General features: G+C 69.0%; 56 protein-coding genes. 27 read left to right on the top strand and 29 right to left on the bottom strand.

Annotated features, from left to right (window positions below; genetic code table 11):
- Positions 1–112 precede the first annotated feature (112 nt).
- The gene (locus tag OZ671_RS13650; protein ID WP_268861255.1) at positions 113–1,558 is read right to left on the bottom strand and encodes an aldehyde dehydrogenase family protein; all 1,446 of its coding nucleotides are present in this window, start codon (positions 1,556–1,558) and stop codon (positions 113–115) included.
- Positions 1,559–1,898: 340 nt separating this feature from the next.
- On the opposite strand from OZ671_RS13650, the gene OZ671_RS13645 reads away from it, so the two are divergent.
- The gene (locus OZ671_RS13645; RefSeq protein WP_268861254.1) at positions 1,899–2,675 is read left to right on the top strand and encodes a TIGR00730 family Rossman fold protein; all 777 of its coding nucleotides are present in this window, start codon (positions 1,899–1,901) and stop codon (positions 2,673–2,675) included.
- A 13-nt stretch (positions 2,676–2,688) separates the two neighbouring features.
- Positions 2,689–4,287, top strand: coding sequence for an MBL fold metallo-hydrolase (locus tag OZ671_RS13640; RefSeq protein WP_268861253.1), 1,599 nt, complete (start codon positions 2,689–2,691; stop codon positions 4,285–4,287).
- A gap of 12 nt (positions 4,288–4,299) precedes the next feature.
- Here OZ671_RS13640 and OZ671_RS13635 read toward each other — a convergent pair whose 3' ends face one another.
- Positions 4,300–4,998 (bottom strand): GntR family transcriptional regulator, encoded by a 699-nt coding sequence (locus OZ671_RS13635; RefSeq protein WP_268861252.1) that lies wholly within the window; start codon positions 4,996–4,998, stop codon positions 4,300–4,302.
- Positions 4,999–5,340: 342 nt separating this feature from the next.
- Here OZ671_RS13635 and kduI point away from each other — a divergent pair, with 342 nt between their 5' ends.
- The 3 genes from kduI to OZ671_RS13620 all read left to right on the top strand — a co-directional run bounded on the left by kduI (position 5,341) and on the right by OZ671_RS13620 (position 8,052).
- Positions 5,341–6,177: a 5-dehydro-4-deoxy-D-glucuronate isomerase gene (gene kduI, locus OZ671_RS13630; protein WP_268861251.1), complete on the top strand. Its 837-nt coding sequence runs from the start codon at positions 5,341–5,343 to the stop codon at positions 6,175–6,177.
- Positions 6,177–6,941 (top strand): 2-dehydro-3-deoxy-D-gluconate 5-dehydrogenase KduD, encoded by a 765-nt coding sequence (kduD, locus tag OZ671_RS13625; protein ID WP_268861250.1) that lies wholly within the window; start codon positions 6,177–6,179, stop codon positions 6,939–6,941. The genes kduI and kduD overlap by 1 nt, the downstream gene beginning before the upstream one ends.
- A gap of 217 nt (positions 6,942–7,158) precedes the next feature.
- Positions 7,159–8,052: a PfkB family carbohydrate kinase gene (locus OZ671_RS13620; protein ID WP_268861249.1), complete on the top strand. Its 894-nt coding sequence runs from the start codon at positions 7,159–7,161 to the stop codon at positions 8,050–8,052.
- Positions 8,053–8,085: 33 nt separating this feature from the next.
- Here the strand turns inward: OZ671_RS13620 and OZ671_RS13615 are convergent, their stop codons facing one another.
- A complete protein-coding gene (locus OZ671_RS13615) occupies positions 8,086–8,550 on the bottom strand; it encodes a hypothetical protein (protein WP_268861248.1) in 465 nt (154 codons plus the stop codon).
- A 186-nt stretch (positions 8,551–8,736) separates the two neighbouring features.
- Here OZ671_RS13615 and OZ671_RS13610 point away from each other — a divergent pair, with 186 nt between their 5' ends.
- Positions 8,737–9,837: a calcium:proton antiporter gene (locus tag OZ671_RS13610; RefSeq protein ID WP_268861247.1), complete on the top strand. Its 1,101-nt coding sequence runs from the start codon at positions 8,737–8,739 to the stop codon at positions 9,835–9,837.
- A gap of 32 nt (positions 9,838–9,869) precedes the next feature.
- Here the strand turns inward: OZ671_RS13610 and OZ671_RS13605 are convergent, their stop codons facing one another.
- From OZ671_RS13605 to OZ671_RS13570, 8 genes are all read right to left on the bottom strand, one after another.
- Positions 9,870–13,088 carry an efflux RND transporter permease subunit gene (locus OZ671_RS13605; protein ID WP_268861246.1) on the bottom strand — a complete coding sequence of 1,073 codons (3,219 nt, stop codon included), beginning with the start codon at positions 13,086–13,088 and terminating at the stop codon, positions 9,870–9,872.
- 98 nt (positions 13,089–13,186) lie between these two features.
- Positions 13,187–14,281, bottom strand: a complete 1,095-nt coding sequence (locus tag OZ671_RS13600) for an efflux RND transporter periplasmic adaptor subunit (RefSeq protein WP_268861245.1) — start codon at positions 14,279–14,281, stop codon at positions 13,187–13,189.
- An 11-nt stretch (positions 14,282–14,292) separates the two neighbouring features.
- The gene (locus OZ671_RS13595; RefSeq protein WP_268861244.1) at positions 14,293–14,904 is read right to left on the bottom strand and encodes a TetR/AcrR family transcriptional regulator; all 612 of its coding nucleotides are present in this window, start codon (positions 14,902–14,904) and stop codon (positions 14,293–14,295) included.
- A gap of 184 nt (positions 14,905–15,088) precedes the next feature.
- Positions 15,089–16,147, bottom strand: coding sequence for a branched-chain amino acid ABC transporter permease (locus tag OZ671_RS13590; protein ID WP_268861243.1), 1,059 nt, complete (start codon positions 16,145–16,147; stop codon positions 15,089–15,091).
- A 27-nt stretch (positions 16,148–16,174) separates the two neighbouring features.
- A complete protein-coding gene (locus OZ671_RS13585; RefSeq protein ID WP_268861242.1) occupies positions 16,175–17,206 on the bottom strand; it encodes a branched-chain amino acid ABC transporter permease in 1,032 nt (343 codons plus the stop codon).
- Positions 17,207–17,230: 24 nt separating this feature from the next.
- The gene (locus OZ671_RS13580) at positions 17,231–17,974 is read right to left on the bottom strand and encodes an ABC transporter ATP-binding protein (RefSeq protein WP_268861241.1); all 744 of its coding nucleotides are present in this window, start codon (positions 17,972–17,974) and stop codon (positions 17,231–17,233) included.
- Positions 17,967–18,764, bottom strand: coding sequence for an ABC transporter ATP-binding protein (locus tag OZ671_RS13575; protein WP_268861240.1), 798 nt, complete (start codon positions 18,762–18,764; stop codon positions 17,967–17,969). Before OZ671_RS13575 ends, OZ671_RS13580 begins: the two co-directional genes overlap by 8 nt.
- A gap of 131 nt (positions 18,765–18,895) precedes the next feature.
- Positions 18,896–20,104, bottom strand: a complete 1,209-nt coding sequence (locus OZ671_RS13570; protein WP_268861239.1) for a substrate-binding domain-containing protein — start codon at positions 20,102–20,104, stop codon at positions 18,896–18,898.
- A 214-nt stretch (positions 20,105–20,318) separates the two neighbouring features.
- Here OZ671_RS13570 and OZ671_RS13565 point away from each other — a divergent pair, with 214 nt between their 5' ends.
- From OZ671_RS13565 to OZ671_RS13480, 18 genes are all read left to right on the top strand, one after another.
- Positions 20,319–20,945: a TetR/AcrR family transcriptional regulator gene (locus tag OZ671_RS13565; protein ID WP_268861238.1), complete on the top strand. Its 627-nt coding sequence runs from the start codon at positions 20,319–20,321 to the stop codon at positions 20,943–20,945.
- Positions 20,938–21,711 (top strand): enoyl-CoA hydratase/isomerase family protein, encoded by a 774-nt coding sequence (locus tag OZ671_RS13560; protein WP_268861237.1) that lies wholly within the window; start codon positions 20,938–20,940, stop codon positions 21,709–21,711. The genes OZ671_RS13565 and OZ671_RS13560 overlap by 8 nt, the downstream gene beginning before the upstream one ends.
- On the top strand, positions 21,708–23,216 hold the full coding sequence (locus tag OZ671_RS13555; RefSeq protein WP_268861236.1) for an acyl-CoA synthetase: 1,509 nt from the start codon (positions 21,708–21,710) through the stop codon (positions 23,214–23,216). Before OZ671_RS13560 ends, OZ671_RS13555 begins: the two co-directional genes overlap by 4 nt.
- Positions 23,213–23,605, top strand: coding sequence for a MaoC/PaaZ C-terminal domain-containing protein (locus OZ671_RS13550; protein WP_268861235.1), 393 nt, complete (start codon positions 23,213–23,215; stop codon positions 23,603–23,605). Before OZ671_RS13555 ends, OZ671_RS13550 begins: the two co-directional genes overlap by 4 nt.
- On the top strand, positions 23,602–23,976 hold the full coding sequence (locus OZ671_RS13545; protein ID WP_268861234.1) for a phosphate acetyltransferase: 375 nt from the start codon (positions 23,602–23,604) through the stop codon (positions 23,974–23,976). The genes OZ671_RS13550 and OZ671_RS13545 overlap by 4 nt, the downstream gene beginning before the upstream one ends.
- A gap of 3 nt (positions 23,977–23,979) precedes the next feature.
- Positions 23,980–24,780 carry an alpha/beta fold hydrolase gene (locus OZ671_RS13540; RefSeq protein ID WP_268861233.1) on the top strand — a complete coding sequence of 267 codons (801 nt, stop codon included), beginning with the start codon at positions 23,980–23,982 and terminating at the stop codon, positions 24,778–24,780.
- A gap of 155 nt (positions 24,781–24,935) precedes the next feature.
- Positions 24,936–26,129, top strand: coding sequence for a CaiB/BaiF CoA transferase family protein (locus OZ671_RS13535; protein WP_268861232.1), 1,194 nt, complete (start codon positions 24,936–24,938; stop codon positions 26,127–26,129).
- 11 nt (positions 26,130–26,140) lie between these two features.
- Entirely contained in the window at positions 26,141–26,929 is a 789-nt protein-coding gene (locus OZ671_RS13530; RefSeq protein WP_268861231.1) for an enoyl-CoA hydratase, read from the top strand.
- A 29-nt stretch (positions 26,930–26,958) separates the two neighbouring features.
- Positions 26,959–27,735: a short-chain dehydrogenase/reductase gene (locus OZ671_RS13525; RefSeq protein WP_268861230.1), complete on the top strand. Its 777-nt coding sequence runs from the start codon at positions 26,959–26,961 to the stop codon at positions 27,733–27,735.
- A 46-nt stretch (positions 27,736–27,781) separates the two neighbouring features.
- Positions 27,782–29,584, top strand: coding sequence for a gamma-glutamyltransferase family protein (locus OZ671_RS13520; protein ID WP_268861229.1), 1,803 nt, complete (start codon positions 27,782–27,784; stop codon positions 29,582–29,584).
- A gap of 75 nt (positions 29,585–29,659) precedes the next feature.
- Positions 29,660–30,769: a DmpA family aminopeptidase gene (locus tag OZ671_RS13515; RefSeq protein ID WP_268861228.1), complete on the top strand. Its 1,110-nt coding sequence runs from the start codon at positions 29,660–29,662 to the stop codon at positions 30,767–30,769.
- A gap of 203 nt (positions 30,770–30,972) precedes the next feature.
- On the top strand, positions 30,973–31,689 hold the full coding sequence (locus tag OZ671_RS13510; protein WP_268861227.1) for a DUF1028 domain-containing protein: 717 nt from the start codon (positions 30,973–30,975) through the stop codon (positions 31,687–31,689).
- Entirely contained in the window at positions 31,686–32,714 is a 1,029-nt protein-coding gene (locus tag OZ671_RS13505; RefSeq protein WP_268861226.1) for an ABC transporter ATP-binding protein, read from the top strand. The genes OZ671_RS13510 and OZ671_RS13505 overlap by 4 nt, the downstream gene beginning before the upstream one ends.
- Positions 32,711–33,772, top strand: a complete 1,062-nt coding sequence (locus tag OZ671_RS13500) for an ABC transporter ATP-binding protein (RefSeq protein WP_268861225.1) — start codon at positions 32,711–32,713, stop codon at positions 33,770–33,772. Before OZ671_RS13505 ends, OZ671_RS13500 begins: the two co-directional genes overlap by 4 nt.
- A gap of 67 nt (positions 33,773–33,839) precedes the next feature.
- A complete protein-coding gene (locus OZ671_RS13495; protein WP_268861224.1) occupies positions 33,840–35,363 on the top strand; it encodes an ABC transporter substrate-binding protein in 1,524 nt (507 codons plus the stop codon).
- Positions 35,364–35,376: 13 nt separating this feature from the next.
- Entirely contained in the window at positions 35,377–36,318 is a 942-nt protein-coding gene (locus OZ671_RS13490; RefSeq protein ID WP_268861223.1) for an ABC transporter permease, read from the top strand.
- 2 nt (positions 36,319–36,320) lie between these two features.
- The gene (locus OZ671_RS13485; protein ID WP_268861222.1) at positions 36,321–37,205 is read left to right on the top strand and encodes an ABC transporter permease; all 885 of its coding nucleotides are present in this window, start codon (positions 36,321–36,323) and stop codon (positions 37,203–37,205) included.
- Positions 37,206–37,246: 41 nt separating this feature from the next.
- Positions 37,247–37,879 carry a GNAT family N-acetyltransferase gene (locus OZ671_RS13480; RefSeq protein ID WP_268861221.1) on the top strand — a complete coding sequence of 211 codons (633 nt, stop codon included), beginning with the start codon at positions 37,247–37,249 and terminating at the stop codon, positions 37,877–37,879.
- On the opposite strand, the gene epmA is transcribed toward OZ671_RS13480, so the two are convergent.
- Positions 37,842–38,906 (bottom strand): EF-P lysine aminoacylase EpmA, encoded by a 1,065-nt coding sequence (gene epmA, locus OZ671_RS13475; RefSeq protein ID WP_268861220.1) that lies wholly within the window; start codon positions 38,904–38,906, stop codon positions 37,842–37,844. The genes OZ671_RS13480 and epmA overlap by 38 nt on opposite strands.
- Positions 38,907–39,049: 143 nt before the next feature.
- Between epmA and efp the strand changes: the two genes are divergently transcribed.
- Positions 39,050–39,619: an elongation factor P gene (gene efp, locus OZ671_RS13470; protein WP_038301420.1), complete on the top strand. Its 570-nt coding sequence runs from the start codon at positions 39,050–39,052 to the stop codon at positions 39,617–39,619.
- Positions 39,620–39,785: 166 nt separating this feature from the next.
- Here efp and fabI read toward each other — a convergent pair whose 3' ends face one another.
- From fabI to fabA, 3 genes are all read right to left on the bottom strand, one after another.
- Positions 39,786–40,643, bottom strand: coding sequence for an enoyl-ACP reductase FabI (fabI, locus tag OZ671_RS13465; RefSeq protein WP_328286360.1), 858 nt, complete (start codon positions 40,641–40,643; stop codon positions 39,786–39,788).
- A 186-nt stretch (positions 40,644–40,829) separates the two neighbouring features.
- On the bottom strand, positions 40,830–42,056 hold the full coding sequence (fabB, locus tag OZ671_RS13460; protein WP_268861219.1) for a beta-ketoacyl-ACP synthase I: 1,227 nt from the start codon (positions 42,054–42,056) through the stop codon (positions 40,830–40,832).
- Between the two features lie 66 nt (positions 42,057–42,122).
- The gene (gene fabA / locus OZ671_RS13455; RefSeq protein WP_268861218.1) at positions 42,123–42,635 is read right to left on the bottom strand and encodes a 3-hydroxyacyl-[acyl-carrier-protein] dehydratase FabA; all 513 of its coding nucleotides are present in this window, start codon (positions 42,633–42,635) and stop codon (positions 42,123–42,125) included.
- A gap of 220 nt (positions 42,636–42,855) precedes the next feature.
- Here fabA and irrA point away from each other — a divergent pair, with 220 nt between their 5' ends.
- Complete coding sequence (gene irrA / locus OZ671_RS13450) at positions 42,856–43,371, top strand: iron response transcriptional regulator IrrA (RefSeq protein ID WP_038301417.1); 516 nt, start codon at positions 42,856–42,858, stop codon at positions 43,369–43,371.
- Positions 43,372–43,478: 107 nt separating this feature from the next.
- Here irrA and OZ671_RS13445 read toward each other — a convergent pair whose 3' ends face one another.
- The 4 genes from OZ671_RS13445 to OZ671_RS13430 form a co-directional block, all read right to left on the bottom strand.
- Entirely contained in the window at positions 43,479–44,234 is a 756-nt protein-coding gene (locus OZ671_RS13445) for a hypothetical protein (RefSeq protein ID WP_268861217.1), read from the bottom strand.
- 40 nt (positions 44,235–44,274) lie between these two features.
- Entirely contained in the window at positions 44,275–45,819 is a 1,545-nt protein-coding gene (locus tag OZ671_RS13440) for an acetolactate synthase large subunit (RefSeq protein WP_268861318.1), read from the bottom strand.
- A 32-nt stretch (positions 45,820–45,851) separates the two neighbouring features.
- Positions 45,852–46,166 (bottom strand): NIPSNAP family protein, encoded by a 315-nt coding sequence (locus OZ671_RS13435; protein ID WP_268861216.1) that lies wholly within the window; start codon positions 46,164–46,166, stop codon positions 45,852–45,854.
- A gap of 89 nt (positions 46,167–46,255) precedes the next feature.
- Positions 46,256–47,032, bottom strand: a complete 777-nt coding sequence (locus OZ671_RS13430; RefSeq protein ID WP_268861215.1) for an SDR family NAD(P)-dependent oxidoreductase — start codon at positions 47,030–47,032, stop codon at positions 46,256–46,258.
- 203 nt (positions 47,033–47,235) lie between these two features.
- Here OZ671_RS13430 and OZ671_RS13425 point away from each other — a divergent pair, with 203 nt between their 5' ends.
- Complete coding sequence (locus OZ671_RS13425) at positions 47,236–48,828, top strand: glucan biosynthesis protein (RefSeq protein WP_268861214.1); 1,593 nt, start codon at positions 47,236–47,238, stop codon at positions 48,826–48,828.
- A gap of 145 nt (positions 48,829–48,973) precedes the next feature.
- Here the strand turns inward: OZ671_RS13425 and OZ671_RS13420 are convergent, their stop codons facing one another.
- The 10 genes from OZ671_RS13420 to OZ671_RS13375 all read right to left on the bottom strand — a co-directional run.
- Positions 48,974–49,255: a SelT/SelW/SelH family protein gene (locus OZ671_RS13420; RefSeq protein WP_268861213.1), complete on the bottom strand. Its 282-nt coding sequence runs from the start codon at positions 49,253–49,255 to the stop codon at positions 48,974–48,976.
- A 23-nt stretch (positions 49,256–49,278) separates the two neighbouring features.
- Positions 49,279–49,989 (bottom strand): SAM-dependent methyltransferase, encoded by a 711-nt coding sequence (locus tag OZ671_RS13415; RefSeq protein WP_268861212.1) that lies wholly within the window; start codon positions 49,987–49,989, stop codon positions 49,279–49,281.
- Between the two features lie 124 nt (positions 49,990–50,113).
- On the bottom strand, positions 50,114–51,208 hold the full coding sequence (locus tag OZ671_RS13410; RefSeq protein ID WP_268861211.1) for a CobW family GTP-binding protein: 1,095 nt from the start codon (positions 51,206–51,208) through the stop codon (positions 50,114–50,116).
- A gap of 65 nt (positions 51,209–51,273) precedes the next feature.
- The gene (locus tag OZ671_RS13405) at positions 51,274–52,221 is read right to left on the bottom strand and encodes a metal ABC transporter solute-binding protein, Zn/Mn family (protein WP_038301407.1); all 948 of its coding nucleotides are present in this window, start codon (positions 52,219–52,221) and stop codon (positions 51,274–51,276) included.
- Between the two features lie 23 nt (positions 52,222–52,244).
- A complete protein-coding gene (gene aztB / locus OZ671_RS13400; protein ID WP_268861210.1) occupies positions 52,245–53,114 on the bottom strand; it encodes a zinc ABC transporter permease AztB in 870 nt (289 codons plus the stop codon).
- Positions 53,115–53,126: 12 nt separating this feature from the next.
- Entirely contained in the window at positions 53,127–53,891 is a 765-nt protein-coding gene (gene aztA, locus OZ671_RS13395; RefSeq protein WP_268861209.1) for a zinc ABC transporter ATP-binding protein AztA, read from the bottom strand.
- Positions 53,891–54,184: a hypothetical protein gene (locus OZ671_RS13390; protein WP_268861208.1), complete on the bottom strand. Its 294-nt coding sequence runs from the start codon at positions 54,182–54,184 to the stop codon at positions 53,891–53,893. Before OZ671_RS13390 ends, aztA begins: the two co-directional genes overlap by 1 nt.
- 188 nt (positions 54,185–54,372) lie before the next feature.
- Positions 54,373–54,648, bottom strand: coding sequence for a CtrA inhibitor SciP (gene sciP / locus OZ671_RS13385; RefSeq protein WP_038301404.1), 276 nt, complete (start codon positions 54,646–54,648; stop codon positions 54,373–54,375).
- A gap of 192 nt (positions 54,649–54,840) precedes the next feature.
- A complete protein-coding gene (locus OZ671_RS13380; protein WP_268861207.1) occupies positions 54,841–55,497 on the bottom strand; it encodes a flagellar hook assembly protein FlgD in 657 nt (218 codons plus the stop codon).
- A 14-nt stretch (positions 55,498–55,511) separates the two neighbouring features.
- Positions 55,512–56,390: flagellar hook-length control protein FliK (locus tag OZ671_RS13375; RefSeq protein WP_268861206.1), on the bottom strand; the 879-nt coding region annotated here is incomplete at its 5' end.

Genomic DNA, 56,390 nt, shown 5'->3' with positions numbered 1-56,390 from the left:
GGAAGACGATCCCCATCCTCTCCGGTTCCGCCGGTCTCTCGCCATCGGCGATGCGATGGCAATGGCGACGCCCCGGGCGCCGATGCGAGGCCCGGGGCGGTAGAAAACCGGCTCAGGCCAGCGTGTAGCTGGTCTTGACGGTCGTGTAGAACTCGCGGGCATAGGCCCCCTGTTCGCGCGGACCGTAGCTCGATCCCTTCCGGCCGCCGAACGGCACATGATAGTCGACGCCGGCCGTCGGCAGATTGACCATCACCATGCCGGCATCCGAATTGCGCTTGAAATGCGTCGCATGCTTCAGCGAGGTGGTGCAGATGCCGGAGGCAAGGCCGAAATCGGTGTCATTGGCCACCGCCAGCGCCTCATCGTAGCTCTTCACGCGCAGGACCGCGGCAACCGGTCCGAAGATCTCCTCGCGGGCAATGCGCATGTCGTTCGAGACGCCGGTGAACAGGGCCGGCTGCAGATAGAAGCCCGGCGTATCGCGGTTCAGCCGCTCGCCGCCCCAGTGCAGCTTGGCGCCTTCGTCGCGGCCGATGGCGATGTATTTCTCGTCCTGGCCGAGCTGGCTCTCGTCGACCACCGGGCCGATATGGGTGCCGGCCTTGAGGGCGTCGTCCACCACGAGACCCTTCAGCCGCTCGGTCAGCGCATCGACGAAGCGGTCGTGAATGCCCTCGGTGACGATCAGCCGCGAGGAGGCGGTGCAGCGCTGGCCGGTGGAGAAATAGGAGCCGTTGGCGGCGCATTCGACGGCCACCGCGAGATCGGCATCGTCCAGCACGACGAGCGGGTTCTTGCCGCCCATTTCGAGCTGCACCTTCTTCATTGGCGTTGCCGCCACGCAGGCCGCCGCGACGCGCCGGCCGGTCGCGACCGAGCCGGTGAACGAAATGGCGGCGACGTCGGGATGTTCCAGCATGGCCTGGCCGACCACCGAGCCGCGGCCCATGACGAGGTTCAGCACGCCCTTCGGCAGACCGGCGCGGTTGAGGATGTCGACCAGCGCCCAGGCCGAACCGGGTACGAGGTCGGCCGGCTTGATCACCACGGTATTGCCATAGGCGAGCGCCGGGGCGAGCTTCCAGGCCGGAATGGCGATCGGGAAGTTCCAGGGCGTGATCAGGCCGACGACGCCGACCGGTTCACGCGTCACCTCGATGCCAACGCCGGGGCGGACCGAATTGACCAGCTCGCCGTTGAGCCTCACCGCTTCGCCGGCGAAGAAGGCGAGGATCTGGCCGGCGCGCGTGGCCTCGCCGATGCCCTCGGCCAGCGTCTTGCCTTCCTCGCGCGACAGCAGCCGCCCGAGCTCGTCCTTGCGCGCAAGCACCTCGTCCGAAGCCTTTTTCAGGACCTCGTAGCGCTCCTGCGGGGTCGACCGGCTCCAGGCCGGAAAGGCCGCCTTCGCGGCCGCGACCGCCGCCTTCAGGTCCTCGACCGACCCTTGTGCATACTCGCCGATCACATCGGCCGTGTTGGACGGGTTCAGATTGGGCGCGGCCTTTTCGGCGGCGACGAACTCGCCCGCGATGAAATTGCGAAATACGGTGGTCATGGCGTCGCCTCTCTTCAATTGGCACGCGCCGCGCCGGATCGGACGTTCCGGAGCCCGCCGGCCGCGGGACGGCCCGCGCAGAAAGCGGCGCGCGATGGGGCGGCATGGTTCGCATATTGCGGCCGGCGAAGCCAGTGCCGGCGGGACGCATGGCAGAGCCGCCGATTGACGGGAGCGAGACCGCGGCGCCACGGAAAAGTGATCCGTTTTGCAACCGGCGATATGGGCAGGATGGGCGTTTTCTCGTTTTTCATCAGCCGCTTGACGGATAGCCGGCTATGGCGGGTACCGGCGATCCGGGCTAGCATGGCGGCTCGATCGACCATCGAGACCGCATGACATGCATGATCCCGCCGCCAATGCCGACCAGCTCGCCTCGCCGTCCTATCGCCTGCCGGCGCTCGATCAGGACTTCCTGCTGGCCGAGCAGCAGCGCGGCGTCCGCTTCCTGCTCGAATACGAGAAGGCCGACCAGGTGCTCAGGCGCTGGGCCGTGCGCTCGACCATCGTCGTGTTCGGCAGCGCCCGCGTGCGCGAGGACGGGCCGGGCCGGCATGCCCATTGGTATGCCGCGGCGCGCGAATTCGGCCGGCTCGCTTCCGTCAATGGCGGGGCCCTGACCGCTCACGAAGGCGTTCGCGACAACGTCATCGCCACCGGCGGCGGCCCGGGCCTGATGGAGGCGGCCAACCGCGGCGCCGCCGATGCCGGCGCCCCCTCGATCGGCTTCAACATCCGCCTGCCGCACGAGCAGGAGCCGAACGCCTATTCGACGCCGGAACTGACGTTCCTGTTTCACTATTTCGCGATGCGCAAGATGCATCTGGCCATGCGCGCCAACGCGCTGATTGCGTTCCCCGGTGGTTTCGGGACCTTCGACGAGCTGTTCGAGGTGCTGGCCCTGATGCAGACCACCAAGATGCGCCTCATCCCGGTCGTGCTGTTCGACGAGGCCTATTGGCGCTCCGTCTTCAATTTCGAGGCGATCGTCGAAGCCGGCATGATCACGCGCGAGGAGCTCGGCCTGTTCCGTTATGCCGACACCCCCCAGGCCATCTGGGACCTCATCGCCGCGGCCGACGGCATCGCGCCGCAGCCCGATCAGAACCCTGCCTGAAGGAGCCGGTCCGATGTCGATCCGCCTGCATGTCCTGGGAGCCGCCCGGGTGGTGACCGGCTCGTCCTATCTGTTCGAGGCCCGCGGCCGGCGAATCATGGTCGACTGCGGCATGTTCCAGGGCACCAAGACGATCAAGGAGCTGAACTATCGCGCCTTTCCGTTCCGGCCCGGCGACGTCGACGCCGTGCTGCTGACCCATGCCCATATCGACCATTCCGGGCTCCTACCGAAGCTGACCAAGGCGGGCTATCGCGGGCCGATCCATGCCACCCGCGCGACCGTCGACCTCTGCTCGATCATGCTGCCGGATTCCGGGCATATCCAGGAAATGGAGGTCGAGCAGCTCAACCGCCGCCGCAGTCGCAAGGGCGAGCCCAGGGTCGAGCCGATCTATACCGCGGTCGACGCGGTGGCCTGCCTGCAGCAGTTCCGCGCCGTCGACTACGGCAAATGGCTGCCGCTCGGCGACGGCATCCGCGCGCGCTACTGGAATGCCGGCCACATTCTCGGCTCGGCCTCGATCGAGCTCGAATTCCCCGGCGAGACCGCGGAAGCAGCGCCCGTTCGGGTGCTGATGTCGGGCGACCTCGGCCCCGATGCCAAGCTGTTCCACCCCGATCCGGACGGACCGACCGATCTCGACCTCGTCGTCTGCGAAGCGACCTATGGCGATCGCGACCGGCCGGCGACCACGGTGGACAGCCGCCGCCACGTGCTCGCCGCCGAGGTGACGGCGGCGGCCCGGCGCGGCGGCCCGCTGCTGATCCCCTGCTTTGCGGTGGAGCGGACCCAGGAGATCCTCGCCGACCTGCTCGCCTCCATGGCCGCCGGCGAGGTGCCGGAAGCGCCGATCTTCGTGGACTCCCCGCTCGCCATCAAGGCGACCGAGATCTTCGAAACCCATGCCGGCGAGCTCGAGGACAATGCCGGCCTGGAACGGCTGACCAATTCGCCGCTGGTCCGGTTCACGGAATCGGCCGACCAGAGCCGGTCGCTCGAACGGCTGCGCGGCTTCCACATCATCATCGCAGCCAGCGGCATGGCCGATGCCGGCCGCATCCGGCATCACCTCACCAACCATCTCTGGCGGCCGTCGACGACCGTGCTGATGGTCGGCTATCAGGCCGAGGGAACCCTCGGCCGCCTGCTGCTCGACGGCGCCAGGTCCGTGCGCATCCGCGGCGAGGCCGTGAAGGTGCAGGCCACCATCCGCATGATCGACGCCTATTCGGGTCATGCCGACCGGACCGAAGTGCTCGACTGGCTCCTCGCCCGCAGGCCGGTGCGCGGCGGCGTCATGCTGGTTCACGCGGAGGAACGGGCGCTCGACGCTTTCGCGCCGGCGGTCGGCGAGGCCATCGTGGCTCCCGAGCGCGTGCTGGTCCCCCATCTCGACGACACGCTGGAGATCGGCGCCGGCTTCGCCCGGATCGTCACGCCGGCGGCGCCCCGGCGCATCGAGCCCGACCATGTCGCCGGCCTCGACTGGCACAACGACACCGCAGCCTTTCTTGCCGAGCTCCACGCCGCGCTCGACAAGGCGGCCGACGACCGGTCGCGCCGCATCATCCTGCGCCGGCTGCAGCGCGCCCTTGCCGGGGAAGGCTGACCCGCGGCGGCATCACTCGAACAGGTCGGCATAGCTGAGCTCGACCCCGGCCGCCGCCTTGAGGATCTCGTTCAGGTGGCGGCTCATCGCATCGACGGCGGTTGCGGCGTCGCCCGCCTCCACCGCATTCAGGATCGCGCGGTGCTGCGCGACGAGCGGCTCCATCGTGTCCGCGCCGTGCAGGGTCAGCGCGCAGATCCGGTCCATATGCGCCTTCTGCTCCTCGATGGCCGCCCAGGCCGCCCGGCAGCCTGCACCCTCGGCCAGGGTGACATGGAACAGCGTGTCGAGCCGCTGGAAGGCGCTATGGTCGCCGGCCTCCGCCGCCTTGGCCTGAGCCTCGATCAGCGCGCGCGCCCGGACGAGGTAATGGCCGTCGAACCGCTCGCAGGCGCGCCTGACGATGGCAACTTCCAGCGCCTCGCGAATGAAGCGCGCATCCAGCATGCGCTGGACCGACAGTTTCACCACCACCGTGCCGCGCTGCGGCTGGACGTCCAGCAGGCCGGCACGGGTCAATGCGATGAAGGCTTCGCGCACCGGTTGGCGCGAGACCCGAAAGCGCTCGCCAATCTCTGTTTCCGACAGGCGCTCGCCGGGCCTGATCGACAGATCGATGATCTGCGCGCGCAATTCGCGCTCCACCCGCGATGCCGCGCTTTCGGCGGCGCGGGTCGAAGCGGGCGGGGTAACGGCGCGTTCGAGCATCATCAGTCCCGGGCTTGAACTTCCATACAAGTGAATACTAGACTAGCAAACAAGGCCTTCGCCTGTCACTCGGCAAAGCGCGGGACCGCCGGATCGAAACGGCGAGGCGAGGCCGATCCGGGAGGACATGATGCTCTCGCGCCGGTTACCGCCATCGACCGCCACCGCTCCGGTGCAGCCCGTCACGGTCATCGGCCGGACCGCCACACGCAGGCGCCGGAATCTGCAGGAGCCGCGCACGGGCGACGCCAACGCGCCGCGGCCGCGCCGCCATGCCGGAGGACGTCCGGCCCGACGCCGATTCTTTTTCCCTGACCGTCACATCATCCGCATGGAGGGCAATCGATGACAATCGCCATTCGCCAGGCCAGCCACCCCGAAGCGGCCGCCGCCTTCGACACCGCGGCGCTGCGCCGGCATTTCCTCGTCGAAGACCTGTTCCAGCCCGGCCGGGTCGAGCTCGTCTATTGGCACACCGACCGCCTGGTGATCGGCGGAGCCACCCCGCTTCATGCCCCGCTCATGCTGCCGACGCCAAAGGCCATCGGCTCGGACACCTTTCTGGCCCGTCGCGAGCTCGGCATCTGCAATGTCGGCGGCGCCGGCCGTGTCATCTGCGAAGGCGAGCCGCACCGGCTCGAGCCGCGCGACATGCTCTATGTCGCCATGGGCACGCGCGAGGTCGCCTTCGAGAGCTTCGACGCGGAAAAGCCGGCTAAGTTCTATCTGCTGAGCACGCCGGCCCACGCCCGCCACAAGACCGTTCTGGTACGCGAGGAAGAGGCCAATGCGGTCGAGCTCGGCAGCCAGGAACAGGCCAATAGCCGCACCCTGCGCCAATATATCATTCCCGGCCGCGTCGCCTCCTGTCAGCTCGTCATGGGTCTGACGAGCCTGAAGCCCGGCAATGTCTGGAACACCATGCCGAGCCATGTCCATGACCGACGCTGCGAGGCCTATCTCTATTTCGATCTGGCTCCGGACGCGCGGGTGTTCCATCTGATGGGCGAGCCCGCCGAGACGCGCCATCTGGTCGTCGCCAACGAGCAGGCGATCCTCTCGCCCGGCTGGTCGATCCATTCCGGCTGCGGCACGGCCGCCTATTCCTTCATCTGGGCCATGGGCGGCGACAACCAGGATTTCGCCGACATGGACATGGTCGCCATGGCGGAGCTGCGCTGATGACCAATCCGGTCCATTTTTCGCTCGCCGGCCGCCGCGCCCTGGTGACGGGCGCCAATACCGGGCTCGGCCAGGCGATCGCCATCGCGCTCGCCGCCGCCGGCGCCGACATTGTCGGCGCCGGCCGCTCGGCCATGGCCGAAACCGAAACCGCGGTGACCGCGCTCGGCCGGCGCTTCCTTGCCGTCACGGCCGACCTCGCGCGGATGGAGGCCATCGAGCCGCTGGTCGAGGCGGCCTCCACCGAAGCCGGTCCGATCGACATCCTCGTCAACAATGCCGGCATCATCAGGCGCGCCGACGCGCTGGACTTCACCGAGGCCGACTGGGACGCGGTCATGAACGTCAACCTGAAGGCGGTGTTCTTCCTGTCCCAGGCGGTGGCGCGCCGCATGGTGGCCGAGAGACGCCGCGGCCGGATCATCAACATCGCCTCGATGCTGTCGTTCCAGGGCGGCATCCGCATCCCCTCCTACACGGCGTCGAAAAGCGGACTTGCCGGCCTCACCCGGCTGCTCGCCTGCGAATGGGCTGCCAGGGGCATCAATGTGAACGCGATCGCCCCCGGCTATTTCGTCACCAACAACACGGCCGCCCTGCGCGCCGATCCGGAGCGCAACGCCCAGATCCTGGCGCGCATTCCCGCCGGCAAATGGGGCGAGCCGAGCGAGCTCGGCGGCGCCGCCGTGTTCCTCGCTTCTGACGCCGCGAGCTATGTCCACGGCGCCGTGCTTCCGGTCGACGGCGGCTGGCTCGCCCGCTGACCTCGCCCCGGGTTCACGCCGCGGCAGGCCGGCATTGGACATCCGCCGGCAGCCCGGCGGCGACGCGGCCGTGGAACCCGGCTAATGCATCGACGGTTTCATTGCGATACGCGCGGGCGCCCCTGCGCCGAACGGAGCGGCGACCGGTTCGACCTTGGCCTCGCCATCCTTCTGCGCCACTGTCCGCCGCGCTTTCTGGCAGAGATCGAGAGACATCGTGGACGCGCTTTTCATCGGACAGACCTATATCGACGTGACGCTGATCGCCGACGCGATCCCGACCGGGGACGACAAGGCCGTCGCCCGCGACTATGCCGTGTCCTTCGGCGGCAATGCGGTGACCGCGGCCTTCGCGACCGCCAAGCTCGGCGTCGCGCCCGACCTGATGACCTCGCTCGCCAATGACTGGCTCGGGCGGATGTTCTCGGACATGGCGGTGCGCTACGGCGTCTTCGTCCATCCGCGCCCGGTCAGGCGCTCGTCGCTGTCCTTCGTCATTCCCAATGACGGCAAGCGCGCGATCCTGCGCGCCCGCGACGACGACTACCTGCACCCCTTCCCGACGCTCAACCTGCGCGGCTGCCGCATCCTGCATCTCGACGGCCATCAGGCCGACGCGGCGATCGCCTATGCCAAGGCCTGCCGCGAGGCGGGCATTCCAACCTCGCTCGACGGCGGCGGGCTGAGGGCCAACACCCGTGAGCTCCTCGAATTCATCGACTTCGCCGTCGTCGCCGAACGGTTGTGCGAGCAGATGGAGCTGACCCCGGCCGAAATGCTCGACTATCTCCATGCCCGCGGCTGCCGGATCGGCGCGGTGACGCTCGGCGAGCGCGGCCTCGTCTGGATCGACGACAAGGGTGCGAAGCACGACCTGCCGGCGCTGCCCGTTCCGGCCGAGCGGGTGATTGACACCAATGGCGCCGGCGACATCTTCCACGGCGCCTATGTCGCCTCCTACCTTGCCTATCCCGAGGCGAGCTGGGACGCGCATTTCCGCTTCGCGCGCGCCGCCTCGGCCCATTCGGTGCAGCGGCTCGGCAACGAGGCGAGCCTGCCGAGCCTTGCCGATATCGCGGCCGTCAGGGCCGAGTTCGAAACCGTCGCATGACGCTCGAGGCCGGGGTCGCAGGCGGCGCCGGCCTCAGCTGCCGGCATCGCGCTCGCAGCGCGTCTGCCAGAGGCTCGGCTTGCCGGTCGCCACCAGCGCGCCGTCGCGGATGGAATAATTGTCGGTGCCGACCTCGACATTGTCGATGACGCGTACCCGGCCGTCCTCGGCCTTCATCAGGGTGAACCGGCGCTGCTGCCGGCCGCGTGGCAGCTCGATGACGAATTCGAACAGGCCGCTCGGCAGGATCCGGGCCGAGACGACCTTCAATTCGTCCTGGCTGTCGCCGAAATCGCGCGGATGGACCAGCCGGCCATTGCGGACAGCATAGGTCAGGCTGCCGTTGCGCGCGCTGGCCGGCCCCGCGCAATCGAGCCGCCATGTACCGAGAACGTCCCAGGCGCGCGCGGCCGCCACATCGGCGGCCGGATCGGCCATCGCCGGCGCCGCCAGCAACATCAGCGCCGCCGCGCGTCCCCACAGTCCGGCCCATGCCATGGCGCCACCTTTCCATCCTGCGCCCCCAGCGCGCGAAGCTAACGCCTTCGTGTCCGCCGCGCCAGCCGCGGCGGAAAATCGTACCGCCAGGTGCCTTTCCACGCGACGGACGGGTTGAACGCTGGCCGCAACATCCGCACTGTGACGGCACCATCCTTCCCGTCACAAGCCATGAACAGGTTCCGCATGACCGCCGGCCGGCGCCCGAAATCCGTCACAACGCCTCTTCTCGCCGTCGCGGTCGCACTTGTCGGGCTCGTCGCCCCCGGCGCGATCGCCTCCGTGCCGGGCAGCGGCCTCATCTGGCCGCTCGTCGAATTCGCCGTTCTGGTCGCGGCCGTGTTCGCCGCCATCCACCATGCCGACGTCGTCGCCCACAGGACCGGCGAGCCCTACGGAACGCTGGTGCTGACGCTGGCGGTGACGATCATCGAGGTTGCCCTGATCGTCTCGATCATGCTGGCCGGCGAGGAAAGCCCGATGCTAGCGCGCGACACGGTGCTCGCCGTGGTCATGGTGGTGTGCAACGGCATCGTCGGCATCTGCATCATTCTCGGCGGCCTGCGCTACGGCGAACAGGGCTTCCGGCTGCCCGGCGCCAGCTCCTATCTGGTCGTGCTGATGCCGCTCGCCACCCTGACGATGATCCTGCCGAACTATACGACCAGCGTGCCGGGCCCCTTCTACAACCTGTCACAGCTCATCTATGCCGCCATCGCCACGCTCGTGCTCTACGGCGTGTTCCTTTATGTCCAGACCGTCCGGCACCGGGATTATTTCCTGTCCGATTCCGGCGTCTCGACACCGGACGAGAACGCCCATGTGCCCGGCAATCGCGAGGTCCTGGCCAGCGTCGTGCTGCTGATCCTGGCGCTGGTCGGCGTCGTCCTGCTGGCCAAGAACTTCGCCAATTCGGTCAAGCTCGCCGTCAATCTGATCGGCGCGCCGATCGGTGCGGTCGGCCTGCTGGTCGCGCTGCTGGTGCTGATGCCGGAAGGCATCGCCGCCGTGCGCGCGGCCAAGAACAACGAGCTGCAGAAGAGCCTGAACCTGGCGCTGGGCTCGTCGCTCGCCACGATCGGCCTGACCATTCCGGCGGTCTGTGCCGTGTCCATCGTGCTCAAGCAGCCGCTCGGCCTCGGCCTCGACAACCGCGACATGGTGGTGCTGCTGCTCACCTTCGCGGTCAGCCTCGTCACCTATGGCGGCGGCCGCACCAACATCCTGCCCGGCGTCGTCCACCTCGTGCTGTTCGCGACCTACGTGTTCCTGATCTTCGCGCCTTGACCGGCTTCCAGGTCCGTTGCCGCCCGCCGCCCTTATTCGGCGGCGAGCGGCAGAGCCGGCACCGCAGGCGCGGCGGCGGCCGGCTCGTCGGACCGGTGCGCCGGCTTGACGCGGAACCAGACGGCGTAGAGCGCCGGCAGGAACAGCAGCGTTAGGACCGTCGCCCCGAACAGGCCGCCGGCAATGGTGATCGCCATCGGCCCGAAGAACAGCGACCGCGCCAGCGGGATCATCGCCAGGATGGCGGCGAGCGCGGTCAGCACCACCGGCCGCGACCGGCGTACCGTCGCCTCGATGATGGCGTCGTGCAGCGAATAGCCGTTGGCCTGGTCCTCGTCGATCTGCTGCACCAGGATGACCGTGTTGCGCATGATCATGCCGGCAAGCGCGATCAGGCCGAGCAGCGCGACGAAGCCGAACGGCGCGCCGGTCAGGTTGAGCGCGAAGGAGGCGCCGATCAGGCCGAGCGGGGCGGTCGAGAACACCAGGAACAGCCGCGAGAACGACTGGAGCTGCAGCATCAGCACGCTGAGCATGGCGAGGAACATGACCGGGAACAGGATGAAGATCGAGCTGTTGGCCTTGGCCGATTCCTCGATGGCTCCGCCCTCCTCGATGCGCATGCCGGCCGGCAGCGAGGCGATGAGTTCGCCGAGCGCGGCCTTCACCTGGCCGCTGACCACCGGCGGCTGGATGCCGTCTCGCACGTCGGCCCGGACCGTCATGGTCAAGTCGCGGTTGCGTCGCCAGAGGATCGGATCCTCCTCGCGGAACTCGATCCGCGCCACCTGCGCGAGCGGCACCGGCACGCCGCCGCGGGCGATGATGGTGAGGTCGCCGATGCGGCTGAGATCGACCCGCTCCGGCGCGACCGCCCGGGCGACGATGTCGACCCGTTCGGTGCGGTCGCGCACGCTGGTGACGGTGACGCCCGAGAGCAGCGTCTGCAGCGTCTGCGCGACGTCCTGAACGTTGAGGCCGAGCGCCCGGGCACGGTCCTGGTCGACCACCAGCTTGACCGAGGGCGACTGCTCGTTCCAGTCGAGATGCGGGTCGCGGACATTGGCGTTGGCACGCATGACGTCGCGCACCTTGATGGCCATGTCGCGCACCGCTTGCGGCTCGGTGCCGATCACCCGGAACTGCACGGGGAAGCCGACCGGCGGACCGAAATTGAAGCGGTCGACGCGCACCCGCGCCTCCGACAGCTTGCCGGCCGCGACCTCCGCCTCGATCCGTGCCTTGATGCGTTCGCGGGCTTCGAGGTTCTTGGCGATGATCACGATCTGGGCGAAGGATTCGTCCGGCAGCTGCGGGTTGAGGCCGAGCCAGAAGCGCGGGCTGCCCTGGCCGACATAGGTCGTGTAGGTGGCGATGTCGGCATCGCCCTTCAGCATCTGCTCGGCCCGCTTCGCGGTTTCGAGCGAGGCGGTGATCGCGGTGCCCTGCGGCAGGCGCATTTCCAGGAACAGCTCGGGCCGTTCCGAGATCGGGAAGAACTGCTGCTGCACGCGGCCGAAGGCGACCACGGCGACCGCGAAGGTGACGAGCGTCGTCGCAACCACAAAGAACTTGTGGTCGACCGACCAGCCGACCAGCCGGCGCAAAACCTGATAGGTCGGCGTCTCGTAGATCGCATGCGGATCGGAATGGTCCGGCCGCGGCGGCAGCGGCTTGCCGCGCTTTTCCGCCCGCGCCACGGCGCGCTGATATTTGCGCTCCTCCAGCTTCTGGAAGTCCGGCAGCAGCTTGGCGCCGAGATAGGGCGTGAAGATCACCGCGACGAACCAGGAGACGATCAGCGACAGGCCGACCACCCAGAAGATGCCGCCGGCATATTCGCCGACCGCCGAATTGGCGAGCCCGACGGGCAGGAAGCCGATGGCGGTGACGAGCGTGCCGGTCAGCATGGGAAACGCCGTGGAGGTCCAGGCGAAGGCCGCCGCCGACAGGCGGTCCCAGCCCTGCTCCATCTTCACCACCATCATCTCGACCGCGATGATCGCATCGTCGACGAGCAGGCCGAGGGCGATGATCAGAGCGCCGAGCGAGATCCGGTGCAGGTCGACGCCGAGGGCGAACATGGCGATGAACACCACGACCAGCACGAGCGGCACCGACAGCGCGACGACGATGCCGGTGCGCCAGCCGAGCGACAGGAAGCTGACCAGCAGCACGATCGCCAGCGCCTCGATGAACGAGCGGGCGAATTCGGACACCGCGTGCTCGACCACCTGCGGCTGGTCGGCGATCTGGCCGAGCTCGACGCCGACAGGAATGTCGCGCCGGAACTCTTCGCGCGCCTGGGCGAGGTCGTGGCCGAGCGTGGTGATATTGGCACCCTTCTGCATGACGACGCCGACCAGCACCGCCGCCTGGCCCTCCTGGCGGACGAGATAGGTCGGCGGATCGACGAAGCCGCGCGTGATGGTCGCGATGTCGCCGAGCCGAAAGGTCCGGCCGTTGACGTCGACGGGCGTTGCGGCCACCGCCGCGACACCGTCGAGCGCACCGGTGACGCGCAGCGGCACGCGCGCCGAGCCGGTGTCGATGGTGCCGGCGGGCACCACGGCGTTCTGGCGCTGCAGGCTTTCGAAGATGGCCGAGGCCGGCACGCCGAGGGTCGCGAGCTTGGCATGGCTGAACTCGACGAAGATCCGCTCGTCCTGCGTACCGTAGAGATTGACCTTGGTGACGTTGGGCACGCGCAGGAGCCGGCTCTTGAAGCGCTCGGCGATGCGCTTCAGCTCGGCATAGTCGGCACCCTCGCCCGTCAGAGTGAACAGGACGGAATCGACGTCGCCATATTCGTCGTTGACATTGGGGCCGATCAGGCCGGCGGGCAGGTCGGCCCGCAGATCGTCGAGCTTCTTGCGCGTCTGGTAGAACAGGGTCGGCACGTCGCGCGCCGGCGTATTGTCGCGGAACACCAGCTGCATCGCCGTGAAGCCCGGCTTGGTATAGGTCTGGATGCGTTCGAACCAGGGCAGTTCCTGCAGCTTCTTCTCGATCCGTTCGGCCACCTGGTCCTGCATTTCGCGCGCCGTCGCGCCCGGCCAGATCGCCGTGATGACCGCCACCTTGATGGTGAAGGAGGGATCTTCCGCCCGGCCCAGCCGGAAGTAGGCGAACAGGCCGCCGGCAGTCAGCGCCAGGATCATGAACAGCACCAGAGCCGGGTGGGTCACCGCCCAGTACGACCAGTTGCCCTTGGTGAGTTCGGCATCGCGCACGCGATCGGCTGCGGACATGGGGGTCTCTCCCGCGAACTAAGGCTGCGGAGCTTCAAGGAACGATCGGCAACGCCGCCACGACCGGTCGTGGCGGCAGGCACGGCAAGGAAGCCGGCTCAGCTTCTGACTTCGACGACGCGCACCTTCTGGCTCGCGTCGAGCTTGTGCACGCCGAGCGCGACGACCTTGTCGCCGTCGGCGATGCCGCCCGAGACCAGCACGTCGCGGCCCTCGTAGCCTTCGACGGCGACCGGCCGCAACGTCAGGTCGCCGCTCGCCTCGTCGACGAGGAAGACCGACGGGCCGCGCCCTTCCGAATAGAGCGCGGAGATGGGGAGGCGAGCCACGCGGGCGGACGCGGGCTCGCCCACCGTGACGGTCGCCGTCATACCGATGACGACGCCGTCATCGGCGTTCTGAATGGTGAAGCGGGCCTGGAAGGTCCGCGTTGCTGGGTCGGCGGAGGCGGCGAATTCACGCAGCTTCGCTTCGTACCGGCGATTGGCGTTCGACCAGAGCGAGACGCTCGCCTGGCCGGTGCGGACGCGCTCGATCAGCGCCTCCGGCACGGCCACGACGGCCTCGCGCTCGCCGGCGCGGGCGACACGGACGACGGGCGTGCCGGACGCGACGACCTGCCCGGGCTCGGCGAGGGTCGCGGTGACGACGCCGTCGACGTCCGAGACGAGCGTCGAATAGGCGAGCTGGTTGACCGCGAGTTCCAGCGCGCGCTTGGCGCGGTCGAGCCGGCCGCGGGCATCCGCGGTGCGGGCGAGCTGCTGGTCGACGGCGGCCTGGGTCGCCCAGCCGGAGCGCCTGAGGTCCAGCGAGCGCTTGTCCTGCGCCTCGCTCGTGTTGAGATTGATCTGCGCCGCCGCGAGCTCGGCCTCCGCCTGCTCCTTCTGCAGCGCCAGATCCGTCGGGTCGAGCCGGGCGAGCGCCTGGCCACGGGTGACTGCCTGGCCCTGCTGCACCAGCCGCTCGGCGATCTTGCCGGCGACGCGGAAGCCGAGATCGCTCTCGATCCGCGGCCGGACGCTGCCGACGAAGCTGCGCTCGGGCGTGCGGGCGACGAACTTGACCGTCTCGACGACGACGGCGCGGGCCGGTGGCTGCGCGCGGTTCTCGGTATGCGCATTGCCGTCATTGCAGGCGGCGAGCGCCAGGGCGAAAAGGGGGACCGCTACGAAGGGAACGAGGGGGCGGCGCATGGCGGCAGCTCTCAGGCTTTCAGGGCACGCAGGGCGAATTGGGTGAGGCCGCGGGCCTGTGCTTCCAGGTCGCGGATTTCATCGAGATCGGCGCAGTGGGCGATCAGCGTCGGGTGGAACACGCTGACATGGGTCTGCTTGAACAGCATCGCGGCCTCCACCGGGTCGCGCACCACGAACTCACCCGCCACCATGCCTTCGCGGATCACCTCGGCGAAGATGACGGTCAGCCCCTGGATATAGCCCTTCACCACGCCCCAGCTTTCGACGATGGCGTTCTCCACCATGTCGTGCAGGCGACGCTCCTCGGTGAAATTGTTCTTGTTGTAGCGGTGGATGGCGAGGACCATCTCGCCGAGCCGGTCGGCCGCCGACTTGCCCTTTTCGGCCGCGATCGCCCGCACCTGATCGGTGCTGACCTCGAGCAGGCGGCGGGCGATCTCCTCGCAGATCGCCGACTTGGTCGGGAAGAAGCGATAGACGTTGGCCGGGCTCATCCCCAGCGCGCCGGCAATGTCGGCCACTGCCGTCTTGGCATAGCCCACCCGCCGGAAATGCTCCTCCGCCACCACGAGAATGCGCTCGCGGGTCTCCTCCGGCGTCGGGCGGGTTTTGACGGTCATGGCACCAGCTTGCTTGATGAATGACGAGTGATGATTTTGGATTTTTATCACTCATCAGAAATCAGTCAAGCGGAAATCCCGCTCGCCGCCTCGGCGGCGGCGCGCGGGTCGAAACTCGGGTGCGGGGGACGTTGCGGCGCCGGCAGACCCGGGGTGACGCTATGGCGGGATCATCCGCTCCGGCTCAGCGGCGCCCGCGCAGGCGGCCGACGATGCCGGTCGGGAAAAAATAGACGCTGAGCACGAACAGGATGCCGAGGAACAGCAGCCAGCGGTCCGGATGCAGGAGCTTGGAGAGCAGCGGTATGGCCTCGGTCGCCGCCGAACCGCTGGCCATCAGCTTCTGCAGATAGTTCTGCGCGACGATGAACAAGGTGGCGCCGACGACCGCGCCATACATGGTGCCCATGCCGCCGATGACGACCATCAGGAGGATGTCGAGCATGATCGCGAACGACAGCGTCGTGTCCGGACCGGTATAGCGCAGCCAGAGCGCGCTCATCGCACCCGCGCAGACCGCCATGGCGGCGGCAAGGCAATTGGCGACCGTGCGGTAGTAGACGACGCGATAGCCGAGCGCCTCGGCGCGCATGTCGTTTTCGCGGATCGCCTGCAGCACGCGCCCGAAAGGCGAATTGACGACCCGGAGCGCCATGAGGAACAGCGTCAGCGCGGCGACGAAGACGAGATAATAGGCGAGGATGCGGCCGTTGATGTCGACGCCGAAGATCTGGCCGTCGACGAGCCTGAAGCCGGGCCGCAGGACTTCCGGCACGCGGAACGACCGGCCATCCTCGCCGCCGGTATATTCGGAGAACTGGGTGGCCAGAAAGGCGACGGCGGAAGCGACCGCAAGCGTGATCATGGCATAGAAGATCGCCCGGACGCGCAGCGACAGCAGCCCGATGAGCAGGGCGAGCACGACCGCCACGACCAGCGCGATCAGGAGGCCGGCGAGAATGACCAGCCAGCCCGGGCCGAAGGAATAGAGCGCAAGACCGACGCCGTAGCCGCCGATGCCGAAGAACATGGTGTGGGCGAAGGAGACGATGCCGGTATAGCCGAGCAGGAGGTCGTAGCTCGCCACGAGCACGATGAAGATGCAGATCTTGGCGGCGGTGTTGATCGCCTGCGCGCCCGGAAACAGGAAAGGCGCGAAGGCGAGACCGATCAGGATCGCGGCAAGCACGACCGCCAGGATGCGGCTCTTCGGCAGGTCGTCCGACAGGATCGCATTGAGCATCGCGCGGGCCTTGGGTTCTCTCGGGAATCAGCGTTTGGCGACGGGATAGAGCCCCTGCGGACGCCACATCAGGATCGCCACCATCAGGAGGATGTTCGAGGCAGGCGCCACTTTCGGCACCAGGAAAGCCGTGTAGTTGGCCATCAGCGCCACCAGGATGGCGCCGAGGAAGCAACCGCCGACCGAGCCGAGCCCGCCGATGATGATGACGATGAAGACGAGCACCATCACGTCGCCGCCGATCGCCGCCGTCAACGTCTCGCGATAGAGCGCGAGCAGCACGCCGCCGAGCCCGGCCAGCGCCGAGCCGGCCACGAAGACGCCGACGAACAGGCGGCGGATGCGATAGCCGAGCGCCTCGACCATCTCGCTGTTCTCGACGCCGGCGCGGATCAGGAGGCCGATCTTGGTGCGGTTCAGCACCAGCACCATGGCGGCGAAGACGAGGAGTCCGACCACCACGGCGAGCAGGCGGAACTTCTCGAAGGCGATGTCGCCGACGATGATGGCGCCGCGCAGGCCGGGTGGCAGCGGCATGGCCTTCTGGTCGCCGCCCCAGATCACGTGGATGAGCTGCTCGGCGACGATCAGCCCGCCCATGGTGATCAGGATCTGCTTGAGGTGCTGGCCGTAGACCGGCTTGACGATGACACGCTCGAAGGCCCAGCCGAGCAGGCCAGTGCCCACCATGGCGACCGCCGCTGCGAGGCCGAGGGCGGTCAGGTTCCAGCCGAGCGAATCGACCTGCATCCACCCCGAGGTGAGGGCCAGCACGCTGAGCGCGATATAGGCGCCGACGGCGATGAAGGCGCCATGGCCGAAATTGAGCACGTCCATCAGGCCGAACACCAGCGTCAGGCCGCTGGCGATGACGAAGATCATCATGCCCATGGCGAGCGCCGCGATGGTCAGCGTCACCCAGGTCGACGGGTCGACGAAGGGCAGCGCGGCCAATGCGAGCGCGATCGGCAGAAGGACGGGCAGCAAGTCGCGGCGGACCGCCGGCAGGGTTTCGGCGGGGGTCGCGGCCTGGGCCGCGGCGGGCGTGGCTGTGGTCATGGCGGTGATCCGGGCCTCGCTGAACTATTGGTGGGCGTCGAGGGAAAGGCCGAGCAGGCGCGTCTGCAGCGCCTCGTCGCCGGCAAGGGACGCCATCGCGCCGCGATAGACGATGCGGCCGTCGTCCATCACCGCGACATGGTCGCCGAGGCTGGCGGCGAACCTGAAATTCTGCTCGACCAGCAGGATGGTCGTCTCGCGCTTCAGCTCGGCGAAGGCGCCGATCATCGCCTCGATGATGGCCGGCGCGATGCCCTTGGTCGGCTCGTCGATCAGGATCAGCCGGCGCGGCTCGACAATGGCCCGGGCGATCGCCAGCATCTGCTTCTGGCCGCCCGAGAGGACGCCGGCTGGAAACTGCCAGAACTTCTTCAGCGCCGGGAACAGGCCGAAGATCCAGTCGAGCCGCGCCTGGTCCATCGGGCCCTGACGCGCCGCGAGGATCAGGTTCTCGCGCACCGACAGATCGGAGAACACCGCCATGGTTTCCGGCACATAGGCGATGCCGGCCCGCGCGATGTCGGGCGTCGGCGCGCCGCCGATGGCGCGACCGTCGAAGCGGATCGTGCCCTTCGACGGCGCCCACAGGCCCATGATCGTGCGCAGGGTGGTGGTCTTGCCGGCGCCGTTGCGGCCGAGCAGCACGGTCATGCCGCCGCGCGGCAGGCCGAGATCGACGCCCTGCAGGATGTGATACTGGCCGATATGGGTGTGCACGCCCTCGAGGCTCAGCAGGGCCTCGCCGGCATCGGTCCGCACTTCAGCCATGGCTCGCCTCCCGCGTCGCGTCGCCCTTCGGCGCCTGGCCGAGATAGGCTTCCTGCACCACCGGCGAAGCGATCACCGCGGCGGGTTCGCCGTCGGCGACCAGCTGGCCGTTGTGCAGCACGATGATCCGGTCGGCGAGCGAGCGGACGACGTCCATCTTGTGCTCGACCAGAAGGATGGTCTTGTCGCCGGCGGCCTTCAGCTTGTGGATGAGATCGAGAATGACCGGCACTTCGTCCACTGACATGCCGGCGGTCGGCTCGTCAAACATGAAGACGTCGGGCTCGAGCGCCATCATGATCGCCACTTCCAGCTTGCGCTTGTCGCCGTGCGGCAGGGCCGCCGCGAGGGTATCCCGCACGGCCGAGAGATTGACCTCGGCGAGATAGCGCTCGGCCTCCGCGATCCAGTCGCGATGGCTCGACCAGCGCGACAACAGGCTGCCGGCGCCGCGCGCCCGGGCCTGGATGGCGAGGCGCACATTTTCGATGACCGGCAGGTTCGGGAACAGGTTGGTGATCTGGAAGGCGCGGCCGATGCCGCGGCGCGTCCGGCCGGCGGCGCCAAGCGCGGTGATGTCGTCGCCGCCGAGCAGGACCGCGCCCGAGGTCGCGGTGAGCTGGCCCGAGATGAGGTTGAAATAGGTGGTCTTGCCGGCCCCGTTCGGCCCGACGATGGCGGTCAGCGTGCCGGCATGGAACGCGCAGCTCACCGCGTCGACAGCGACATGGCCGCCGAAGCGAATGGTGAGGTCGCGTGTTTCGAGCACGGGCGTGGCGGCGGCTGGCATGGCCTGGCGTTCCGTGGTGAAGCCCCGGGGAATGGGGCGGATTGCGCTGCGCCGCCCCGCCGAAGGCGGCGGGGCGAGCGGGGGCGGAGGCGATTGCGGTCCCCGCCCTGATCGGCCGGACGGACGGGCGGTCAGCGCCGGTTGGTGATCGGCAGCGGCATGTCGGCCGCCGGGATGGTCCCGACCAGGTCCAGCAGCTCGTTGTCGCGGGCGTTCGGACGGATCCGGAAGTGATACATGTCCTGCAGCGCCTGGTGATCCTCGCGACGGAAGGTCATCGGGCCCTTCGGCGTCTGGAAGGTCATGCCCTCCATGGCCGCGATCAGCTTTTCGGTATCGGGCGAGCCGGCCTTTTCAAGGCCAGCGACCACCGCGGCGGCGGCGGCGAAGCCTCCGGCGACGAAGAAGTCCGGCGGCGCGTTGAAACGCTTCTGGTACTCGGCCCGCAGCCAGTCGTTCAGCGGATTGCGCGGGAATTCGTGGTAATAATAGATGCCACCCTCGGTGCCGGCGAAAGCCTTCCAGGCATTCATGACCGGCAGGATGTTGCCGCCCGGCGCCAGCGCGATATTGAACCGCTCGGGCCGCATGTCGACGAACTTCGCCATCGGATGCGGGCCCGCCCAGATGAAGCCGATGATGCGCTTGCCCGGCCGGTCGCGCAGGGACGAGAACAGGCGTTCGGCGAAAGGCGCGAAATCGGCCGTGTTGCCGGCGGCATATTCCTCGGCGACGATCTTGGCGCGCGGCCGGATCGCGGCGAGCGCGGCCTTGTAGGCGGCGACCCCGTCGCGGCCGAAGGCGGTGTCGAGGCCGAGCATGCCGATGAACACGTCCTCGTTCGCCGGGACCGATGCCGCGGCCGCCAGCGCGTCCTGGTAGGACGAGCGGCCGGTGCGGAAGATGTAGCGGTTCCAGCGCTCGCCGGTGATGCTGTCGGCGACCGCAGGCTCGACGATCAGGATCTTGCGCGCTTCTTCGGCGACGGGGAGCATGGCGAGCGCCACCGGCGAGCCGGTGGTACCGACCGCGATGTCCGCCCGGTCGTCATTGTAGCATTCCTCCAGCAACGCCTTGCCGCGGTCGGGCCTGAGCTGGTCGTCCTTGACGATCACCTGCAGGCGCATGTTGCCGACCTGCATGGTGCCGCGGGTGAGGAATTCCAGGCCCATCATGAAGCCCGCCTCGGTCTGCTTGGCATAGGCCTCCAGCGCGCCGGTACGGCCGGCGATCAGGCAGATCTTGACGTCGCGCGTCTGCGCCTCGGCCGCCCCCGGCCATCCGGCAAACGCTCCGGCGGTCAAGGCCGCCGCGGCGATCGCACTCTTCAGCTTCCCCATTGGATCCTCCCTGATCCGGTCATCGAACCATCAACGGCGCCGGCCGGTCCAGAACATCCTTCGACCTCGGCATCACCGGGTGATGACATCAAACATGAGACTTGAGTCATGTTTCATGTCACGCTAGCTTCGACCTCGAACAGCGTCAAGCGCCAAGGCGTGTCCAACGCGATCCGCCGCCCGCGCAACACCCAGAAACCAGTCCGGGACCGCCATGTCGTCGCCCCAGCCCGCACTTCCTCTGCCGGTCCCCAAGACCAAGCGCGGCGAGCGCACGCGCCAGAAGATCCTCGATGCCGCGGAGCGCGAAATCGGCGTGAAGGGCTTCGCCGAAGCCTCGATCGCCACCATCACCGCGGAGGCGGCGGTCGCCCAGGGCACCTTCTATCTCTATTTCCACAGCAAGGAGGACGTGCTGCGCGAACTGGTGCTGCGGATGGGCCGCAAGCTGCGCCGCCATCTGACGCTGGCCATCGTCGGAGCGGCCAACCGGCTGGATGCCGAACGCCGGGGCCTGCACGCCTTCCTCGCCTTCGTCCGCGACAATCCGAACCTCTACCGGGTGGTGGCCGAGTCCCAGTTCGTCGATGCCGCCGTACACCGGCGCTATTATGTCGACCTGGCCGCGAGCTATGCCGCGAGCCTCGAGGCGGCAGTCGGCCGCGGCGAGCTTGCACCCGGCCATGCCGAGGTGCGCGCCTGGGCGCTGATGGGGGTCGCCGACATGGTTGGCCGGCGCTTCGCCATCTGGGACGAGACGACCGATCTCTTTCCCATCGCGGAAGCGGCCTACCACTTCATTGCCCACGGCATGGGCCCGGACGAGGCGCGTCATGGCTGAGCCGCTGGTCCAACTTGCCGTCGAGGATCGTGTCGCCCGCGTCACGCTCGCCCGGCCGGAACGTCACAACGCCCTGGTGCCGGAGCTACTCGACGCGCTCGACGCGGCGCTTGCCGACTGCGCCAGGCATGACCTTGCGGCCCTCGTCCTCGCGGCCGACGGCCGCAGTTTCTCGACCGGCGGCGACGTCGCCGCCTTTGCCGCCCAGCCGCGCGGCAAGCGCCGGTCCTATGCGGGCGCCCTCATCGGCACGCTCAACAGCGTGATCCTGCGGCTGCTCGACCTCCCCTGCCCGGTCATCGCCGCCGTCCAGGGGCCAGTCACCGGCGGTTCCTGCGGCCTGATCTTTGCCGCCGATCTCGTCGCCATGGCGCCCCGCGCCTTCCTCCAGCCCTATTATGTCGATGTCGGCTTTGCCCCCGACGGCGGCTGGACCGCGCTGCTGCCCGAACGGATCGGCCTCGCCCAGGCGGCGGCCATCCAGCTTCTCAACCGCCGGATCGGGCCGGACGAGGCTCTGGCGCTCGGGCTTGCCACTGCCGTCGTCACGGCGGACGCGCTCGAGGCGACGGTCGAGACCTGGCTCGCGGCGCTGCGCGGCAAGGTCGGGCCGAGCCTCGCCGCGACGCGCGCCTTGCTGACGCCGCCCGCGCGGCGCGCCGCCATCGCCGACGGCCTCGCCCGCGAACGCGACCGTTTCCTGGCGCTGATCGAAACCGACGCCACCGAGGCCGGCATGGCCCGCTTCCTGTCGAGGGCAGCATGAAGACCGTTCCCGACCTTTGCCGCCGCCGGGCCGAGCTCAGCCCCGACGCGGTCGCCTTCGAGGATCTCGCGACCGGCGCGAGCCTGACCTTCCGCGCGGTCGACGAGCGGGCCGGCCGCGCCGCCGCCCTGTTCGCGGCAATGGGCTTCGCGGAAGGCGACCGCATCGCCATCGTCTGCCACAACAGCCCGCTCTTCTTCGAGATCCTGTTCGCCGTGGCGAAGGCGCGGCTCGTCCTGGTGCCGCTCAACTGGCGCCAGACGGCGGCGGAACTCGCGCCGATCGTCGCCGACAGCGGCGCGCGCCTGATCATCGCCGATGCCGCGACCGCCCGGCTCGCCGCGGAGCTCGCCGGGCCCGCACTGCCCCTTCTGACCCTTGCCGAATTTGAAAGCCGGCGCGACGCGACGCCGGCATCGCCCGACCGGCACGCGCCCTGGGACACCGACCGACCCTGGTACCTGCTCTATACCTCCGGCACGACCGGCAAGCCCAAGGCGGTGATCCAGACTGCCGGCATGGCGCTCGCCAATGCGATCAATGTCCAGCAGGCGACCGGCGCCTCCGCCGCCGATGAGGTGCTCAACTTCCTGCCGCTGTTCCACACCGCCGGCATCAATCTGCACACCCTGCCCGTCTTCGTCGCCGGCGGCCGCTCGCTGTTCATCCCGAAATTCGACGCCGATGCCGTGATCCAGCTGATCGCCGCCAGGCGCCTGACGCTGTTCTTCGGGGTGCCGGCCATCTACCAGGCGCTGAGCCTGCATCCGGCCTTCGCGACGACCGACTTCGGCGGCATCAACCATTGGGGCTGCGGCGGCGCGCCGCTGCCGGAAAGCCTGATCCGTGCCTTCCTCGACCGCGGCGTCATCGTGTGCAACGGCATGGGCATGACCGAGACCGGCCCGACCGTGTTCTTCATGGACCCGGCTCATGCGGCGATCAAGATCGGCTCGGTCGGCAAGCCGCAGCTGCTCGCCGAGGTCCGGCTCGTCGGCATCGACGACCTGGACGTGCCGCAGGGCACGGCCGGCGAGATCCTGTTCCGCGGCCCCGCCGTCACCCCGGGCTATTTCGGCAATCCCGAGGCGACCGCCAAGGCCTTCGCGCCGGGTGGCTGGCTGCGCTCCGGCGATGTCGGGCGCCAGGATGCCGACGGCTATTATTATATCGTCGACCGCATCAAGGACATGTTCATCTCGGGCGGCGAGAACGTCTATCCCGCCGAGGTCGAAATCGTGCTGCATGCCCATCCGGCGGTGCTGGAAGCCGCCGTGCTCGGGGTGCCGGATGCGCGCTGGGGCGAAGTCGGCCATGCCGCAGTGGTGCTGCGGCCGGGCGCCGCGATCGATGCCGAGTCGCTGCGCGCCTATGCCCGCGAGCGGCTCGCCGCCTACAAGGTGCCGAAGCACATCACGCTGGTCGCCGATTTCCCGCGCACCGCGGCCGGCAAGGTGCAGAAGCACGTGCTGCGCGCGATCCTCGCCGAGGGGCGCCCGTCGTGATCACGACCGGCCCCCTCTTCTCCGAGACCCGCAGCCTCAGCCAGGCCGATTTCGATCTCTTCGCCCGGATCAGCGGCGACGACAATCCAATCCATGTCGACCCGGCCTTCTGCGCCCGCACGCGGTTCGGCCGCACGGTCTCCCACGGAATGCTCATCTACGCGGTGCTCTGGGGCCTGATGCGCCGGCACCTGCCGGCCGGCCGGCAGACCGCGCAGAGCCTGATGTTCCCGGCGCCGGCCTTTGCCGACGAGCCGCTGGTCTTTTCCGCGACGGTGCTGCGGGCGAGCCGCGACACCACCGACCTTGCCTTGCAGGTGATGCGCGTGGCGGACGGCGAAACCGTCTGCGCAGCGACCGCAACCCTCGCGCATGGAGAAGCGGCATGAGGACCGGCGACAGCGCCAGCATCACGCGCCGCTACGGCCCGGCCGATATCGACGCCTTCCAGGCCCTGTCCGCCGCGCCGCCGCGGACCTCCGCGACGGTGCCCGAACCTCTGGTCGCCGCGCTGTTTTCCTATCTGCTCGGCGTCGAGCTGCCCGGATCGGGCACCAACTACCTGAAGCAGGAGCTCATTTTCGCCGCGCCAGTCCCGCTGGACGAGCCGGTCACCGCGACGGTGTCGATCACGCGGCTGCGGCCGGACAAGCATCTCTGCGATCTCGCCACCACCTTGACGGGCGCGGACGGCCGCCTGCTCGCCACCGGTCGCGCCCTCGTCCTGATCAAGGACGTTGCCCGCCCGATCGAGGCCTGACGCGTGGCGGGCCTGACGCTGCGCGACGATCTCGGCACCGGCCGGCCGCTGGTCCTGCTGCATGGCTGGTCGGTCGATGCCAGCCTGTTCGCCGCCCAGCGCCCGCTGGGCGGCGAAGGCTTCCGCGTGATCACCGCCGACCTGCCCGGCCACGGCCGCGACCCGCGTCGCGGCGACGGCCTGACGATCGCCGATCTCGGCGATGCGCTCGCCGCGAGCCTCGCCGATCCCGCGCTTGCCGGCGCCGTCCTGGTCGGCTGGTCGATGGGCGCGACCGTGGCGCTCGACCATCTCGCCCGGCACGGCAGCGGCGGCATTGCCGGCCTCGTCATCGTCGACATGACCGCCAAGGTGCCGAATGCGCCCGGCTGGCCGCTCGGTCTCTCCAACGGCCAGACACTCGAGGAAACGCTCGCCGCGGCGGACCGCATGGCGGCGGGCTGGCCGCGCTATGCCCCGCGGATCGCCGAGGCGATGTTCGCGCCCGGCATCGACCTCGCCGGCGAACCCTTCCGGCGAGCGGCCGCGGCGGTGGCCGCCAGCGATGGGCCGACCATGGCGGGCCTCTGGCGCTCGCTGGTCCGGGCCGATCATCGCGACACCCTCGCCCGGCTCGACAGGCCCGTTCTGGCGCTCGCTGGCGCCGCGAGCCGGCTCTACCGACCGGCCGTCGCCGCCTGGATCGCCGAGACCGCGCCTCATGGCCGCATGCTGAGTCTTGCCGGCGCCGGCCACTCGCCCCATGCCGAGGCGCCGGCCGCCTTCAATGCGGCGCTCGCCGATTTCGCCGCGAGCCTTGGCTGATCGGGGCCTCGGCGGCCGAGGCCGTGCCTGGCCCATCGGCATGCCTCGGGCCTCCGCCGGGTAAAACGGGCAGTCATGCCGCCGGCCCTCTTTCGGAGCGGCGGCAAACGATCCTAGTGTGGCGCTCTTACGATGATCCCCATCCACGAGTGACCATGCCGCGTCCGCAGCCTTCGACCGCCCTGGCGAACCTGAAAGTTCTCGACCTGACGCGCGTGCGCGCCGGCCCGACCTGCTGCCGCGTGCTGGCCGATTTCGGCGCCGACGTCATCAAGATCGAGGCCCCGCCCGGCGTCGACCCGAACGAGGGCATGTCGGGTGCGCGCCACGGCTTCGACATGCAGAACCTGCATCGCAACAAACGCTCCCTGACGCTCAATCTGAAAGAGCCGGAAGGGCTTGCGGTCTTCATGAAGCTGGTCGAGACCGCCGACGTTGTGGTCGAGAATTTCCGCCCCGACGTGAAGGACCGGCTCGGCATCGGCTACGAGGCGCTGAAGGTGGTCAATCCGCGCATCATCCTCGCCTCCATTTCCGGCTTCGGCCAGGACGGCCCCTATCGCACCCGCGCCGGCTTCGACCAGGTCGCCCAGGGCATGGGCGGGCTGATGGCGATCACCGGCCGGCCGGGCGAGGGCCCTATGCGTGCCGGCATCGCGGTGGCCGACAGCGCCGCCGGGCTCTATGCCGCAACCGGCATCCTGGTGGCGCTCACCGAGCGCGAGCGCTCCGGCGTCGGCCAGTGGGTCCACACTTCGCTCCTGCAGGCCCAGATCGCCATGTGCGACTTCCAGGCCGCCGTCTACACGGTGGACGGCAAGGTACCGCCGCAGAACGGCAACGATCATCCGAACGCGACGCCCATGGGCGTGCTGCCGACCAAGGACGGCCATATCAATGTCGCGGTGGGTGGCGAGGGCCAGTGGAAGGCCTTCTGCCGGGCCATCGGTCATCCGGACCTGGCGGGACGGCCGGAATTCGCCTCCGCGCCCAAGCGGTTCGACCACCGGCCGATGCTGCGCGAGATCCTCGAGGAGATCTTCCGGACGGAGGTCTCGGCGGTCTGGCTGGACAAGCTCGAAGCCGAGGGCGTGCCGGCCGGGCCGATCTATCGGATGGACGAGGTCTTCGCCGACCCTCAGGTGCAGCACCTCCAGATGGCCGTTCCGGTGCACCACCATGCCCGCGGCGACATCAGGCTGATCGCCCAGCCGGTCGTGCTGTCGCGTACGCCGGCCGGCATATCGACGCCGATCGCCGAGGCCGGCGAGCATACCGACGAGATCCTGCGCGAGGCCGGCTTCGACGATGCCGCCATCGCGCGGCTGAGAACCGGCAACATCGTGTGAGAGGGCAGGCCGTGGCACAGGCGACGATCCATTACGAGGCGGCTGACGGCATCGCCCGGCTGACCATCGACCACCAGGCGCGCATGAACGCCATGACCTTCGACATGTGGTCGAGCGTGCCCGAGCTGATCAGGCGCGCCGAGGACGACCGGTCGGTGCGGGTCATCGTGCTGCAGGGCGCCGGCGGCAAGGCCTTCTGCGCCGGCGCCGACATCTCCCAGTTCGGCGAGCGGCGCACCGGCGAGGACGGGGTCAGGACCTACGACAAGGCGGTCGCCGCCGGCATGAAGGCGGTGCACGATGCCGCCAAGCCGACGGTTGCCGTCATTCACGGTATCTGTTTCGGCGGCGGCTGCGCCCTGGCGCTGACCTGCGATATCCGCTTCGCCACCGACGATGCCCGCTTCCGGGTGCCGGCGGCGCGGCTCGGCCTCGGCTACGGCTTCTCCAACCTGCGCATGATGGTGAAGAAGCTCGGCGTCGGGCCGGTGGCCGACATCATGATCTCGGCGCGCGTCCTCGATGCCGCCGAGGGCCAGCGGCTCGGCGTCATCAACCACGCCTGGCCGCGCGAGGCCTTCGAGACGGAGGTCCAGGCCTATCTGGCCACCGTGGCCGCCAATGCGCCGCTGACGCTCGCCGCCATCAAGCGCGCCCTGGTCGAGCTGGCGCGCCCGGAAGCCGAGCAGGATGCCGCCGCGGTCGAGGCGCTGATCGCCAGATGTTTCGACAGCGCCGACTACAAGGAGGGCCAGAAGGCGTTCCTGGAGAAGCGGCTGCCGCATTTCATCGGCGAGTGAACCGCAGAACCTCCCGGGGAGAAGGCACCATGGATCTCGGTCTGAACGGCAGGACCGTCCTCGTCACCGGCGCCTCCAAGGGCATCGGTCTCGCAACGGCCGAAGTGTTCGCCGCCGAGGGCGCGCGGGTGATCATGGTGGCGCGCGATGCCGGCCGTCTCGATGCCGCCGCGACGCCCCTGCGTGAGCGGTACCAGGGCCCGATCGAGACGATGTCGGCCGATCTCTCGCTGTCGGCCGAGCGCGAGCGGCTCTGGGCGGGTCTGCCGGCCATCGACGTACTCGTCAACAATGCCGGCGCCATCCCTGGCGGCGGCCTGCTCGACCTCACGCTGGAGCGCTGGGAGGAGGCCTGGTCGCTCAAGGTGATGGGCTACATCCACCTGACACAGATCGCGCTCGCCGCCATGAAGGCGCGCGGCTCCGGCGTCATCGTCAACATCATCGGCATGGCCGGCCGCTCGCCGCGCTACGACTATGTCTGCGGCGCCACCGGCAATGCCGCGCTGATCGCCTTTACCGGCGCGGTCGGCGGCAAGGCGAGCGAATGGGGCGTCCGCGTCTTCGGCATCAATCCGGCCGCGACGCGCACCGACCGCATCGTCTCGCTGTCGAAGCAGCGCGCGCGGGCGACCTTCGGCGACGAGAGCCGCTGGGAGGAGATGCTCGCCGGCCTGCCGTTCGGCCGGCCCATCGAGCCTCGCGAAATCGCCAATGCCGCCGCCTTCCTCGCCTCGCCGACCTGCGGCTACGTCTCCGGCGCCGTCCTCGACATCGACGGCGGCGGCGCCTTCCGCGGCGCGTGATGCTCGCGCCCTTCCCGTTTCGGCCCATGACAGACAGGACCTTGCCGTGACCGCTCCCCGCTTCACCACCCGCCCGGAGATCGACGGCACGTTCGGTGTCGTCACCTCGACCCACTGGCTTGCCTCCGCCGTCGGCATGGGCATTCTGGAGCGCGGCGGCAATGCCTTCGACGCCGGCGTCGCCGCCGCCTTCACGCTGCAGGTCGTGGAGCCGCATCTCAACGGCCCGGGCGGCGACGTGCCGGTGATCCTCTACGACGTGCGGCACCAGGAGACGCAGGTGATCTGCGGCCAGGGGCCGGCTCCGGCGGGAGCGACCATCGAGCACTACCGCTCGCTCGGCCTCGACCTCGTGCCCGGCACCGGCCTGCTCGCCACCTGCATCCCCGGCGCCTTCGACACCTGGATGCTGCTGCTGCGCGACTACGGCACGATGCGCCCGCGCGACGTGCTGGAAGCCGCCATCGGTTATGCCCGCCACGGCTATCCCATCGTCGAGCGGATCACCGAGACGATCCAGACGGTGGAGCAGCTGTTCCGCGAGCACTGGCCGACATCGGCCGAGGTCTACCTGCCGGAGGGCCGCGTGCCGCAGGCCGGAGAGCTCTTCACCAATGTCCGGCTCGCCGAGACCTATGAGCGGGTGCTGCGCGAATGCCAGGGCGGCAGCCGCGAGCAGGAGATCGAGCGCGCCCGCCACATCTGGTCCCAGGGTTTCGTCGCCGAGGCGATCGACCGTTTCTGCCGGACCGAGGACGTCTTCGACGTCACCGGCCGGCACCACCGCGGCGTCCTCACCGGCGAAGACATGGCGCGCTGGAAGGCGAGCGTCGAAGCGCCGATCCACTACGATTATGGCCGCTACCGCGTGTTCAAGCCGACCACCTGGTGCCAGGGCCTGGCCTGCCTGCAGCAGCTCGCCCTGCTCGAAGGCTTCGACCTCGACAAGCTCGACCCGGCCGGCCCGGACTTCGTCCACCTGGTCGTCGAGGCCGCCAAGCTCGCCTTCGCCGACCGCGAAGCCTTCTACGGTGATCCCGCCTTCGTCGACGTGCCGATCGAGACGCTGCTCTCCAAGGCCTACAATGCCGAGCGCCGCAAGCTGATCGGCGACAAGGCCTCGCTGGAGCTCAGACCCGGCACCATCGCCGGCGCCGGCGGCAAGGTCGATGCGCGGGTCGCCAGCGGCAAGCGCGTGGCGGTCGGCGCGACGGGCGCGGGCGAACCGACTGTCGGCGAGATCACCACCTTCGAGAGCGGCAACACCCGCGGCGACACGGTGCATTTCGACATCATCGACCGCTGGGGCAACATGATCTCCTCGACGCCCTCGGGCGGCTGGCTCCAGTCCTCGCCCATCATCCCCGCGCTCGGCTTCTGCCTCGGCTCGCGCGCGCAGATGTTCTGGCTCGACGAGAGCCACCCGGCCGCGCTCCAGCCCGGCAAGCGGCCGCGCTCGACCCTGACCCCGACCATCGCCTTCCGCGACGGCGAGCCCTATCTCGCCTGGGGTTCGCCCGGCGGCGACCAGCAGGACCAGTGGGTGCCGCAAATGTTCCTGCGCCACGTCCACGCGAAGATGAACCTGCAGGAATCGATCGACGCGCCCGCCTGGCACACCGAGCATTTCCCCGGCTCGTTCTGGCCGCGTGAATCGCGCCCGGGCGTGCTGGTCGTCGAGAACCGTCTGCCGCGCGCGACCATCGAGGAGCTGCACCGGCGCGGCCACATCGTCGAGATCGGCGGCGACTGGTCCGAAGGCCGGCTGACCGGCGCCCGGCGCGAAGGCGTGCGCCTGAAGGCGGCCGCCAATCCGCGCGGCATGCAAGGTTATGCCGTCGGACGCTGACCCGACCGTCCGCCCCCATGCCGGAAGCCGCGCGGGTCCGCGCGGCAGGGCCCGGCCATGCCGACGGAGACCACGATGAGCGACAGCGATGGACGCGACCCGATCGCCTTCTCCCCCAACGGCCGCCGGCGGGCGCGCGGGCTCGGACTGCCCCTGCGCGGCACGACCGGCCCGCTGAATGCCATCACGGACGTGCCCGGCGTCACGGTCGGAATGACGACGCTCATTTCCGGCGATGGCGAGAAGGCGGTCCGCACCGGCGTGACCGCCGTGCTGCCGCGCCCGCCGGACGCGCTCCTGCATCCCTGCTGGGCCGGCACTTTCGCGATGAACGGCAATGGTGAGCTCACCGGCTGCCACTGGATCCGCGAAGCCGGCTGGTTCACCGGGCCGATCACCGTCACCAATACCTGTTCGCTTGGGCTCGCCCATCACGGCACGGTGCGCTGGCTCGCCCACCGTTTCCCCGATGTCATCGGCGAGGGCGTCTGGCCGCTGCCGGTGGTTGGCGAAACCTACGACGGCTGGCTCAACGACATTGCCGGCCTCCATCTCGACGAGAGCCATGTGCTCGCCGCCATCGACAGCGCGGCTGGCGGCCCGGTCGCCGAGGGCAGCGTCGGCGGCGGCACCGGCATGATCGCCTACGAGTTCAAGGGCGGCACCGGCACTGCCTCACGCCGTGTCGAGACCGGGGCAGGAACCTATACGCTGGGCGTGCTGGTCCAGGCCAATCATGGTGTCCGGCCCTGGCTCACCGTCGCCGGCGTCGCGGTCGGCAGGCTGATGCCCGAAGGCCGCTTCCGGTCGACCGAGAGCGGCTCGATCATCGTGGTGCTGGCGACCGACGCACCGCTGATCCCGACCCAGATCGAGCGCCTCGCCCGGCGAATCGGCATCGGCATGGGCCGTGGCGGCACACCCTCCGGCAACGATTCCGGCGACATCTACCTGGCCTTCTCCACCGCCAACGATCCGGGGCAGGTGCCCCTGGGGCCGACCGTCGGCTTCACGTCCCTGGGCGACCAGGAGATGGATGCCCTGTTCATGGCGACCGTCGACAGCGTCGAGGAAGCCATCCTCAACGCCATGCTGGCGGCCGAAACCATGACTGGCCGGCGCGGCCGGGTGGTCCAGGCCATCGACCCGCAACGGCTGCGCGATCTCGTCTGCGCCAAGCCCTGACCCGTCGCCGGATCGGCGGCGCACATAGGTGATCTGCGGTTTACCTCGGTCGCCGGAGCCGTCATGCTTCACTTCCGAAAAGGACGTAGCCAGTCGGGAGGGAGCCCGGACATGGATGCGCGCAGCGAGTGCCTGAGGCGAGCCCTTCGTCGCGACGCCAGTCGCCGGTGCGGCGGTGACGTGCCGGGCCGCGCGGAGCGCCGATGACCTGGTCGATCATCGCCCGCGATCCCGAAACGGCAGCGGTCGGCATCGCCGTCGCCAGCCGCTTCTTCGCGGCCGGCGCGCTCGTCCCCTGGATCGATCCCGAGGCCGGAGCCATCGCCACCCAGGCGCTGGTCAACGCCACCTACGGGCCGCGCGGCCTCGATCTGCTGCGCCAGGGCCGCGATGCGAAGACCGTCGTCGCGCGACTGACGGAGGCCGATGCCGGCGCCGGTCAGCGCCAGCTCCATGTCATGGACAGGACCGGAGCCTTCGCCGCCCATACGGGAGCGGACTGCATCGGCTGGTGCGGCCATGTCGTCGGCCCGGGCTGCTCGGTCGCCGGCAACATGCTGGTGGGCGCCGCCGTGATCGCGGCGACCGCCGAGGCCTATGAGGCCGGCACAGCCCTGCCCTTCGCACGCCGGCTGATCGCGGCCATGAAGGCCGGCGAGGCGGAAGGCGGTGACAAGCGCGGCCGCCAGTCCGCGGCCGTGCTCATCCATACCACCGAAAGCCATCCCTTCCTGTCGATGCGGGTCGACGACCACGCCGATCCGCTCGCCGAGCTCGAGCGGCTCGAACAGGTCTCGCGCGAGCGCTATGTCCACATGGCGAAACTGCTGCCGAGCCGCGCCGACCCGGTCGGCTGCATCGACCGCGCCGTGATCGACCGGGCCATCGCCGAAGCGGTCGCGCGGGAGGCGGCGCGATGACCGCCGACCTGTCCCTGCGGGAGGCCGAGGTCGCGCCGGCGGACGCTCCCCTGCTCGAAGTGAGCGATCTCGCGGTCAGCTTCCATGGCCAGGACGGCCGCACCACCCGCGCCGTCGACGGCGTGTCGTTTTCGCTCGGTGCCAGCCGCACGCTCGGCATTGTCGGCGAATCCGGATCGGGCAAGAGCGTCACCTCGCTGTCGATCATGGGCCTGCTGCCGCCCGGCGCGGCCACCGTCACCGGCCGGATCGCCTTCGAGACGCGCGACCTGCTCTCCCTGCCGCCCGCGGCCCTGCGGGACCTGCGCGGCGACCGGCTCGCCATGATCTTCCAGGAGCCGATGACCTCGCTCAATCCGAGCTTCACCATCGGCGACCAGGTCAGCGAAGCAATCGCGCGCCACCGCAAGGTGTCGCAGGCCGAAGCCGCGCGCCAGGCCCTCGACATGCTCGACCGCGTGCGCATTCCAAGCCCCCGGACGCGCTTTCACGACTATCCCCACAAGCTCTCCGGCGGCATGCGCCAGCGCGTGATGATCGCCATGGCGCTCGCCTGCGGGCCGCGGCTGCTGATCGCCGACGAGCCGACCACCGCGCTCGACGTCACCATCCAGGCGCAGATCCTGGAGCTGATGCGCCGGCTGCGCCGCGAGACCGGCACGGCGATCATGCTGATCACCCACGACCTCGGGGTCGTGGCCGAGGTCTGCGACGACGTCATCGTCATGTATGCCGGCCAGGTGGTGGAACGCGCACCGGTGGCGGAGCTCTTCGCCAATCCCCAGCACCCCTATACGGTCGGCCTGATCGGCTCGATCCCGCGCCTCGACGGCCGCAAGGAACGGCTGGCCGCCATTGCCGGCAGCGTGCCGAACATGGCCGCGCCGCCTCGGGGCTGCCGCTTCGCGCCGCGCTGCCCTTTCGCCGAGGCCGCCTGCCTCGCGGCGGCGCCGGCCCTCGCCCCGGCCGGCCCCGGCCATCTCACCCGCTGCCGGCGCGCCCCGCTGGAAAGGCTGGTCGCATGAGCGCGCTGGTCGATGTGCAAGGCCTGGTCAAGCATTTCCCGGCCCGCGTCTCGGCCTTCGGCCGGGTGCTGGCCAGGGTGCATGCGGTCGACGGTGTCGACCTGGCCATCGCGCCGGGCGAGACGCTGGCGCTGGTCGGCGAGAGCGGCTGCGGCAAGTCGACCGTCGGCCGCCTGGTGCTGCGCCTGATCGAGCCGACCGGCGGCCGGGTCATCTTCGACGGCGAGGATCTCGGCAGTCTCGACGAGAAGGCATTGCGGGCCCGCCGGCGCCATGCCCAGCTGATCTTCCAGGATCCCTTCGCCTCGCTCAATCCGCGCATGACGATCGGCGACATCCTCGCCGAACCGCTCAAGCTGCACGGCATCGTGCCTGCCGCCGAGCGGCGCGCGCGCGTCGGCCAGCTCCTGGCCGAGGTCGGCCTGCAGCCGCATCAGGCGCAACGTTATCCGCACGAATTTTCCGGCGGCCAGCGCCAGCGCATCGCGATCGCCCGCGCCATCGCCGTCGAGCCGAAGCTGATCGTCTGCGACGAGCCGGTCTCCGCGCTCGACGTGTCGATCCGCGCCCAGATCCTCAACCTGCTGCGCGACCTGCAGCGCCGGCGCGGCCTTGCGCTCCTGTTCATCTCGCACGATCTGGCCGTGGTCAAACACGTGGCCGACCGGATCGCGGTCATGTATCTCGGCCGCATCGTCGAGACTGCCGAGACCGAGACGCTGTTCGCCGAGCCGCGCCATCCCTATACGCGGGCGCTGCTCTCGGCCATTCCGGTGACGGTGCCCGGTGCCGTACGCGACCGCCAGCTCCTGGAGGGCGATGTGCCCTCGCCGCTCAGCCCGCCCCCCGGCTGCCACCTCAACACGCGCTGCCCCTTCGTCGTCGACCGCTGCAGGACCGAGCGCCCGGAGCTGACAGGCGCGCCGCATGCGACCGCCTGCCATCGCGTCGGCGGGCTTCCGCCGGCCGGCGCCATCGTGCCGCGCGAGGCGCAGGCAAGCCCCGTCCTGGAACGGCTGATCGGTGCCTTCGCCGCCACGGAGGCGCGTGCCGGCTGAGCCATTGCCCGCAGGATCGAGATCACAAGCGAGCGCGAACGCGCCTGAAGACCGGAGGACGGAACCGATGAGACTCTTCACCCGATGGACTGTCGCGGCGCTTGCCCTCGCCGTGTCGGTCGGTGTCGCCGGCGCCCAGACCACCACGCTCAGGATCGGCCTTGCCGAGGATCCCGACGTGCTCGACCCGACGCTCAGCCGCACCTATGTCGGCCGCATCGTCTTCGCCTCGATCTGCGACAAGCTGTTCGACATCGACGAAAAGCTGCAGGCCGTGCCGCAGCTCGCCCTGTCGCAGGAGACCTCGGCCGACGGCCTCGCCATGACCATCCGCCTCAGGCCCGATGTGCGCTTCCACGACGGCGAGCCCATGGATGCCGAGGCGGTCAAGTTTTCACTGGAGCGGCACATGTCCATGGCCGGCTCGTTCCGCCGGCCGGAGCTTGCCTCCGTCGAGCGCGTCGAGGTCGTCGATCCGCTGACCGTCCGGCTCGTCCTGAAGCAGCCCTTCGCACCGCTCCTGTCCCAGCTCACCGACCGGGCCGGCATGATGGTCAGCCCCAGGGCCGCGCGCGAGGCCGGCGATCGCTTCGGCGCGAAGCCCGTCTGTGCCGGGCCCTACCGGCTGGTGGAGCGCGTCCAGCAGGACCGCATCGTGGTCGAGCGCTTCGCCGACTACTGGAACAAGGACGCGGTCAGCATCGACCGCATCGAATATCGGCCGATCAACGATTCGACCGTCCGGCTCGCCAATCTGCGCGCCGGCTCGCTCGACCTGATCGAGCGCGCCCTGGCGACCGACGTCGCCGAGATCCGCGCCAATCCGCGCCTGAGGCTCTCCGCCGCCGTCGATCTCGGCTATCAGGGCGTGACGCTCAACGTCGCCAAGAGCGAGGCGGCGCGCACCGCGTTCGGCCAGGATCCGCGGATCATGCAGGCCTTTTCGCTCGCCATCGACCGGGTGGCGATCAACCAGGTCGTGTTCAACGGCGCGGCGGCGCCCGGCAACCAGTGGATCAACCCGCAGCACCCCTATTACCAGACCCGGTTCCCGGTGCCGGCGCGCGACGTCGAGCGGGCGAAGCGGCTGCTGCGCGAAGCCGGCGTGCGCACGCCGATCGCGGTCGACTTCATGGTGCCGAACAACCCGGAGGTGCGACAGGTGGCCGAGGTCCTGCAGGCCATGACGGCCGAAGCCGGCTTTGATCTGAAGATCCGCGTCACCGAGTTCGCCACCTCCCTGCAGGAGGCCGAGCAGGGCCGCTACCAGGCCTATATGCTCAACTGGTCGGGCCGCTCCGACCCGGACGGCAACCTCTTCATCTTCCACGGCTGCAACCAGCCCCAGAACTATGGCGGCTACTGCAACCGCGAGGTCGACGCGATGATGCTGGAGGCGCGCACCAAGACCGACATGGCTGCCCGCAAGGCGATCTACGAGCGGGTCGCCGAGCGGCTGCTGACCGAAGGCTCGATCGTCTATCTCTATCACCGGCCCGTCATCATCGCCCATACCGCCAGGCTTTCGGGCTACCGGCCGATGCCCGACGGCCTCGTCCGGGTCATCGGCCTGAAACTCGCCGCCAACTGACGGACGGCCGTTCATGCTGACGCTCATCGGCAAGCGCGTCCTGCAGATGATCCCGACGCTGTTCTTCGTGTCGGTGATCATCTTCCTGCTGCAGCAGCTCCTGCCCGGCGATCCCGCGCTGGTGCTCGCCGGCGAGGAGAAGGATCCCGTCGTGATCGAGCAGATCCGCCAGCGCTACCGGCTCGACCAGCCGCTGCCGGTCCAGTATCTCGCCTGGATCGGGGGTGTCTTCTCGGGCGATCTCGGCGAGAGCATGCGCCTGAAGGAGCCGGTCGCCCGGCTGATCGCCCAGAAGCTGCCGGTGACCATCCAGCTCGCCGTCATGGCCATGCTGTTCACCCTGGCCATCGGCATTCCCGCGGGCATCATCTCGGCCGTGCGCAAGAACTCGGCGCTCGACTACGCCGCCAATATCGTCGCGCTCTGGGGCATATCGACGCCGAACTTCTGGCTCGGCATCATGATGATCTTCGTCTTCTCCGTGCAGCTCGGCTGGCTGCCGGCCTCCGGCTACGTCTCGCCCTTCGAGGACCTGAAGGCCTCGCTCGCCGCCACCGTCATGCCCGCCTTCGTGCTCGGCAATTCCTTCGCCGGTGTCATCATGCGCCACACCCGCGCCGCCATGCTGCAGGCGCTCGAAAGCGACTATGTCCGCACCGCCCGCGCCAAGGGCCTCGCCGAGGAGAAGGTGATCCTGAAACACGCCCTGCGCAACGCGCTGACCCCGGTCATCACGCTCGGCGCCCTGGAATTCGGCACGCTCCTGTCCGGCGCCGTGCTGACCGAGCAGATCTTTTCGGTGCCCGGCTTTGGCAAGCTCATCGTCGACGCCGTGTTCAACCGCGACTACGCGGTCGTCCAGGGTGTCGTGCTGGTCACGGCGACCACCTATGTCGTGCTCAACCTCGTGGCCGATATCGGCTACATCCTCGCCAATCCGCGGCTGAGGAGCTGACCATGGCCGTCAGCCAGGGCATTCCCGCGGCCATTGCCGCCGCCGACATCGAAAGCCCCGCGCGCCGGGCCTGGCGCCGTCTGAAGGCGCGCAGGGGCGCCATGGCGGCACTCGCCGTGCTGGTCATGATCGCCGCTCTCGCGGTGCTGGCGCCCCATCTCGGCCTGCACGATCCGGTGCAGCAGAGCTGGCGCGCCGTGCGCCAGGCGCCGTCGGCGGTCCATTGGTTCGGCTCCGACGAGGTCGGCCGCGACGTCTTCGCCCGCGTCGTCTTTGGGGCGCGCGCCTCGCTCGCCGCCGGCGTCGTCTCGGTCGCCATCGCCATCCTCGCCGGCGTGCCGCTGGGCCTTGCCGCCGGCTATCTCGGCGGCTGGACCGATGCGCTCATCTCGCGCTTCACCGACGCCATGCTGGCCTGCCCCTTCCTGATCCTCGCCATTGCGCTCGCCGCCTTCCTCGGCCCCTCCCTGGAGAACGCGATGATCGCCATCGGCATCACTGCGACGCCGGTCTTCGTGCGCCTCACCCGCGGCCAGGTTCTGGCGGTGAGGAGCGAGGATTTCGTCGAGGCCGCGCGCGCCGTCGGCAACCCGCCCTGGCGCATCGCCATCCGTCACATCCTGCCGAACATCCTGCCCCAGCTCCTGGTCCAGGCGACGCTGACCATCGCAACCGCCATCATCGCGGAGGCATCGCTCTCCTTCCTCGGCCTCGGCCAGCAGCCGCCGACGCCGTCCTGGGGCTCGATGCTGAACGCCGCCCAGCGCTTCCTGACGCAGGCGCCCTGGATGGCGATCTTCCCCGGCCTCGCCATCTTTCTCACGGTGCTCAGCTTCAACCTGCTCGGCGACGGGCTGCGCGATGCGCTGGACCCCAAGGCGCGCTAAGGAGGCGGACGCCGCCGCGCCGAACATCAGGATCCCAAGGCATGACCGACAACGCTCAACTCGATATGTCCGGCTACTTCCTGGTTCCGCCGGGCCGGCTGACGACGGCGGTCACCTGGCTCGAAATGGTCGCGCCGCCGTCCGAACCGGTTCCGCAAGGCGGCCCGGCCCTGAAGCGGGTCGAGGCGCCCGACCTTGCCTGGTATCGCGCGCTCTACCGGCGCATCGGCGAGGACTGGCTCTGGACCTCGCGTCTCGTGCTCGATGACGCGGCGCTCGCCGGCCTCATCGGCAGCCCGGGCAACGAGGTCTATGTGGCCGAGCAGGACGGCGCGGAGATCGGCCTCGTCGAGCTCGACGTAAGCCGACCCGGCGCGGTCGAGATCGTCTATTTCGGCCTGGTGCCGGAGGCGGTCGGCAAGGGGCGCGGCCGGGCCCTGATGGCGGCCGCTCTCGCCCGCGCCTGGCGCCCCGGCACGGCCAGGATCTGGCTGCACACCTGCACCCACGACCATCCGGGCGCGCTGCGCTTCTACCAGGCCTGCGGCTTCGTGCCCTATGCGGCCGGCATCGAGGTCTTCGACGACCCGCGCCTCTCGGGCCTCCTGCCGCGCAGCGCCGCGCCGCATGTGCCGCTCATCGAGCCTCGTCGCGGGGAACCGGCGTCCAGATGACGTCCTCGATCGACCGCGCGCCGGCGGCCAGCATGACCAGGCGCTCGAAGCCGAGGGCGATGCCGCTCGTCGGCGGCATGGCGGCGAGCGCGGCCAGGAGATCTTCGTCGATCGGGTAGCGCTCGCCATAGACACGCTGCTTCTCGGCCATTTCCAGCTCGAAGCGCCGGCGCTGCTCGACCGGATCGGTCAGTTCGCCGAAGCCGTTGGCAAGCTCGACGCCGCAGGCATAGAGCTCGAACCGCTCCGCCACCCTGGCATCGCCGGCCTTCGGCCGGGCGAGCGCCGCCTCGCTGACCGGATATTCGCACAGGATCGCCGGCCGCCCGAAGCCGAGCCGCGGCTCGATCTTTTCGACCAGCACCTTGGAGAAGATGTCGGCCCAGCCATCGTCCCCGGCGACACGGATGCCCGCGCCGCGCGCGGCCGCGGCCAGGCGGTCGCGGTCCGTCTCGCCGGACGCCGCGACGCTCGCCAGAAGATCGATGCCGGCATGGCGCTCGAAGGCCTCCTGCAGCGTCACGCGTTCCGGCTCGAGCGCCGGATCGGCGCTGGCACCCCGCCAGACGAGATTGTCCGTGCCGGCGGCGGCGCAGGCGAGCCGCATCAGGCTGGCGCAATCGGCCATGAGCTGCTCATAGGGAGCGCCCACCCGGTACCATTCCACCATGGTGAATTCGGGATGGTGCAGCGGGCCCCGCTCGCGGTTGCGGAACACCCGGGCGAAGTCGACGATGCGCGTCTCGCCCGCGGCGATCAGCTTCTTGGCGGCGAATTCGGGCGACGTATGCAGGTAGAGCGGCGCGCGCCGGCCGTCGATGCTGACCGCTTCGGTCGCGAAGGCATGCAGGTGGGCCTCGTTGCCGGGCGAGACCTGCAGCTGCCCCGCCTCGACCTCGGTGAAGCCCTCCGCCTCGAACCAGGCCCGCAGCCTTTGCTTGATGCGGCCACGGGCGACCAGGAAGGGCCGGCGGTCGGCGTGGCGGTCTTTGTCCCACCAGGGAGAGGCTTGCGCGCTGGGCATCATCTTCGCTTCGGGGTGGCGCTTTCCGGAAAGTTCGTCTATGCGACGGCAGAACCGATTGCGAGGGGGCTTTCTGCCCTGCTTCCCTGTTTGGCCAAGTTTCTTGTTCGCCAAGTTTCCTGGCTGCTCAACCAAGGACGACATCCGTGCCGAAGGTCATCGCCTCTTCCGTCCGCAAGGGCAACATCCTTGAAGTCGACGGCAGGCTCTATCTGATCGTCACCGCCCAGAACATCCATCCCGGCAAGGGCACCCCGGTCACCCAGGTCGACATGCGTCGCCTCTCCGACGGCGTGAAGGTGTCGGAGCGCTGGCGCACCACCGAAATGGTCGAGCGCGCCTATGTCGAGGACCGTCCCTACACCTATCTGTATTCGGACGGCGACGGCAATCACTTCATGAACCAGGAGACTTACGAGCAGATCGCGGTCCCCGACGACATCATCGGCGAGCAGAAGCCGTACCTCCAGGAGAACATGGAGGTGAAGCTGTCGGTCTACGAGGGCAATCCCGTCGGCATCGAGCTGCCGCAGCGCGTCACGCTGGAAGTGGTCGACACCGAACCGGTGACCAAGGGCCAGACCGCCTCGTCCTCCTACAAGCCCGCCATGCTGTCGAACGGCGTGCGCACCCTGGTGCCGCCGCACATCACCGCCGGCACGCGCATCGTCGTCAACACCGAGGACGGCGCCTATTACGAGCGCGCCAAGGACTGAGGCCATCCGGGCCCTCGATCGCCCGAGCCGATCCTATCCGCCCTCGCCCTGCGGCATCCGCAAGGCGGGGGTTTTTCTTGGCGCGCAGGCAATCGTCGTGGCGCGCAAACGAAAAGGACGGCGCAGCGCCGTCCTTTGTCGATGGGCCAATCCGATCCCGGACAGCCTATTCGGCGGCCTCGCCCTGCGAGCGGCCGGAGGCCTCCTCCACCGCCTGTTCGGCGGCGTCCACCGTCTTCAGCGCTTCCGGATGCGGCATCGAGACGATGTTGTAGCCGGAATCGACATAGTGGATCTCGCCCGTCACGCCCGACGAGAGGTCGGACAGGAGATAGAGCGCCGAGCCGCCGATCTCGTCGATCGACACCGTGCGGCGCAGCGGGGCATGGCGCTTCTGGAAATTGAACATCAGCCGCGCGTCCGAGATGCCGGCGCCGGCGAGCGTGCGCACCGGACCCGGCGAGAGCGCATTGACGCGGATGCCGAGCGGCCCGTAGTCGGCGGCGAGATAGCGCACCGAAGCCTCGAGCGCCGCCTTGGCGACGCCCATGACATTGTAGTTCGGCATGACCCGCGTGGAGCCGCCATAGGTCAGGGTGAGGATCGAGCCGCCCGGCTGCATGAGCGCCGCCGCGCGCTTGGCGACCTCGGTGAAGGAGAAGCACGAGATCACCATGGTGCGCGAGAAGTTCTCGCGGGTGGTGTCGGCGTAGCGTCCCTTCAGCTCGTTCTTGTCGGAGAAGCCGATGGCATGGACGATGAAGTCGAGCCCGCCCCAGGTCTCGCCGAGCGTCGCGAAGGTCTGGTCGACGGTGGCCAGATCCTCGACGTCGCAGGGCAGGACCAGCGAGGCGCCGATGCTCTCGGCCAGCGGCCGGACCCGGCGGCCGAGCGCCTCGCCCTGATAGGTGAAGGCGATTTCGGCACCGTGGGCGGCCAGCGTCCGGGCGATGCCCCAGGCAATGGAGTGGTCGTTCGCCACCCCCATGATCAGGCCGCGACGGCCCTGCATCAGTCCGGTCACGCGATTGCTCCTCGCTTCGCCCTCGTTGCCCCGCCGGCTCGCGACGAGCCTGAGAACGGGAAACGCATGGCGGTCGGTCCACATGGTGGGGGTCCGCTGCGAGTGGGACATCCCGCAGCCTGTTGCATGAGTCTACGACCGGGTCGTGACACGATTTGACGCAGAGTCGCCGATCCCGGTCCAGAGTCAGGCATCGACATGTTTCAACACAATGGTGGCATTGGTGCCGCCGAAACCGAAGGAATTCGACAGGACGCAACCCAGCTTTGCATCGTCGACGCGTTCGCGGACGATCGGCATGTCGGCCATTTCCGGATCGAGCGTCTCGATATGGGCGCTCTCGCAGATGAAGCTGTTGTTCATCATCAGCAGCGAATAGATCGCCTCCTGGACGCCGGTCGCGCCCAGCGAATGGCCGGTGAGCGACTTGGTCGCCGAGATCGGCGGGCTCTTGTCGGCGCCGCCGAAGACCTCGCGGATCGCCTCGATCTCCTTGATGTCGCCGACCGGCGTCGAGGTCGCATGCGGATTGATGTAGTCGACCTTCGGGCCGACTCCCTGCAGCGCCATGCGCATGCAGCGCGCCGCGCCCTCGCCCGACGGCGCCACCATGTCGTGGCCGTCCGAGGTCGCGCCATAGCCGGCGATCTCGCCGTAGATCTTCGCGCCGCGCGCCTTGGCGCGCTCGTATTCCTCCAGGACCAGCACGCCGGCGCCGCCGGCAATGACGAAACCGTCGCGGTTGACGTCATAGGCGCGCGAGGCGGTGCTCGGCCGGTCGTTGAACTTGGACGACATCGCGCCCATGCCGTCGAACAGGACGGACAGGCTCCAGTCCAGCTCCTCGCAACCGCCGGCGAAGATGATGTCCTGCTTGCCCCACTGGATCAGCTCATAGGCATTGCCGATGCAGTGGTTGGAGGTCGCGCAGGCCGAGGAGATCGAATAGTTGACGCCGCGGATCTTGAACCAGGTGGCGAGCGTCGCCGAGGCGGTCGACGACATGGCCTTCGGCACGGCGAACGGGCCGACACGCTTGGAATTGCCGCTTTCGCGCGCCTTGTCCGCGGCCTCGACGATGGCCCGGGTCGAGGGACCGCCGGAGCCCATCACGATGCCGGTGCGCTCGTGGCTGATCTCGCCGGGCTCCAGGCCGGAATCGACGATCGCCTGGTCCATGGCGACATGGTTCCAGGCCGAGCCGCCGCCGTGGAAGCGCATGGCGCGCCGGTCCACCACGGAGGCGGCGTCGAGCGTCGGCGCGCCCGCAACCTGGCAGCGGAAGCCGTGCTCGACGAACGAGGGAGCGAGCGCGATGCCGCTGCGGGCCTCGCGCAGGGAGGCCAGGACCTCGTTGGAATTGTTGCCGATGGACGAGACGATCCCCATCCCGGTGACGACGACGCGGCGCATAGGCGGCCTCTCGAAGCTTTGGTGTCGCGGTCTCGTGGCGAGACGTTGTACTGACGAATCAGGCAATCAGGCGGCGGCGCCGAACAGGCCGACACGCATGTCCTTCACTTCGTAGATGCGCTTGCCATCCGCCTCCAGCCAGCCGTCGGCGATGCCGAGCACGAGCTTGGACTTGAACACACGTTTGATGTCGACGCCGTAGACCACCTTGCGGGTCGTCGGCAGCACCATTTCGGAGAATTTCACCTCGCCGACGCCGAGCGCCCGGCCGCGGCCCGGCAGGCCGAGCCAGCCGAGGTGGAAGCCGGTGAGCTGCCACAGGGCATCGAGCCCGAGGCAGCCCGGCATGACCGGATCGCCCTTGAAATGGCAGGGGAAAAACCAGAGGTCGGGCTTCACGTCGAGCTCGGCGAGCACATGGCCCTTGGCGCTGGCGCCGCCATCCTCGCCGATCGAAGTGATGCGATCGAACATCAGCATGGGCGGTAGCGGCAGCTGCGCGTTCCCGGGGCCGAAAAGCTCGCCCCGCCCGCAGGCGAGAAGCTCTTCATAAGTGAAGCTGGTCTTGCGCTCGCTCATTGCTCTGTTTCAACCGCCCTGTCATTGCGGCCCCTCCGCCGGAGCCGTAGCGGCTGCTCTCTAACACAGGGACTCCTGACGGGCAAAAGGCGGCGACGGGTCAATTTAACCCTTTGGCAATGATCCCCGGCCGCCTCCCGCGCCCGCCGCGGCGGGCGCCGATCGTTGTGCGCCTGCGAACGGGTTGCGGAACGGCGGGCGAGTTCCTAAAATAGGGCCAATGACGATCCGGACCCTCATCGACCTCACGCATACTGAGCCGCCGCTCCCGACGGACGGGAAGCTGTCGGCGCACGAACGCGTCAGCCAGCTGCAACGCACCGGCTGCCCGATCCATGACGTGCGCACCATGCTGCGCGAGGTCGGGCTGAGGCCCACCCGCCAGCGGATGGCGCTCGGCTGGATCCTGTTCGCCAAGGGCGACCGCCACGTGACGGCGGAAATGCTGTTCGACGAAGCCGCCAAGGCGCGCGTGCCGGTGTCGCTCGCCACCGTCTACAACACGCTGCACCAGTTCACCGAGGCCGGCCTGCTGCGCGAGATCGCGGTCGACGGCTCCAAGGCCTATTTCGACACCAATCTTGCCGACCACCACCATTTCATCGTGGAAGGCGAGACGACGGTGTTCGACATTCCCGGCCCGCATGTCGCCGTCGACAAGCTGCCGCAGGCCCCCGAGGGCTATGAGGTCGCGCGCGTCGACGTGGTGGTGCGGCTGCGCCGCAAGGCGGACTGAGCGCGCCGGGCCGGCCGCCATCCGAACGGACCCGACGGCCGCGCCGCAGAGCGCGGCCTTTTTTGTTTCCGGAGCGGCCATCATGGGCGATCAGGCGCCCGAAGCGCTCAATCGTCGGCGGCGAGCGCGGCGGCTCCCACCCCGATCGCTGTCGCCGCTGCAAGCACGCCGAGGCCCTTGCCGAGTGCGGCGGCGAGCGCCACGGGCGTCGCACCGAGGCCGATCCCGAGAGCAACGCCGCCGACGGTAGCGGCGGTTCCGGCGACGATCGCCACGCAGATCACCAGCGCCGTCTCGGTCGACCGGCGATTGAGGTGAGCCGCAGCCGCCGGAACGTCCGCCCGGCGGCCGCTGGCCGAGGCCACGGCGAGCGCGGTCCCGCCCGTCAGCAGCACGGCCATTACGGCAAGGCCGGTGCCGATGGCCACCAGACGCGCGGCAAAGGCCGGCCAGCGCTCGCCGCCCGCCTCCGCCAGCAGCGTCACGATGTCGAGGGCGCCGGTCGCCGCGAGGCCGGCCAGAAACACCACTGCCAGCATCAGCCAGACCTCGAGTGTCACCCGGCCCGCCGCCGCGAAGGACTGGCGCACCGTGGGCAGCTCGCCGCCGCGCCGGCTGAGCCGGCGCACGGTTGCGACATGCGCGCCGAGCAGCACCGCCAGATGCAGGCACACGGTAGCCGCGGCAATCAGCGGCACCTTCCATAGCAGAATCCCGCGCAGCCGGATCGCCGCCTCGATCAGCGGTCCGGACAGCAGCGCATAGGGCACGATGTGGAGGGCGACGCGCCAGCCGGCATCGCCGAGCGCGCGCAGATAGCGCGCGGCAAAGGCGATGGCGGCGGGCACGGGCATGATGTTCACGCCGGCATTGTGATCGAAAGACCGACGCGATGCGAGCCGGTCAGCAGAGCACCTCGATCAGGAACGGGCCCTTGCGGCGGCTCGCCGACGCGAAGGCGTCGGCAAAGCGCTCGGCCGTGTCGACGCGGGTCGCCTCGACGCCCATGCCGCGGGCGAGCGAAACCCAGTCGAGATCGGGATCGCCGAGCGACAGCATGTCATGCGCCTTGCGGCCCGGATTTTCGGCGCCGACATTGGCCAGTTCGTGCTTCAGGATGGCATAGGCCCGGTTCGCCCAGATGCAGACCACGACGTCGAGCTTTTCGCGCGCCATGGTCCACAGCGCCTGCAGCGAATACATGCCCGAACCGTCGGCCTGCAGCGACACGACCTTGCGGTCGGGACAGGCCACCGCCGCGCCGACCGCGAGCGGCAGGCCCTCGCCGATCGCGCCGCCGGTGAGCTGCAGCCAGTCGTGCTGCGGCGCTCCGAACGAATAGGGGAAGAAGCCGCGGCCCGTCGTGACGGACTCGTCGACCACGATCGCGTTTTCCGGCATCAGATGGCTGACCACGGCGGCGATCGTTTCCGGTGTCAGCGCGCCCTTCGGCAGATCCGGCACGCCCGGGGCGGTCAGCTTCGGCGCGGTCTTCGACGCGCCGACGCGTTCGGCCAGCCGTTCCAGCGCATCCACCGCATCCTCGGCCGGCGTCGCCAGCGTGATCACCTCGGCATCGGCGGGATAGAGCAGCGAAGGCTTGTTCGGATAGGCGAAGAAGGCGACCGGCGCCGTGGTGCCGACCAGGATCAGGTGGGTGATGCCTTTGGTCGCGGCGAGTGCGCCGTCGACCGGATAGGGCAGCCGTTCCAGCGGCACGCGGCCGGCGCCGCGCTCCATGCGGGCAACCGAGGTCTGGCCGAGAATGCGCGCGCCGGTCTTCTCGGCGATCCGCGAGGCGAGCGCCGCGGCCTTTTCGCGCACCCCGTCCGTGCCGAGCAGGATCATCGGCCGGCCACCGGCGGCGATCGCCTTGGCGGCGGCTTCGACGGCCGCTTCGGCAACCTTGGCGGGCGCGGCGGCGGCTTCGACCGGTGCCGGGCCCGTGCCTTCGGTCCAGGCCGTATCGGCGGGCAGGATCAGCGTGGCGATCTGGCCCGGCGGCTGGCTCGCCGCAGTGATCGCCGCCGCCCCGTCCACCGCCACGTCGGCGGCAGAGACCGAGGTCTTCACCCAATGCGACATCGAGCCGGCAATGCCCTCGATGTCCGAGGTCAGCGGCGCATCGTACTGGCGGTGATAGGTCGCATGCTCGCCGACGATGTTGACGACGCCGGAGCGCGCCCGCTTCAGGTTGTGCAGGTTGGCAAGGCCATTGGCGAGACCGGGGCCGAGATGCAGAAGCGTCGAGCCCGGCGTGCCGGTCATCCGGTAATAGGCGTCGGCCGCGCCGGTCGCGACATTCTCGTGCAGGCAGAGGACGCAGCGCATGCCGTCGACGCGGTCGAGCGCGGCGACGAAATGCATTTCCGACGTGCCCGGATTGGTGAAACTCACCGTCACGCCGCCGCCGACCAGGGTGCGGACGAGGCTCTCGGCCCCGTTCATGGACTTGCTCATGGATGCTCCGGATAGTGCCGTCATTTCAACGGCGAGAACGCGGTGGGGACCAGGATCCGGTTCTCCATCTTGAGGAGAAGCGGGGTCGCGGCGTCGAGGTAGTCGCTGAAGCCGGGGGCGACCGCGAGCTTGGCGCGGCGCTGCTCGCGATCGGCCATGCTGTCGTAGCGCCAGAGATGCACGACCTGGTTCAGCGTGCCGACCTCGGTGACGAAGAAGCCGATGGGTTCGCCGAGGATCGGCCACTGGATGGGCCGCGCCAGGCGCTCATAGACCTCCAGGAAGGCCTTCACCTTGCCGGGGAGGGTCGTATAGGAGCGTTCGTCGATGATCATGATGCAAGTCCCTACTGGAAATGGCCGCGGCGAGCTATGCCGGCCGCGAATGGGGGCGTTCACGCAGAGCGGGTGGCAGTGAGGACGGATCAGACGCCGCGCAGGCCGATGCGATGGCCGCCGTCGACGGTGACGACGGTTCCAGTCATGAACCGCCCGGCATCGGACAGGAGCAGCAGCAGCGCGCCGTCGAGGTCCTCCTCCTCGCCGAACCGGCCGACCGGGATGTCCCGCAGCATGGTCCGGCCCTTCTCGCTGGTCAGATAGTCGCGGTTGATGTCGGTGACGACATAGCCGGGCGCGATGGCATTGACCCGGACGCCCTTGAAGGCGAGCTCGTAGGCCATCGCCTGGGTCATCTGGGCGACGCCGGCCTTGGAGACCGCGTAGGAGGCCGTGCCCTTCGAGACGCCGTAGCTGAGGATCGAGGCGATATTGACGATGGCGCCCGGCTTGCCGGCCGCCAGCAGACGGCGGGCCGCCTCCCGGCCGGTGAAGAACACGCCGTCGAGATTGGTCGCCATCACCGCCCGCCAGTCGGCATCTGTCGTCTCGATCGCCCGGCCGGGAATGGAAATGCCCGCATTGGCCACCACCGCGTCGACCGTGCCGAAGGCGCTCTCGGCGGCATCGAAGGCCGCGGCGATCGATGCGGGGGCGGTGACGTCGCCCGCCACCGCGATGGCCTTGCCGCCGCCCGCCCGGATGGACGCGGCGACGCCTTCGACCTTCTCGGCGCGCCGTGCGACCGCGACCACCGCCGCGCCGTGCTCGGCGAGCGCCGTGCAGAACCGGGCGCCGAGGCCGGTACCCGCGCCGGTCACCAGGGCGACGCGGCCGGTCATGTCGAGCAGGTTTCTTGCCATCGTTTTTCTCCGCTGAAATCCGCGCGACACTGGCAAATCGCGGCGCGGCTCCGCAAGCAGGCCGGATGGCGGGCAGCGATGCGCGCCGGCTCCGTCCCCCAAGTCCGGCCAAGCCCTCCCCCTTGACGGTTCCATGTCATGCCGTCATGACCGCAGGCGCCTCCCAGGAGGCCAAGCGTGTCGTGTTCCTGCCGTGAGGCGCCATGAACTTACCCGTCTTCGCCCGTCGCGATGCCCTCAGACTGCTTGCGCTTGCCGGCATAACCTGGCCCGCCGCGGCCCGGGCGCAGACCAGTCAGCCCCCCCAGCAGGCGCCGGCGACCCCGCAGCCGCCCGCCCGCTTCGGCTATGAGGACGTGGTGCGGCGCGCGCGCGACCTTGCCGCCCTGCCCTACGAGGCGCCGCGGCCGCAATTGCCGCCGGCCCTGACCGGCATGAACTTCGACCAGTACCGCGACATCCGCTTTCGGCCTGAACGCGCGCTGCTCGGCCAGGCCAACGGCCCGTTCCGCATGCAGATGTTCCACCTCGGCTTCATCTATCGCGACCCGGTGGTGGTGAATGTCATCCGCGACGGCATTCCGACGCCGATTCCTTATGCCGCCTCGCTCTTCGACTATGGCCGCAACCGGTTCGAGCGGCCGCTGCCGGTCGATCTCGGCTTTGCGGGCTTCCGGCTGCATCACCCGCTGAACGACCCGAAGGTGCAGGACGAGGTCATCTCGTTCCTCGGCGCGAGCTATTTCCGCTTCCTCGGACGCGGCCAGAAATACGGCCTGTCGGCGCGCGGCATCGCCATCAATACGGCCGGCCCAGGCCAGGAGGAGTTTCCGGTCTTCCGCGAATTCTGGGTCGAGACGCCCGGCCCCGACGCGCCCTCCTGCACGATCTTCGCCCTGCTCGACGGCGAGAGCGTGACCGGCGCCTATCGGTTCGGGCTCTTTCCGGGCCAGGAGACGGTGCTCGACGTGCACTGCACGCTGTTTCCCCGCCGCGCCATCCCCAAGCTCGGCGTCGCGCCGCTCACCTCCATGTTCTACTACGGCGAGAACGACCGGCGGGTGTTCGACGATTTCCGGCCGGAGCTGCATGACTCGGACGGCCTGCTCATCCATTCCGACACGGGCGAATGGATCTGGCGTCCGCTGCGCAACCCGAAGACCCCCGAAATCTCCCAGTTCGGCGACCGCAACGTGCGCGGCTTCGGTCTGATGCAGCGCGACCGGGTGTTCGAGCACTACCAGGACCTCGATCTGAGCTACGAGGCTCGGCCGAGCTATTGGGTCGAGCCCCGCGAGGGCTTCGGCGACGGCCGCGTCGAGCTGGTCGAGCTGCCGACGGCGGACGAGACCAACGACAATATCGTCGCCTATTGGGTGCCGGCCCGCGCCGTCGAACAGGGCCAGACGCTCACCTTCGCCTATCGCGTCGTCTCCACCGCCAACGAGGCGCGCCTGCACAGCGGCGGCTACGTGCTGAACACCTACCGCACCCGGCCGACCGCGCTCGGCTCCGGCGAGCCGGTGCCGCCGAATGCGACACGCTTCATCATCGACTTCATCGGCGGCGATCTGGAATATTACCTCGGCCAGCCGGAACTGGTTCAGGTCGTGCCGAGCGCGGGCAATGCCAGGATCACCCGCACCTTCCTCGTGCCGAATACACAGACGCGCGGCTTCCGCGCCGGCATCGACGTGGTGGGCGAAGCCGGCAAGACCGTCGACCTCAGGGCCTTCCTGCGCGCCGGCAACAAGGCGCTGACCGAGACCTGGACCTTCCCCTGGCGGGTCGAGTAGGGAGCGCCTGTACGGCCCGCGCCGGTGCATGCGGATCGGCAGCAGCCGGTGCGCTCGCGCCCAGCGCGCAATGTCCGGGCGTCATTCCGCCGGCGATCCGATCACGTCCTGGCAGAGGCCGGCGACGACGGGGCGCGGCGCGCGGCTATTTGCGCTCGGAATGGCCGAGATCGCGCTCCGGCCAGGCGATGTCGCGCACCCGCTGCTTCAGCACCTTGGCCTCGGGAAAGCCGCCGTCGCGCTTACGGTCCCAGATGAGCTCGCCATCGACGCGGATCTCGAAAACCCCGCCCGTTCCAGGCTGAAGGGCCACCTCACCGAGGTCCTGGCCGAATGTCGACAGGAGTTCCTGGCCCATCCAGGCGGCCCTGAGCAGCCAGTTGCACTGGGTGCAGTAGAGAATGGTGACGCGTGGTTTGTCGGACATGTCGAGCCTCGCCGCGAGCCGGCTCACTCTGCCTTGCGGCGCGCCAGAGTGGCAGCCCAGAACAGGCTCGAAAAGAACCAGGTCGGCTCGACGAAGCCGGTTTCCGCGAGCAGCGCCTCGACGGCCTCGGGTGTCGCGGGCGGATCGGCGCCCTGCAGGATCTTGCCGAGCTTCGCCTCGACCTCGGCCGGGGCCGCGCCATGCATGCGCCAGCGCTCGCCCCAGGCCCTGAGAAGCAGCGGCTGCGCGCGATAGGCGAAACGGTTGCCGGCGAGAACCAGTGGCGCGCCGGGCTTCAGGCGCCGGGCGATGCTGGCGAGCAGCGCCCGCTTGGCATCGTCGCCCGGCACATGGTGCAGCACGCCGATGAGAGTGGCCGCGTCGAATGTCGCCTCGCCGACGATGTCGTCGACATAACCGAGATGAAACCGCGTGCGCGCGGAGAGCCCCTTGGCTTCGACCGCGGCAACGGCGAGGTCGAGCATCGGCTGCGAGGGGTCGACCGCGACGAAGGACCAGTCGGGCTCCAGGGCGCCGGCGGTGACGATCTCGCTGGCGCCGCCGCCGGCCCCCACCACCAGGACGCGCGCCGCCCGGCCGCTGCCGAGTGCCGCGGCCAGCATGCAGGCGGAAAGCTCGTGACAGGCGTCATAGCCGGCGAGCGCGATGCGGCTCTGCTCGGCATATTCGCTAGCGCGCGACGGATCGAACTTGGCGGCGGAATCGTTGCCCATCGGACCGGGCCTCCTCGCCGCCAGTAAGGACCCGTGTCACCGCCCTCGCGCAACAGGGGTGGGCGCAGACCAGCCGCGCACCACCGCGAGACGAGACGGTCGGGCCGGGGGCCGGCCCTTCCGGTCAGGCGACGCAGGCCTCGAAACCGGTCCTGATCTTGTCGATCGGCAGTTCGCGGCCGATGAAGACGACCCGGCTCTCGCGCGCCTCGCCGTCCTTCCAGGCGCGCTGGTGGTCGCCGTCGAGGATCATGTGGACGCCCTGGAAGACGAACCGGTCGGGATCGTCCTTGAAGGCGACGATGCCCTTGCAGCGCAGGATCTTCGGCCCCTCGACCTGGGTCAGGTCCTGGATCCAGGGGAAGAACTTGTCGGGATCCAGCACCTTGTCCGTGCGCAGCGCCACCGACTGCATGTGCTCGTCGTGATAGTGCTTCAGGCCGTGGCTCGGGTGGTCGCAGTCGTCGCCGGTATGGTCGTGGTCGTGATGATCGTGACCATGATGATGGTGATGGTCGTGATCATGATCGTGGTGGTGATCATGGCCATGGTGATGGTGGTCGTCGCGCTCGAGGAAGGCGGGCTCGATCTCGAGGATGCGCTCGAGGTCGAAGGCGCCGCGGCCGAGCACCGCATCGAGCTCCACCGCGCATTTCTCGGTCCGGTGCAGCACGGCATAGGGGTTGATGGCGCGGATGCGCGCCTCCACCTCGCGCAGCTGCGCCGGCGTGACGAGATCGGTCTTGTTGAGCAGGATGACGTCGGCGAAGGCGATCTGGTTCTTCGCCTCCGGCGCGTCCTTCAGCCGCTCGTTGAGCCATTTGGCGTCGGCCACGGTCACCACCGCATCGAGCGCGGTCTTGGCGCCCACCTCTTCGTCGACGAAGAAGGTCTGCGCCACCGGCGCCGGATCGGCGAGACCGGTCGTTTCCACGATGATGGCGTCGAACTTGCCCTTGCGGCGGAGCAGGCCTTCGATGATCCGGATCAGATCGCCGCGAACGGTGCAGCAGATGCAGCCATTGTTCATCTCGAAGACTTCTTCGTCGGCCCCGACCACCAGGTCGTTGTCGATGCCGATCTCGCCGAACTCATTGACGATCACGGCGAAGCGCTTGCCGTGGTTTTCCGAAAGGATCCGGTTGAGCAGCGTCGTCTTGCCGGCGCCGAGATAGCCGGTCAGCACGGTCACGGGGATTTTCTGGAGAGCTTCAGTCATGGGTCATCCGTCGTCGGACAGGCTTTGCCGATAGATAGGGTGTGATCGGCCGCGAAGGAAGGCGATCAGGCCGGCGTCAACGCAGCGCTGATCTGCCCGATATTGTGGCGCATCAGGCCGAGATAGTCGGCTGCCGGCCCGCCGGCAGCCGAAAGGGCGTCGGAATAGAGCTTGCCGCCCAGCTTGACGCCGGTTTCCGCCACGATGCGCTGGACGGCGCGCGGATCGGTGATGTTCTCCAGGAAGATCGCGGTGATCCGGCCCTGCTTGATCTGCCGGATGATGCGGCCGAGCTCGCGCGCGGACGGCTCGGCGTCGCTGGCCACGCCGCGCAGGGCGACGAATTCGATGCCGTAGGCCTTTTCGAAATAGCGGAAGGCGTCGTGGGTGGTCAAAAGCCGCCGGCGCTCGGCAGGGATCCGCGCCACCGCCGCCTTGATCTCGGCGTCGAGCCCGTCGAGCTGGGCGAGATAGGCATCGGCATTGGCAAGATAACGCTCGGCGCCGGCCGGATCCGCGGCCGCCAGGGCTTCCCGGATCCGTCGGATATAGGTCTTCACGAACAGGGCGTTCTGCCAGGCATGCGGATCGTGTTCGCCGTGGCTGTGGCCGTGATCATGATCGTGATCGTGGTCATGATCCTCCTCGGCCTTCAGCGCGGTGATGCCGGTGCTGGCGACGACCACCTTGGCGCGCGTGCCGGAGGAGCGGATCAGCCGGTTCATCCAGCCTTCGAAGCCGAGGCCGTTGACGAAGACGAGCTTCGCCGCGGCGAGGGTGCGGGCGTCCGCCGGGCTCGGCTGGTAGGCATGGGCATCGCTGTCCGGGCCGACCAGGCTCGTCACCGCCACCCTGTCGCCGCCGACCGCGCGGACGAGATCGGCGAGGATCGAGAAGGTCGCGACAACGGGCATCGGTGCGGCCTGCGCGGCAGGAGCCTGCGCCCGGGCGGGCGATACGGCAAGGCCCGGCACCAGCGCGAACGACGATAAGACCAGGCGGCGCGATATCATGCGCGGCATCCTTTCAAGCGAGGTCAGGCCTCGCGATGGCGCGCGGGCCAATAGGTGGGCAGAAGACCGCCACGCGGGCCGAACACCAGCGACACCGCGTAGACCAGGCCCGCCATCAGCACGATGGAGGGGCCCGAGGGCGTCGACATGTTATAAGATAACACTAAACCCGCATAGCCGGAAAAGATGCCGAACAGGATGGCGATGGCCGAAAGGGTCGTGACGTCGCGGCCCCAGAAGCGCGCGGCGATCGCCGGCAGCATCATCAGGCCGACGGCGAGCAGCGTGCCGAGCGCGTGAAAACCCGCGACAAGGTTGAGCACGACGAGGGCCAGGAAAGCCAGATGGGCCGGGGTGCCGGCGCGGCTCACCGACCGCAGGAAACCCGGATCGACGCAGTCGAGCACCAGCGGCCGCCAGAGCACGGCGAGCGTGATCAGCGTCACCGTCGTGATGCCGGCGAGCAGCAGCAGGGTCGGATCGTCGAGCGCCAGCACCGTGCCGAACAGGACATGCATCAGATCGACATTGGACCCGCGCATGGAGACGATGATGACCCCGAGCGCCAGCGAGATGAGGTAGAAGGCGGCGAGCGAGGCGTCCTCCTTCAGCGCGGTGAAGCGTGCCACCACGCCGGACGCGAGCACCACGGCCAGGCCCGCCGCAATGCCGCCAACGGTCATCGGGATCAGGTTGAGCCCGAAGATGAGGAAGCCGATGGCGGCGCCCGGCAGGATGGCATGGGCCATGGCATCACCCATCAGCGACATGCGGCGCAGCATCAGGAACACGCCGACGGGGGCGCCGCCGAGCGACAGGGCGACCGTGCCCACCAGGGCGCGGCGCATGAATTCGAACTCGACGAACGGGCCGATCAGAAGGTCGTAGATCACGCTTTGCCGGCCTCAGGCTGCCGCGGCGCAGACCGCCGCATGATCGTCGAAGGCTTCCGTCATGTGGCGCGCGGCGGCAAGGTTGTCGGCGGTCAGCGCCTCGGCCGTCGCCCCCCAGGCGATCGGCCGGCGGGCGAGCAGCAGCGTCTGCGGGAACACCTGCCGTACCGTCTCCATGTCGTGCAGCACGGCGATGACGGTGCGTTTCTCGGCATGCCAGCGGCAGACGATGGCGATCAGGTCGGCGGTGGTCCGGGCGTCGATCGCGCTGAACGGCTCGTCGAGCAGGATCAGGCGCGCGTCCTGCACCAGCAGACGGGCGAACAGCATACGCTGCAACTGCCCGCCCGACAGCGTGCCGATGGCACGGCTTTCGAAACCGGTGAGGCCGACCGCCGCGAGGGCGGCGTGAACCGCCTCGCGATCGGCGCGCGACAGGCCGCCGAACAGGCCGCTGCGGCGCCAGAAGCCCATGGCCACCATGTCGAAGACGCTGATCGGGAACGACCGGTCGATTTCGGCCGCCTGCGGCAGATAGGCGATTTCGCCGCGCCCACCGGCAAGCTCGACGGCGCCCGAAAGCGGTTTCAGCGCGCCGGCTATGCCCTTCAGCAAGGTCGACTTGCCCGCGCCGTTCGGGCCGACCACCGCCAGCATGGCGCCGGCGGCAACCGTGCCGTCGAGATGGTGCACGGCCGGATGGCGGTCATAACCCAGTGTCAGGTTGCGGAACCGGACGGCGGATGTGGCGGCTGGCGGCATCTTTTCCATCGACATCAGACGATCGCCCAGCCGACCAGCGCCCAGAGCGCCGCGACGAGCCCGGCCGCGATGCCGAGCCGGGCGGGCGCCGACAGGAGCAGGACCGAGGATGCCGGCCGGGCCGGTGGCGGAGCGGCATGCCGGTGGCCGGCATGGTCGTGCCCGGCATGATTGTGCCGGCCGTGACCATGCGAACCAGGATCGTGCGAACCGTGACCGTGTGCCCCCTGGTGCAGGCCGGCGGCCGCGCCTGCTCGCTCGCGGGCCGGCACCACAGGCTGCTGCGGGGATTGAACGTGATCATGCATGACGCGGACACCGCCGTTTCGGGCATTCCTGTTACATTATCACAGGAATAGTGTCCAGATTGCGCCTGGATCGGCTGATCGGCCCGACGTGCCGAGGCAAAGCCTGCGGACTGAAGCCGGCGCCAAAACAAAAAGCGCCGGTGCCTTGACCGGCGCCGGCGCTTCGTCTTGCTCGCAATGTCGCGCCGTTACTGGCGGTACTGCTGAATTCGGGTGGTGCGCAGGCCGGCAAGGCCGTGCCGATCGATCGAATGCTGCCAGTTGAGAAATTCCTCGACCGTCAGCGTGTAGCGTTTGCATGCCTCTTCCAGGCTCAGGAGACCGCCCCGGACGGCGGCAACGACTTCCGCCTTCCGCCTGATCACCCAGCGATGGGTATCGGGCGGCGGGAGATCGGCAATCGTCAGCGGACTTCCGTCCGGCCCGATCACATATTTCACCCTCGGACGCATGGGTTCGGTCATAGATACTCTCACACAACGCACGCGACTGACCACGTCATCGGCTTGAGACTACGGACCGGGGGTTAAATTTGGCCTAAATGAGATCCGAAGAAGCAAGCGATCGTTGCAACCGTCGGGAAAGGCTTGCCAAGACGGGAAAAGGCGCCGCCCGGACGGCGCCCTCATGGCCCCTGCGACAAGACTAGAATACCGTCACAGTGTAATCGTCTTGACCTTGCTGACAGGCACCTTCTGCGTGCCGATCATGACGATGATCTCGCTTCCCGACGCATCCACTTGGGTCACCTTGCCGCTGTTCACGACGTCAACCTTGGTCGCGTTGGCGCCGGAACCGCGCCAGAGCTCGAGCGTATAGGTGCCGGTGCCGACGGGCGAACCGTCGCTGCGCAGGTTGTCCCAGCTATAGTCGGTGGCCTGGCCGGCCGTCAGCGTCATCTGCTGCTCCTTCACCACCTTGCCGGAGGCATCGCGGATGCGCACCATGTATTCGCCGGACTGCTGCGGCGTGAACGACCATCTGGTCTCGGACGTGCCCGGCGTCTGCTGGCTCGCGTCATAGGTGATATTGGTGCCGAGATAGCCGAGCGCGGTGGTCGCCTGGCTGCTCTGGGCGCTCGATATCAGCTTGTCGAGCCGATCGTTGGTCGCCAGCTGCTGCTCGATCTGGGAATATTGCACGAGCTGCTGGGTGAACTGGTTGGCATCCATCGGCTGGGTCGGATCCTGGTTCCTGAGCTGGGTCGTCAGCATCAGCAGGAACGTGTCGAAATTGGCCGAGAGGCGGGCGCGCGAACTCGACGAGGTCGAAGTCGAATTGTTGTTCATCACCGACGAGGTTTGGTCGACCATCGTGCCGTCTCCTGTCAGATCCTGATATCGATGCCGCCGCGCGCGGCGGCGAGGCGGGCATAGGTTGCGGCGCTGAGCTGCGTCAGCACGTCCGCCGGCGCGGCGGCGACGACGGCCTGCGCGGGCGGGCTGCCCTCGCGATTGTCCCGGTCGCGCTGCATGCCCTGTCCGCCCTGGTCCTTGAGCGAGAATTCGACCGAGCCTTCCGAGGTCGAGAGGCCGGCCTGGTTCAGCGTGCGCTCCAGATTGCGCTGGTCGCGCTGCAGGAGTTCCAGCGTTTCCGGCTTCTCGGCGACGATCTTCGATTTCACCCGGCCCTCGCGATCGAGCGTCAGGCTCACCTCGATCCGGCCGAGCTCGGCGGGATCGAGCCGGATGTCGAAACGGGTCGAGCCGGCATTGGCCCGCGCGGCGATGGCGACCGCCACGGCATGGACCGGCACCACCGAACCCGGCGCACTGGTCTGCGCGGCCACCTTCTGCGCTACATCGCTGACCAGCGACAGCGGCCCCGACCCCGCGGAGGTGGCTGGCTGCTGGGGCGGCGGCGGAGGCGGCGCGTCAACCGCCGGCGCCGGCCGGGCTTCCCCCGCCGCCGACGCGGGCTGGGAGCCCTGCGCGCTCGCGAGCTCGGCCCGGAATTCGGATTTGGCGTCCGGCTTCGAGGCCGTCTCGGCCGGATGGGCGGCCGCCGCCGTCTCGGCCGCCACGGCCGGCGAACGGCTGCCCTTGCCCTGTCCCGCGGCGGCAAGCTCGGCCTCCGACGAGGCGGGAACAGGCTGCTGCGGCGTTCCCGCCATCTTTGCAGGATCGGCCGCCGCAGCGTGCGCCGGCGCCGGAATGGCGGGATCGGCAGATCCCTGAACCGGCTGGGCGCCTGGCACGGACGGGCC

This window comes from Phreatobacter sp. AB_2022a, assembly GCF_026847585.1.
Classification (GTDB): Bacteria; Pseudomonadota; Alphaproteobacteria; order Rhizobiales; family Phreatobacteraceae; genus Phreatobacter.
The sequence above is the reverse complement of the archived record's forward strand: the minus strand, read 5'-3'. Positions and strand labels throughout refer to the sequence as shown.

Coding starts and splice junctions, on each gene's coding strand:
- OZ671_RS13650 (WP_268861255.1), bottom strand. CDS start 1,558: ATGACCACCGTATTTCGCAATTTCATCGCGGGCGAGTTCGTCGCCGCC.
- OZ671_RS13645 (WP_268861254.1), top strand. CDS start 1,899: ATGCATGATCCCGCCGCCAATGCCGACCAGCTCGCCTCGCCGTCCTAT.
- OZ671_RS13640 (WP_268861253.1), top strand. CDS start 2,689: ATGTCGATCCGCCTGCATGTCCTGGGAGCCGCCCGGGTGGTGACCGGC.
- OZ671_RS13635 (WP_268861252.1), bottom strand. CDS start 4,998: ATGATGCTCGAACGCGCCGTTACCCCGCCCGCTTCGACCCGCGCCGCC.
- kduI (WP_268861251.1), top strand. CDS start 5,341: ATGACAATCGCCATTCGCCAGGCCAGCCACCCCGAAGCGGCCGCCGCC.
- kduD (WP_268861250.1), top strand. CDS start 6,177: ATGACCAATCCGGTCCATTTTTCGCTCGCCGGCCGCCGCGCCCTGGTG.
- OZ671_RS13615 (WP_268861248.1), bottom strand. CDS start 8,550: ATGGCATGGGCCGGACTGTGGGGACGCGCGGCGGCGCTGATGTTGCTG.
- OZ671_RS13610 (WP_268861247.1), top strand. CDS start 8,737: ATGACCGCCGGCCGGCGCCCGAAATCCGTCACAACGCCTCTTCTCGCC.
- OZ671_RS13605 (WP_268861246.1), bottom strand. CDS start 13,088: ATGTCCGCAGCCGATCGCGTGCGCGATGCCGAACTCACCAAGGGCAAC.
- OZ671_RS13600 (WP_268861245.1), bottom strand. CDS start 14,281: ATGCGCCGCCCCCTCGTTCCCTTCGTAGCGGTCCCCCTTTTCGCCCTG.
- OZ671_RS13595 (WP_268861244.1), bottom strand. CDS start 14,904: ATGACCGTCAAAACCCGCCCGACGCCGGAGGAGACCCGCGAGCGCATT.
- OZ671_RS13590 (WP_268861243.1), bottom strand. CDS start 16,147: ATGCTCAATGCGATCCTGTCGGACGACCTGCCGAAGAGCCGCATCCTG.
- OZ671_RS13585 (WP_268861242.1), bottom strand. CDS start 17,206: ATGACCACAGCCACGCCCGCCGCGGCCCAGGCCGCGACCCCCGCCGAA.
- OZ671_RS13580 (WP_268861241.1), bottom strand. CDS start 17,974: ATGGCTGAAGTGCGGACCGATGCCGGCGAGGCCCTGCTGAGCCTCGAG.
- OZ671_RS13575 (WP_268861240.1), bottom strand. CDS start 18,764: ATGCCAGCCGCCGCCACGCCCGTGCTCGAAACACGCGACCTCACCATT.
- OZ671_RS13570 (WP_268861239.1), bottom strand. CDS start 20,104: ATGGGGAAGCTGAAGAGTGCGATCGCCGCGGCGGCCTTGACCGCCGGA.
- OZ671_RS13565 (WP_268861238.1), top strand. CDS start 20,319: ATGTCGTCGCCCCAGCCCGCACTTCCTCTGCCGGTCCCCAAGACCAAG.
- OZ671_RS13560 (WP_268861237.1), top strand. CDS start 20,938: ATGGCTGAGCCGCTGGTCCAACTTGCCGTCGAGGATCGTGTCGCCCGC.
- OZ671_RS13555 (WP_268861236.1), top strand. CDS start 21,708: ATGAAGACCGTTCCCGACCTTTGCCGCCGCCGGGCCGAGCTCAGCCCC.
- OZ671_RS13545 (WP_268861234.1), top strand. CDS start 23,602: ATGAGGACCGGCGACAGCGCCAGCATCACGCGCCGCTACGGCCCGGCC.
- OZ671_RS13535 (WP_268861232.1), top strand. CDS start 24,936: ATGCCGCGTCCGCAGCCTTCGACCGCCCTGGCGAACCTGAAAGTTCTC.
- OZ671_RS13525 (WP_268861230.1), top strand. CDS start 26,959: ATGGATCTCGGTCTGAACGGCAGGACCGTCCTCGTCACCGGCGCCTCC.
- OZ671_RS13515 (WP_268861228.1), top strand. CDS start 29,660: ATGAGCGACAGCGATGGACGCGACCCGATCGCCTTCTCCCCCAACGGC.
- OZ671_RS13510 (WP_268861227.1), top strand. CDS start 30,973: ATGACCTGGTCGATCATCGCCCGCGATCCCGAAACGGCAGCGGTCGGC.
- OZ671_RS13505 (WP_268861226.1), top strand. CDS start 31,686: ATGACCGCCGACCTGTCCCTGCGGGAGGCCGAGGTCGCGCCGGCGGAC.
- OZ671_RS13500 (WP_268861225.1), top strand. CDS start 32,711: ATGAGCGCGCTGGTCGATGTGCAAGGCCTGGTCAAGCATTTCCCGGCC.
- OZ671_RS13495 (WP_268861224.1), top strand. CDS start 33,840: ATGAGACTCTTCACCCGATGGACTGTCGCGGCGCTTGCCCTCGCCGTG.
- OZ671_RS13490 (WP_268861223.1), top strand. CDS start 35,377: ATGCTGACGCTCATCGGCAAGCGCGTCCTGCAGATGATCCCGACGCTG.
- OZ671_RS13485 (WP_268861222.1), top strand. CDS start 36,321: ATGGCCGTCAGCCAGGGCATTCCCGCGGCCATTGCCGCCGCCGACATC.
- OZ671_RS13480 (WP_268861221.1), top strand. CDS start 37,247: ATGACCGACAACGCTCAACTCGATATGTCCGGCTACTTCCTGGTTCCG.
- epmA (WP_268861220.1), bottom strand. CDS start 38,906: ATGATGCCCAGCGCGCAAGCCTCTCCCTGGTGGGACAAAGACCGCCAC.
- fabB (WP_268861219.1), bottom strand. CDS start 42,056: ATGCGCCGCGTCGTCGTCACCGGGATGGGGATCGTCTCGTCCATCGGC.
- fabA (WP_268861218.1), bottom strand. CDS start 42,635: ATGAGCGAGCGCAAGACCAGCTTCACTTATGAAGAGCTTCTCGCCTGC.
- irrA (WP_038301417.1), top strand. CDS start 42,856: ATGACGATCCGGACCCTCATCGACCTCACGCATACTGAGCCGCCGCTC.
- OZ671_RS13440 (WP_268861318.1), bottom strand. CDS start 45,819: ATGAACGGGGCCGAGAGCCTCGTCCGCACCCTGGTCGGCGGCGGCGTG.
- OZ671_RS13435 (WP_268861216.1), bottom strand. CDS start 46,166: ATGATCATCGACGAACGCTCCTATACGACCCTCCCCGGCAAGGTGAAG.
- OZ671_RS13430 (WP_268861215.1), bottom strand. CDS start 47,032: ATGGCAAGAAACCTGCTCGACATGACCGGCCGCGTCGCCCTGGTGACC.
- OZ671_RS13425 (WP_268861214.1), top strand. CDS start 47,236: ATGAACTTACCCGTCTTCGCCCGTCGCGATGCCCTCAGACTGCTTGCG.
- OZ671_RS13420 (WP_268861213.1), bottom strand. CDS start 49,255: ATGTCCGACAAACCACGCGTCACCATTCTCTACTGCACCCAGTGCAAC.
- OZ671_RS13415 (WP_268861212.1), bottom strand. CDS start 49,989: ATGGGCAACGATTCCGCCGCCAAGTTCGATCCGTCGCGCGCTAGCGAA.
- OZ671_RS13410 (WP_268861211.1), bottom strand. CDS start 51,208: ATGACTGAAGCTCTCCAGAAAATCCCCGTGACCGTGCTGACCGGCTAT.
- OZ671_RS13405 (WP_038301407.1), bottom strand. CDS start 52,221: ATGATATCGCGCCGCCTGGTCTTATCGTCGTTCGCGCTGGTGCCGGGC.
- aztA (WP_268861209.1), bottom strand. CDS start 53,891: ATGTCGATGGAAAAGATGCCGCCAGCCGCCACATCCGCCGTCCGGTTC.
- OZ671_RS13390 (WP_268861208.1), bottom strand. CDS start 54,184: ATGCATGATCACGTTCAATCCCCGCAGCAGCCTGTGGTGCCGGCCCGC.
- sciP (WP_038301404.1), bottom strand. CDS start 54,648: ATGACCGAACCCATGCGTCCGAGGGTGAAATATGTGATCGGGCCGGAC.
- OZ671_RS13380 (WP_268861207.1), bottom strand. CDS start 55,497: ATGGTCGACCAAACCTCGTCGGTGATGAACAACAATTCGACTTCGACC.